The sequence below is a fragment of the Erwinia phyllosphaerae genome (genome assembly GCF_019132875.1).
In the GTDB taxonomy this organism is placed as follows: domain Bacteria; phylum Pseudomonadota; class Gammaproteobacteria; order Enterobacterales; family Enterobacteriaceae; genus Erwinia; species Erwinia phyllosphaerae.
Map to the genome: position 1 here is coordinate 1 of NZ_JAHSPF010000015.1, position 57,671 is coordinate 57,671.

The following is a 57,671-nucleotide window of genomic DNA, read 5'->3' on the forward strand; positions in this document are numbered from 1 at the left end:
CGGTTCAGCTTCCTGAACCTCTCAACCCGGCGGCCGGTAAGCCGTTGTTCCGTGTCGATGGAGGCGCATTATAGGGAGGAAGCGCAGGAAGGCAAGCATAAAAACAATCTTTTTTATCGTTCGCTGCTATTTTGCGCGCAACGCTGCTTTTTAGCGCTTTTTAATGCGTGAAGGCAGGTCAGCCAGGCTATCCAGCACCCAATCTGCTGCATTTTCGCCCTCTTCCGTAACCGCTTTCCCGCTACGTACTAATACCTTTATACCTACCCCGGCCGCTTTGCCTGCCTGCATGTCATCAATTTTGTCGCCAACCATATAAGAAGCGGCCATATCGATGTTCAATTCCTTCTGTGCCGAAAGCAACATGCCCGGCTGAGGTTTACGGCAGTCACACTCCTGGCGATACTCTTCTACCGTTCCTTCCGGATGATGCGGGCAATAGTAGATACCATCCAGGTCAACTTCCCGATCGGCCAGCGACCAGTCCATCCATTCCGTTAGCTGCATAAAGGTATCTTCAGTAAAGATGCCGCGAGCAATGCCGGACTGGTTGGTTACCATTACCAGCGCGAAGCCCATTTTTTTAAGTTCGCGCATTGCCTCAATGACGCCGTCGATAAACTGGAAGTTGTCGATCTCATGCACATAGCCGTGATCGACGTTCATGGTGCCGTCACGGTCAAGAAAGATTGCTGGGACTTTATTGGTCACGTAGAAACTCCTGCTACAAATGTTAAGACCAGTATCGCACGTTTGCGCTCCGCCAGAGAATGCCCTTAAGCGTGCATCGATTGATTCAGACGTCTGGATGCCTTACCATCCACTCGCATCTCGCTGTATGAAAATGCAGACGAATATTTGCCACGGCTAACCTTATTACGATAATAAAATGATAAAACTTCAGAATATCAGCAAAGTGTTCCAACAGGGCACTCGCACTATCACCGCGTTGTCGGACGTCAGTCTGGAAGTGCCCGCCGGCCAAATCTATGGCGTTATCGGTTCGTCTGGTGCCGGTAAGAGCACGCTTATTCGCTGTGTAAATCTGCTTGAACGCCCGACTTCCGGTACCGTACTGGTAGACAATCAGGAGTTAACCGCTTTTTCAGAAAGCCAGCTGACTCAGGCGCGACGTCAAATCGGCATGATATTCCAGCATTTTAATCTGCTTAACTCCCGTACGGTGGCGGGCAATGTTGCTCTGCCGCTGGAGTTGGGCAAGCTTTCGCGGACGGAAATCAACGCGCGGGTTAGCGAATTACTGGAACTGGTCGGTTTGGCAGATAAGCATGACGCCTGGCCAGCCAATCTGTCCGGCGGCCAGAAACAGCGCGTGGCAATTGCTCGTGCGCTGGCTACCAATCCCAAAATCCTCTTGTGCGACGAAGCCACCAGCGCGCTGGATCCGGCTACTACCAGAGCGATTCTGGAGCTGCTTAAAGACATCAACCGTCGTTTGGGCATCACTATCCTGTTAATTACCCATGAAATGGATGTAGTAAAACGTATCTGCGATCGCGTTGCCGTTATTAGCCAGGGGCAGTTGATTGAGCAGGACACGGTGAGTGAGGTGTTCTCTCATCCTAAAACGCCTCTGGCACAGCAGTTCATCCAGTCAACGCTGCATCTGGATATCCCGGAAGATTATGCGCAACGTTTATCAGTCGCGCCAAAACCAGAAAGCATTCCTTTATTACGGCTGGAATTTACCGGCCAGTCCGTGGATGCGCCGCTGCTGTCTGAAGCCGCCCGCAACTTTAACGTGAATAACAACATTATTAGCGCGCAGATGGATTACGCCGGCGGCGTGAAATTCGGCATTATGCTGGCCGAAATGCACGGCGCAAAAGTAGATACTCAGGCGGCAATCGCTTTTCTTCAGGAACATCATGTAAAGGTAGAGGTATTAGGTTATGTCTGAGGCGATGATTCTTCTTCTTTGCCGTGGCGTTTGGGAGACGCTGGTCATGACCTTCGTTTCGGGTTTCTTTGGCTTTGTGCTTGGACTGCCGCTCGGCGTGCTGCTCTACGTTACTCGTCCGGGCCAGATTATTGAAAACCGTGCGCTGTACCGCTTTTTATCGGCAGTGGTCAATATCTTCCGCGCTATTCCGTTTATTATTCTGCTGGTGTGGATGATTCCTTTTACCAGACTGATCGTGGGCACTTCTATCGGCCTGCAGGCGGCCATCGTACCCTTGACCATCGGCGCGGCACCTTTTATTGCGCGTATGGTGGAAAACACACTGCTGGAACTGCCGCACGGCTTGATTGAGGCTTCACGTGCGATGGGCGCGACGCCCTTGCAGATTGTGAAAAAAGTCCTGCTGCCGGAAGCCCTGCCCGGCCTGATTAACGCGGCCACTATCACGCTAATCACGCTGGTAGGCTATTCTGCCATGGGCGGTGCCGTCGGCGCAGGCGGCCTTGGTCAGATTGGGATCCAGTATGGCTATATTGGCTACAACGCGACGGTAATGAATACCGTGCTGGTGCTGTTAGTGGTGTTAGTTTATTTAATTCAGTTCTGCGGCGACCGCATTGCTCGTGCTGTCACCCACAAATAACTGTTCTGACAAATAAAGGAAAGGATATGTCTTTTAATTTTAAAACGTTTGCCGCTGTGGGCGCGCTGATTGGTACTCTGGCGCTGGTAGGATGCGATCAAAAAGAAAAAGATCCTAACCATATTAAGGTTGGTGTGATTGTAGGTGCGGAGCAACAGGTGGCTGAAGTCGCTAAGCAAGTCGCTAAAGATAAATATGGCCTGGACGTAGAGCTGGTCACTTTTAACGACTATGTATTACCTAACGAAGCGCTGAGCAAGGGCGATATTGACGTTAACGCTTTCCAGCACAAGCCTTATCTGGATCAGCAAATCAAAGACCGCAACTATAAGCTGGTTTCTGTCGGTAGCACCTTTGTCTATCCAATCGCCGGCTACTCTAAAAAAATCAAGTCGCTGGACGAGCTGCAGAACGGCGCGCAGGTTGCGATTCCTAACGATCCAACCAACCTGGGCCGCTCGCTGCTGCTGCTGCAAAAAGTAGGGCTGATTAAGTTGAAAGAAGGTGTCGGCCTGCTGCCTACCTCACTGGACGTGGTTTCCAATCCTAAAAACATCAAACTGGTTGAGCTGGAAGCGCCGCAGCTGCCGCGCTCGCTGGACGATCAGCAAATTGCGCTGGCGGTGATCAATACGACTTATGCCAGCCAGATCAACCTGACACCGGCGAAGGATGGTATCTTTGTTGAGGATAAAGACTCGCCTTACGTGAACCTGATTGTCGCTCGTGAAGACAATAAAGATGCTGAAAACGTGAAGAAATTTGTTGAGGCCTACCACTCGGATGAAGTTGAACAGGCCGCTAACAAAATTTTCAACGGCGGTGCAGTAAAAGGCTGGTAAAGACAATTCCGTACCGATTAATTCTTTCGGTTACGTAGCTGTTACTTCAACAAAGCGGGCAATAGCCCGCTTTGTTCATTTATCCCCGCTTGTTATTTGCCGTCGGGCTTGCTTCAATAACGCCTCTTTTACCGACAATGAGGATGTTCCCATGCGTGTTGTACCGCTCTGTTTGTTAGCCCTTTCGCTAACAGGGTGCTCATTGCTGCATAAACCTTATAAGCCTGTGGAGCCTTTCAGGCAGCCTGCACAGACTGAATCAGCCCATGTTAAGCCTGCGCCACGTCCTGTGCCGGTAAAACTTTATAGCGATGCCAGCGATCTGGTCAGCAAACCTTTCCGCGATTTGGGCGAAGTTTATGGCGAAGATTGCCAGAGCAGCCGCCAGGGTTCGCCGCCCAATATTGCTACCGCTCGTAAAAGAATGCAGATACGTGCATCGGGTATGAAAGCCAATGCGGTGCTGCTGCACAAATGTGAAATCGTCACCAATTCTCAGGGCTGCTATCGTCAGGCGGTCTGCCAGGGTTCCGCGCTGAAAGTTAGCGGCCAATGAGTTTCACCTTCCAGCCAGTCGGCACTATCCACTCTCCGTGGAAGGAAAAGTTCGCTGTTCCTCGCCAGCCCGGTTTGGTTCAGGATGGCGGCGGCGAGCTGCGACTGTTGCCGCCCTACAATCAGCCTGAAGCCGTAAGAGGACTGGAAGCGTTTAGCCACCTCTGGCTGCTGTTTGTTTTTCATCAGACGATGGCCGGCGGCTGGCGACCAACCGTACGACCGCCACGGTTGGGGGGCAACACACGAATGGGCGTTTTTGCCACCCGCTCTACCTTTCGCCCCAACCCAATCGGCATGTCGCTGGTTGAGTTAAAAGGGATCCGCACCGCAAAAGGCGAGGTGATTCTGGAACTGGGCAGCCTGGATCTGGTCGACGGCACGCCGGTTGTGGATATCAAGCCCTATCTGCCTTTTGCCGAAGCAATCCCTTCAGCGCAGGCGGGCTTTGCTCAGGATGCGCCCCCGGCGGCTATGCCCGTCGCTTTTTCAGCGCAGGCAAAACAGCAGATTGCTCAACATGGTAAACGCTATCCCCATCTGGAACGTTTTATTGCCGAGGTTCTGGCGCAAGATCCCAGACCGGCCTACCGCAAAGGCGAAGAGCCGGAGCGCGAGTATGCCGCGTGGCTGCTGGATTTCAACGTACGCTGGCGCGTTGATGCCGCAGGTACCCTGGTAACCGCCGTGGATAGCCGTTAATTTATCTTCCGTGTCTTTTGAGTCTTTGGTCACGCTGGTACACTAGCCGCCAGCATTTTTTTAGCCTGGCTTAATGTCGCTTTCTGCTTAACTGGAATCGTAACTCATGCGTACTACTCAATACCTGCTCTCCACCCAGAAGGAGACTCCTGCCGACGCTGAAGTCATCAGCCACCAGCTGATGCTGCGCGCCGGGATGATCCGTAAACTGGCTTCTGGTCTTTATACCTGGCTGCCTACCGGCCTGCGCGTACTGAAAAAAGTCGAAAACATCGTGCGTGAAGAGATGAACAACGCCGGTGCTATCGAGATCTCTATGCCGGTTGTGCAGCCTGCCGATTTGTGGCAGGAAAGCGGACGCTGGGAGCAGTACGGGCCCGAGCTGCTGCGTTTCGTCGATCGTGGCGAACGTCCTTTCGTGCTTGGCCCAACGCACGAGGAAGTGATCACCGATCTGATCCGTAACGAGCTGAGCTCTTATAAGCAGCTGCCGCTGAATCTTTTCCAGATCCAGACCAAATTCCGTGATGAAGTACGTCCGCGCTTTGGCGTCATGCGTTCGCGCGAGTTCATCATGAAAGATGCCTACTCGTTCCATACGTCGCAGGAGTCCCTGCAGGCGACCTATGACGATATGTATCGTGCCTATAGCCAGAGCTTTGCGCGTATGGGACTGGACTTCCGCGCGGTACAGGCTGATACCGGTTCAATCGGCGGCAGCGCCTCGCATGAGTTCCAGGTACTGGCGGAAAGCGGCGAAGACGATATCGTTTTCTCTACCGGTTCAGACTACGCGGCAAACATTGAGCTGGCGGAAGCCGTCGCGCCAGCCGGTAGCCGTGCCGATGCTACCCAGCCAATGACGGAAATCGACACGCCGAATGCTAAAACCATCGCGGCGCTGGTTGAGCAGCACAAGGTAGCGATTGAAAAGACGGTGAAAACGCTACTGGTCAAAGCGACCAAAGAGAGCGGTCACTCGCTGGTTGCGCTGATGGTACGCGGCGATCACGAGCTGAATGAGATCAAAGCGGAAAAAATCGATATCGTCGCCGCGCCACTGACCTTCGCTACCGAAGAAGAGATCCGCGCTGCGCTTGGCGCCGGTCCTGGTTCACTCGGCCCGGTTGGCCTGACGCTGCCTGTGGTAGTCGATCGTACCGTGGCGATGATGAGCGACTTCTGTGCCGGTGCCAACAAAGACGGCAAGCATCTGACCGGTATCAACTGGCAGCGCGACCTGCCGCTGCCGCGCGTGGCCGACCTGCGTAAAGTAGTGGAAGGCGATGCCAGCCCGGATGGTAAAGGCACGCTGCTGATTAAGCGCGGTATCGAAGTAGGCCATATCTTCCAGCTTGGCACCAAATATTCCGAAGCGATGAAAGCGTCCGTCCAGGGCGAAGATGGCCGCAACCAGACGCTGACCATGGGCTGTTACGGCATTGGTATTACCCGTATCGTGGCCGCCGCTATTGAGCAGAACCACGACGAGCGAGGCATTATCTGGCCTGCGGCGCTGGCGCCATTCCAGGTTGCTATTCTGCCCATGAATATGCACAAATCTTTCCGCGTGAAGGAACTGGCAGAGGAGCTCTACAGCCAGCTGCGCGCCAGGGGCGTTGACGTTATTCTGGATGACCGTAAAGAGCGTCCTGGCGTAATGTTTGCCGATATGGAGCTGATTGGCGTGCCGCATACCGTGGTGATCGGCGATCGCAATCTCGACAGCGAAGAGGTGGAGTACAAGTCCCGTCGCGCGGGCGAGAAGCAGATGATTAAAACCGGCGAAATTCTGGATTTCCTGCTGGCTGAGATTAACGGCTAAAAGTCAGCGGCGGGCGCTCTGTCCGCCGCTTCAGCTTCCCGCTTCAACCGGCCTCAGCCGATAACTCATCGTTGTCGAGATAGCTTTCCCGCTCGCATCCGTCATTTCCAGTCCGTTAGCCTGCGGATGAAAATAGTGCTTTTCCCCTTCGTCTGAAATCAATACCAGCTTCTCTGCCGTGCGCGACCAGTGCCCCTGTTCGTCATTGTGGACATTATCAGATGCCAGATAATACTCGTTCAGGCTATAGCGTCCGCCCTGCTGTAAAGAGAGCGTGACCCGAATGCCGGGACAGTCGGCACAGGGGATCACACCCTGATATTTTTGCACGGTCGCTGCACGCGGCTGCACCGTGGCAGCCACATCGTAGTTCTGGCAGCCCATCAGCGGGCCAAAAAACAGAGATACCACCAGAACAATCAGGATTTTTTTCATTTATTCTCCTGTGCTTCAGACTCAATCCGATACGCGTCGCATTTTTCCACGTAGTGATTTGGTCGTGGCTTTACGTGCTTTGCCCTCCAGCCGGCGCTTTTTTGACGCCAGCGTGGGTCGCGTTGCCCGCCGCGTTTTTTCCACTACCGTCAGCTCCTGAATCAGGTTCTCCAGCCTTTTTAGCGCCGCTTCGCGGTTCATCTCCTGGCTGCGATACTCCTGGGCTTTAATAATGACGATGCCTTCCGGCGTAATCAGATGATGGCTGGCAGAAAGCAGACGCTCTTTGTAAAACTCCGGCAGGCCCGAAGCGCGGATATCAAACCGCAAATGGATAGCCGTAGAGCTTTTATTCACATTCTGACCACCGTTACCCTGCGCTCTGATTGCCGTTAACTCCAGCTCGCTGTCCGGAATAGTGACGTTACGTGACAGAACAATCATGCCGCTTTGCCGTCAATCAGCCAGTCGGTAAAGCGCAGCTCCAGATGATGCTGGTCGTCCGACAGCCAGATAGTGCCGTCCTGAATAGTCGCCTGGAGCGTCATCGAGCGCGAAGCCAGCTGGGTCAGCGCTTTTAGCTGTTCATCATCCAGAAAACGCACGGTCAGGTTTTCCTGCTGTAGCTTGCTCTGGTTCTGCTGCCACCAGATCTGCGCGGCGCGAGCGTTATAAGTATACAAGTATACGCGGGCTGCGCGATTGCAGGCTTTTTTTAGCCGGCGCTCATCCGGCAGGCCCAGCTCGACCCAAACTTCAATGCCGTTATGGTCGTTCATCAGCCAGATTTCCGGTTCGTCTTCCGCGCTTAAACCCCGGGTAAAAGTCAGGCGTTCATGCGCGTTAACCAGCCATGCCAGCAGCCGCAGCATTAGCCTTTCCTCCGTTTCGGAAGGATGACGAGCCAGCGTCAGGGTGCTGTCGAGAAAAACATTTTTGTCCATATCCGCCACGTTGACCGTGGCTTTATAAATGGTCGCTTTAAGTGCCATGAGAATCCTTGTTGTTGTTATCCGCTATTGTAACCCGTCAGCGTAGCAAATCACGCTTCGCCGGACTGATTTCCCCCAAAATCCTGTGGTATAGTCGGCAAGTCGCCACTGAAAATTCTTGAGGTGCCTGTGCATTATTGTGAATTAATTCGCCGTAAATATGCTGAAATCGGCAGCGGCGATCTGGGATACGTGCCGGACGCGTTGGGTTGTGTGCTAAAAGCGCTTGATGAGGTAGCGGCTAATCCTGAGCTACACTCTTCAATCAGGGAACAGGCAGCTTTTGCTGCTGCTAACTTATTGGTGAGCGATTATGTTGACGAATGAATACCAACCGATCAATTGCGATGATTACGACAACCTGGAACTGGCCTGCCAGAAAGAGTGGACGCTGGCGCTGTCGATGAAAGACGGCGAGCAGCTGCAGGCCAAAGCGACCGATCTGCTGTTACGCAAAAAGGTCGAATATCTGGTTGTCGATCTCTCAGGCGAGATCCGCGAACTGCGTCTCGATCATATTGCCAGCTTCAGCCATCCTGAACTGGGCACCGTCGTCGTCAGCGAGTCTGACTAAATCCCTCGGGCGGAAACTCTTCCGCCCCTTTCGCCATTATGGCTTTAAACTGGCGTAATACGCCGCTAAATCTGCCATATCGTCATCGCTTAATCCCGCCACGAAAGCCTTCATCACTTCCGCCTGACCATTACTCCGATCGCCTTTTTTATAAGCCTGTAGCGCATGAACCAGATAGTCGCTGTTTTGTCCGGCAAGGTTGGGATAAAGCGACACGGATGCTTTTCCACTCGCGCCGTGACAGCCCTGACAGCTGGCGGCTTTTTGCTGCCCTGCCTGCACGTTGCCAGCCGCCATAGCTGGCAAACTGGCTGCCAGCAGCAGCGCCGATACCACTATTTTTTTCATTGCTCTTCCTGTTGCCAGCAAATGTGCCAGCCGGGTTGTTGCTTCGGGTCGCCTTCACGGGTAACGAAAACGCCTGGGGCGGCAATCAGGCGATCGCCATAAAACAGCAGAGGCGTGCGTTCACGCTGCCACGGCGGAATACCCAGCTCCTGCCAAATTTTTTTTATCGGGCGGCTGCCCGCGCGGCCAAGAATATGAAATTTTCCCTGTGCCTGAAACCGCACGCTGACCGCTTCACCAGCCTGCGGCGCGCGCACCGGGGTACCTTTATCAGCTCGCTCCAGCCTGCCGATCTTTGCGGGCAAGGTCAGAAACGACGCCGTAACCGGCCAGTCGATAATTTGGTCGCGTACTGAAGGATGGCGTGCCAGCCAGTAAAGCCTGTCGCGAAAGCGCCGCACTTCAAAATTACCTAACTGCAGGCGCGGCTCCGCATCTTCGCGGCTGCACGCCACCTCCTGCCAGATACGCGACAAAGCGTCCCGCGACGGCATCAGGCCATGATGATGCGCTATCCAGCGCCGCAGCAGTGCCGCACGACGCACGGCGCTCATCGGTTCCAGCGTCTGAATGGCCAGCGCGCCTTGCTTATCGATTAGCGCATGCAGCGATTCGGCAAGCAGTTCATCCAGCAGCTGCTCCTGCTCACCGCACAGCGCCGCACTGCGCGCCGTCGCCTGGGCAAAGTGCGGCCAGCGAGCCGCCAGCTGCGGAAGGATTTGCTGACGCAGGAAATTGCGGTCGTAGCGCGTGTCCTGGTTACTGTCATCCTCGATCCAGCTCAGCTGCTGCTCTGCCGCCCACAGTTCCAGCTGTGCACGCGTCTGCCTGAGCAGAGGCCGTAAATGCACATAAGCACCGGCATGCATTTTATCCGGCATTGCGGCAAGCCCGGCCGGGCCGCTGCCTCTTTTTAGCGCCAGCAGCAGCGTTTCACACTGATCGTCCAGGTGCTGCGCGGTCAGCAAAGCTTCGCCCGGCTGAATATGCTGTCGAAAAGCCCGGTAGCGAGCTTCACGCGCCGCCGCCTCGATGCCTTTTTCACGACCGTCAACCTGCACGTTGACCACTTCCAGTTCCACCTGCCATCGTGCGCACTGCTGCTGACAGTGCGCAACCCAGCTCTCCGCCAGCGGATTAAGCCCGTGGTGAATATGGATAGCGCGCAGCGAAAAAGGCTGCTGCTGCCGCAAACAAACCAGCTGATGCAGCAGCACGGTAGAGTCCAGACCGCCGCTGTAGGCCACCAGCAGATGAGTCTGGCCAGCAATATGCTGTTGAAGATCGGGCAGTGACATGCAAATTCCTGCAAAAAAGGCGGCGCGCTATTTTACGCCTGGTACAGCTCCAGCGGCAAACCATCCGGATCTTTAAAGAAGGTGTAGCGCTTATCGGTCAGCGGATCGATACGAATTTCTTCGCAGACCACGCCCTTCTCTTCAAGATGGCGCTTTGCCGCGTCAATATCATCCACGCTGAACGCCAAATGGCGCAGTCCGCAGGCTTCTGGTCCGTTGGGGCGCGCTGGCGGTGAAGGGAAAGAGAACAGCTCAATAACGTAATCACCGTTCAGCGCCAGATCGCCTTTCCAGGAATCTCTTGCCTCACGATACACTTCGCCCATCAGGGTAAAACCCAGCACGTTGCAGTAAAAGGCCTTACTGGTTTCGTAATGACTGGCGATAATAGCAATATGGTGAACCTGCCTGATAAACATCTCTTCTCCTGAATAATGGCTTCCGGCTACCTTACGCAGACCGGAAGCTTACGACAATGGCACAATTCCGGAACTACGCTTTCAGTACGCGCACCAGATATTGTCCTTCGTCAGTCAGGGTTGCGCCATGAATATCGGTTTCAAAGCCGGGATAGTGGCGGCCGATGGTGCAAAGCATCAGCAGAAAGTCGAGCACCGCACGGCTCTCTTCGGTAATCATCTCGCCCGGCATCACTACCGGAACGCCAGGCGGATATGGCAGGATCATATTGGCCGAAACCCGGCCCACCAGCTTGCTGATATCCACCGTTTCCACATTCCCCTTCACCTGCTGCTGGAACATCTGGTGCGGCGTCAGCTTCATCTCCGGCAGCTTATCAAACGCCTGTAGCATCAGCCTTGGCAAATCGTGATCGCGGATCAGCGTATGGATCCCCTGGGCCAGCGTCTGAATACGCATATTGCGGTAAAACTCAGGTGCCTGCGCGTAGAGATCCGGCAACATATTCCTTACGCGCAGATTGAGATCGAAAGCGCGTTTGAATTCCGTTAACCCGCGCAGCACGCTCATCGCTTTGGTTTTATCAATGCCGATGCTGAACAGGAACAGCAGATTATAAGGCCCGGTTTTTTCGACCACCACGCCGCGCTCGTCGAGATATTTTGCCACCAGCGCAGCCGGGATCCCTTCATCCGCCATCACGCCCTGCTCGCTCATGCCCGGCGTGAGGATAGTGACCTTAATCGGATCCAGATACATGTGGTCAGCATCGGCATCGTTAAAGCCGTGCCAGTCTTCTTCGCCCGGCTGGATTGGCCAGCACTGCGGTTCATCCACGCCTTCCGGCTGCCAGATATCAAAGAACCAGCCTTCCGACTCTTCCCGTAACCGCTGCACTTCGCGACGGAAATGCAGCGCCCGCTCGACGGAGCGATTGATCAGCCGCTTGCCGGGGTTACCGCGCAGCATCGCCGCCGCCGTTTCGATAGAGGCCACAATCGGGTAGTTAGGCGAAGTGGTGGTGTGCATCATGTAGGCTTCATTAAAGGTCTGTTCGTCATACTCGCCCTTAATGTGGATCAGCGAAGCCTGGGAAAAGGCCGCCAGCAGCTTGTGCGTTGACTGGGTTTCGTAAATCACTTTTCCCGGCGTGCGCTCGCCGCTCATGCCGCTTAATCCGCTGTAGATAGGGTGGAAATTGGTATAGGGCACCCAGGCAGAATCAAAGTGGATTGACGGCACGTCCAGCGTCTCTTTGATGTACTGCGTGTTATACAGCAGTCCGTCATAGGTAGAGTTGGTGATCACCGCATGCACCGGCCAGCTGGCGCGCTCTGTCTGCTCAACCTTCTGCGCTATGCTTTCCCGCGTAAATTCCCGTTTCGGGATACCGCCCAGAATGCCCAGCGCGTTGCGGGTTGGCTTGAGCCACAGCGGCACGATATCGCTCATCATCAGCAGATGCGTCAGCGACTTATGGCAGTTGCGGTCAATCAGCACCGTGCTGCCCGTCGGCGCGGCGTACATACCAACAATCTTATTGGATGTTGAGGTGCCATTGGTCACCATGTAGCTCTGCTCTGCGCCAAAGGTACGCGCAATGTACTCTTCTGCTTCCAGATGCGGGCCGGTATGATCGAGCAGCGATCCCAGCTCGGTAACGGAAATCGATACGTCCGCCTTCAGCGCGTTACCGCCAAAGAAGTCATAAAACAGGCTGCCGACCGGGCTTTTCTGGAACGCCGTTCCCGCCATATGCCCTGGCGTACAAAAGGTGTATTTCCCTTCTTTCACATAGGTAAACAGCGCTTTGGTCAGCGGTGGCGTAATGGTATCGACATATTCATCAGTATATTGACGAATACGCTGCGAGATATCTTCCGCTGCGCCCAGGCCATACTCAAAGAACCAGATCGCCATACGCATCTGATTAACGCTGACGTCCATGGTTGAATGGGTATTGATAAAGGCGTACAGCGGCAGATATTCGTTAAGCTGATTGATTTCACTGCAAAGTTCGAAGCCGTGCTCATCCCAGTCGAAGATAACGCCGCAGATGCGTGGATTGTGCTCAATCAGCTTTAGCAGGTCCGCCGCGTCTTTTGGATAAATGGTTTGAAAGCCCTGGGCGCGTAATGCGTCATCCAGTTCGCGGATGGGTTCATCCTTATAGAACGCGTTGTGCGGTCCCATGATCGCGATAATATTCACTGCAAACTCCTTAAAATTACGGCAAGGAGTAAGCATAGCGAAGTTGCGATGCGGAGGCAGGATTAATCACCTCCGCGGGTGGTCAGGTTTTATCGCGCACGTCTTCAGATGGGGCGTTAGCGCGCACGGATTTAATCCCGTTCAGTGCGCTCTGCTTGCTGGCGTACATTTCGCTGACGGCAATGACTTCATGGTTGCTGGCGATCAGTACAAAATACCAGGGCTGCTGCGTCTGCTTGTGTGATTTTCTTAATTCGTAGTATCCCATTTTTCCTCCTGTTTATTTATTCCCGCAGTTATAACAAACGGCTTCGCTTTTCAGAGCAAGCTAAATCATAAGAAAAGTTGATCGATACGGCTTTTTTAAAACGGGAAAGGCGTGACAAATTCAGGAAAGGCAGGAAAATAAAAAGCCCGAAGTAAAAACAGGATTAATGTTTTACTTCGGGCTTAAGAAGAACTTTCAGCGTAGCCGCGGGCCTTAATCGACCTGTTTAACTTCCACGCGCAGCTCTTTCGGCACTTCAAAAACGATGTTTTCTTCGCGACCAATCAGTTCAATGGCGACGTCGCCACCCAGCTCGCGCAGACGCTGGATCACTTCCTGTACCAGGATATCCGGTGCAGATGCGCCAGCCGTGACGCCCACGCAGCTCACGCCTTTTACCCACTCTTCCTGAATATCTTCAGCAGAGTCAATAAGCCTGGCCAGCTTGCCTGCGCGCTGCGCCAGCTCGGCCAGGCGGTTGGAGTTAGAGGAGTTACGCGAACCCACTACCAGCACCACGTCGGCATCTTTCGCCAGCGTGCGTACGGCCTCCTGACGGTTAGTCGTGGCGTAGCAGATATCATCCTTACGCGGGCCGACGATTTTCGGAAAGCGCTCGCGCAGCGCGTCGATAACTTCCGAGGTATCGTCAACGGAAAGCGTGGTTTGCGTCATAAAACAAAGGTTCTCTTCGTTTTTGACCTGCAGCTTGTAAACATCCGCTGGTGACTCCACCAGATACATACCGCCAGCAGGATTGCTGTACTGGCCCATGGTGCCTTCCACTTCCGGATGTCCGGCGTGGCCAATCAGTACCGCTTCCGTTCCCTTACGGCTGGCACGCGCGACTTCCATATGCACTTTGGTCACCAGCGGGCAGGTTGCGTCAAACAGCATCGTCAGGCTGCGTGCTTTAGCCTCGGCGCGGACTGCCTGTGAAACACCGTGTGCGGAGAATATCAGGATAGAATTATCCGGCACTTCGCCAATCTCTTCGATAAAGATGGCGCCGCGCTCCCGCAGGCTGTTGACGACGTAGCGGTTATGTACCACTTCGTGACGCACGTAGATAGGCGCGCCGTACATCTCCAGCGCGCGCTCCACGATGCTGATGGCCCGATCGACACCGGCACAAAAGCCGCGGGGATTAGCCAACAGGATTTGCATTGCTCGCCTCCATCACCGGATCGATTTCCAGCACTTCTACATCAAAATGGATCGTCTGCCCGGCCAGCGGATGGTTGAAGTCCACGGTCACGGATTCACCGGAGATTTCGCGGATGACGCCCGGCATTTCGTTACCGTCCATACCGCTGAACAGCATGATGGTACCGATTTCCGGCTCGCCCGCCTCGTTAAAATCACGGCGCGAGAAGTACTGAATCAAATCCGGGCTGGTCTGGCCAAACGCGGCATCCGGCCCCAGCGAAAAGGCTTTCTTATCGCCCGGCCGCAGGCCCAGCAGCTGCTCTTCCAGCTCGGTCGACAGGCTGCCGTCGCCCAGGCTGAACAGCGCGGGCTTGCCGTTATCCCGCGTTGATTCCGCCGTGGAGCCGTCGGACAGTTTTAAGGTGAAATGCACCAGCACCGCGCTGTTGCGCTGTACAGAATCAGTCATGCCCTGCCCTTTTCGCTTTGCCGGCAGGCGTAAGGAAGCCTTCCAGCACAATCAGCGCGGCACCGATACAGATGCCGCAGTCCGCGATGTTGAAGGTGGCAAAATGCCAGTCGCCAACGTAAAAGTCGATGAAATCGACCACAAAGCCGTGATACGCGCGGTCGAACAAATTGCCTAACGCGCCGCCGATAATCAGCGCGTAGGCGATATTGTTCAGCTTTTTACTGGCCTCGGTGCGGTACATCATCACCAGCAGCGCAACGGCTATCGCCACCGCGATAGCGGCGAAGAACCAGCGCTGCCAGCCGCCTTTATCGGCCAGGAAGCTGAAGGCCGCGCCGTAGTTATGCGCGTAAAAAAAGTTGAAGAACGGCATAACCGACATCGACTCATGCAGCATCAGCGTATGCATAATCCACTGCTTGCTGCCGAAGTCGACGGCGATCACCACCAGCACCAGCCATAGCCAGCGCAGTCCGGTAGAAAGAATCGGCCGGCTCATCAGGCGTACTTACGCTGTTCGCCAGCGCCGCTCACGTTGGTGACGCAGCGGCCACAGATTTCCGGATGCTCTGCGCTCTGGCCGATATCGGTGGCGTAATGCCAGCAGCGCGGGCACTTCTCGCCTTCCGCTTTATGCAGCGCGATCTTCAGGCCTTTCAGCAGCTCGCTCTGCTGCGCTTCTTCCGTAGCCAGCGCGTAATCCGCAACCTGCGCGCCGGAAGTCAGCAGCACAAAGCGCAGCTCGTCGCTCAGGCTGGTCAGCTTCTGTGCCAGTTCCGCATCGGCGTACAGCGTTACCGTGGCTTCCAGCGAGCCGCCCACGCGCTTATCGGCACGCGCCTGCTCGATGACTTTGTTAACTTCGCCACGCACTTTCAGCAGCTCGGCCCAGAAATCATCGTTCATCGATTCGCTTTCCGCCAGGCCAAACAGGCCGTCGTACCACTCTTCGGTAAAGACATACTTCTCGCGTTTGCCCGGCAGCTCGTTCCAGATCTCATCTGCCGTGAAGGACATGATTGGTGCCATCCAGCGCACCAGCGCTTCCGCAATATAGTAAAGCGCGGTCTGGCAGCTGCGGCGCGCAAGGCCATCGGCCTTCGCGGTGTACTGGCGGTCTTTGATGATATCCAGATAGAACGAACCCATCTCAACCGAGCAGAACTGCATCAGGCGCTGCACAACTTCGTGGAAGTCGTAGCTGGCATAGGAAGCGATAATATCGTCCTGCGCTGCTTGCGCACGGCCTACGGCCCAGCGATCCAGCACCACCATTTCTTCTGGCTTGACGCTGTCCGTTTCCGGATTAAAGCCGTTCAGGTTAGCCAGCAGGAAGCGCGCGGTGTTACGGATACGACGATAGGCATCCGCCGAGCGCTTCAGGATTTCGTCCGACACGGCCATTTCGCCAGAGTAGTCGGTAGAGGCGACCCACAGGCGCAGGATATCGCCGCCCAGCTTGTTCATAACGTCCTGCGGCGATACGGTGTTGCCGATCGACTTGGACATCTTGCGGCCCTGACCGTCCACGGTGAAACCGTGCGTCAGTACCTGACGATAAGGCGCCTTGCCTTTCATCGCCGTTGAGATCATCAGCGAGGACATGAACCAGCCGCGATGCTGGTCGGAGCCTTCCAGATACATATCCGGTGAATGGCCACCGAATTCCGGACGGGCATCAACCACGGAGTAGCTGGTAGAGCCGGAGTCAAACCACACGTCCAGCGTATCAGGCACCTTGACGTAGTTATCCGCATCGTCGCCTAACAGCTCTTTCGCATCCAGATCCCACCAGGCCTGGATCCCATCCTGCTCAACGCGCTGCGCCACTTTTTCCATCAGCGCCAGCGTATCCGGATGCAGCTGCTCGGTCTCTTTATGCACGAACAGCGACATCGGCACGCCCCACGTACGCTGGCGAGAGATACACCAGTCCGGGCGGTTAGCGACCATTGATTCGATACGCGCCTGGCCCCAGTCAGGGATCCACTGCACGCCTTTGATCTCTTTCAGCGACTGCTCGCGCAGGCCTTTCTGATCCATGCTGATAAACCACTGCGGCGTCGCGCGGAAGATAATCGGCGTTTTGTGGCGCCAGCAGTGTGGATAGCTGTGCAGCAGTTTTTCAACGTGCAGCAGTGCGCCTTTCTCACGCAGCAGCTCAACGATCATATCGTTGGCTTTGAAGACGTTAACACCATCCAGCGTTGGATAAGTGCCCGGCAGATAGCGGCCGTCCGGGCCAACCGGGTTAGCCGCTTCGATACCGTATTTCTGGCCGATGACGTAGTCATCCGGGCCGTGAGCTGGCGCCGTGTGCACCGCACCCGTACCCGCATCCAGCGTGACGTGTTCGCCCAGCACTACAGGCGAAGTCAGCTCGAGGAAAGGATGCTGGAAAGGCTGTAATTCCAGCGTTGCGCCTTTGGTTTCGCCCAGCACCTGCCATTCGCTGATGCCCGCGCGTTTCATAACGCTCTCAACCAGGTCCTTCGCCAGGATTAGCGCACGGCCTTCGATCTGCACCAGCTGATAGTCAAACTCAGGATGCAGAGAGATAGCGCGGTTAGCCGGCATCGTCCAGGGTGTAGTGGTCCAGATCACCAGTGAAATTGGGCCTTCCACGCTGTCTACGGCAAACTTAGCGCGCACGGCATCTTTATCTACGGCATTAAACATGACGTCGATAGAAGGGGAGGTTTTGTCGTAATACTCAACTTCCGCTTCCGCCAGCGCGGAACGGCAGTCCAGGCACCAGTGCACCGGACGCGCGCCTTTATGCAGATGGCCATTGCCGATGATTTTACCCAACGCGCGAATGATATTGGCTTCGGTCTGGAAGTTCATCGTCAGGTAGGGACGATCCCAGTCGCCCAGCACGCCCAGACGGATAAAGTCTTTCTTCTGGCCTTCGACCTGCTCTGCCGCGTAGTTACGGCACGCCGCACGGAATTCCGCAGCCGTGACCTTTTCGCCCGGCTTGCCGATCATCTGCTCAACTTTGTGTTCGATAGGCAGCCCGTGACAGTCCCAGCCCGGTACATAAGGCGAATCGAAGCCCGCGAGGCCTTTGGACTTCACAATAATGTCTTTCAGAATCTTGTTAACTGAGTGACCAATATGAATGCTGCCGTTCGCGTAAGGAGGGCCGTCATGCAGGATAAAGGTTTTTTTCCCTTTTTTGGCTTCGCGGATGATGCCGTACAGATTGTCATCATACCAACGTTGCAGCATTCCCGGTTCGCGTTTGGCCAGATCGCCACGCATCGGGAACCCCGTTTCCGGCAAATTCAGGGTAGATTTATAGTCACTCATCAGATTCTCGATTCCGTATTTCGCTTCTGTTTAAACCGGTGCGTTCAGCCCAAAAAAGGTTCGGGCCGCCACCACGTCTTTAGCAATTTGCTCTTTGAGCGCGTCAAGCGAGGCAAAACGCTGCTCGTTTCGTATTTTCTTACACAGCACCACGTCTATATGGCGCCCGTACAGGTCAATTGCAACATCCAGCAGATGCACTTCCAGCTGCTGACGTATGCCCGCTACCGTGGGACGCGTGCCGATATTGGCGACGCCGGGCAGCGGCTTCTCGCCGAGGCCGTGAACCTCGACGGCATAGACGCCTTTTACCGGTGAAACACAGCGCCTTAACGGCAGGTTTGCGGTCGGAAAGCCGATAGTGCGGCCTAACGCATCGCCGTGCACTACGCGGCCGGAAATGCTGAAAGGATGTCCCAGAAGCGCGGCCGCCAGCGGTAAGTCGTCCGCTGCCAGCGCCTGGCGCACCGCCGTGCTGCTGATGCGCTTGCCGTCGTCACAAAAGGTCTGGGTGCTGATAACGTCAAAACCGTAATCGGTACCCGCTTTCTGTAATAACAGGAAATCCCCTTCGCGACCAGCGCCAAAGCGGAAATCATCGCCTACCGCCAGAAACCGGACGTCCAGCTTGTCAACCAGCAGATCGGTGACAAAGCTGTGCGCCGAAAGCGCGGCAAACCGGCGATTGAATCGCAGGCAGAGAACCGCGTCAACGCCCGCCTCGCTCAGATAGCGAAGCTTTTCACGCAGTCGCGTCAGTCTTGCGGGCGCTTTATCGGCGGCAAAAAGCTCCAGCGGCTGTGGTTCAAACAACATCACCACTACCGGTAGATTACGCCTGCGTCCTTCTTCGCACAGCCGGGCCAGCAGTGCCTGATGGCCGCGATGCACGCCATCAAAATTACCAATGGTCAGTACGCAGCCGCGATGCTGCTCCCGGAGGTTATGTATGCCGCGGATAAACTTCATGGCTGGCTCAGGTTTGTGGAAATCGGCGGATTATACCAAGTACCGTCGGGAAGGTTAACCCGCGAATGCGCCTTTCCCGCGATGACAGCGGCTTTTTCTGCGCTCGCCGTTGGGCAATACCATTTTTCTTGTGAATAAGCTGTATTCATCTGCATGAAGCTGGTAGAATCTTGCGCCATCGAAACGTAACCAGGCGTCGTTGTTTCAGCGGCGCTTATTTGCACAAATCCATTGACAACCACGGGCTAAAGAGGCATATTCCTCGGCCTTTGAATTGTCCTCATAGAACTATTTGGGAGTTGGACCTTGGCTAATATCAAATCAGCTAAGAAACGCGCCGTAACGTCTGAGAAGCGTCGTAAGCACAACGCTAGCCGTCGTTCAATGATGCGTACTTTTATTAAGAAAGTATACGCGGCTATCGCTACTGGCGATAAAGCAGCTGCGCAGACTGCGTTTAACGAAATGCAGCCACTTGTGGACCGTCAGGCAGCTAAAGGCCTGATCCACAAAAACAAAGCAGCACGTCATAAAGCAAATTTGACTGCTCAGATCAACAAAATGGCTTAATCGCCACGCTGTTAATCGGCTTTGATAAAGAAACCTGCTCAGGCAGGTTTTTTTATGCCCGCCGTTTGGCTACGCCTTTCCCTGCCCTGTTCCTTCCGCAGTTTCGCCTCATTTCTTATGCCGTATAAAATTATTTTCTCTGACCAGAACGGTAACTAACGTTCCCGACGCTGGCCAAAACGACCGTTCGGGAACGTCAGGCTTTAGCGTAATTTAATGCGCAGCAGCGTATAGCCAGCTATAGCCGAAATAATCGAGCCGGTTAAAATGCCTAACTTGGCTAACGTGACCATCTCTTCATGCTGGGCATCAAAAGCCAGCGAAGCGATAAAAATCGACATGGTGAAACCGATGCCGCACAGTACGCCTACCGCCGAGATATCGCGCATACGCGTGCTTTCAGGCAGCGCCGCAATTCCCAGCTTCACCGCCAGCCAGCAGATAAGCGTAATGCCTAAAGGCTTACCGACGACCAGCCCCAGGATAATGCCCAGCGGCACGGCAGAGAACAAACCGTCCAGCGATACGCCGCTTAGCGACACGCCTGCATTAGCGAAAGCAAACAGCGGCAGGATCAGCCAGCTTACCCAGGGAGCAAGACCATGCGCCAGATGGATAGCCGGAGAATGACCGTTCTGTTTTTCCAGCGGCACGAAGAAACCAACAATAACTCCGGCCAGCGTAGCGTGTACGCCCGACTTCAGCACGGCTACCCACAGCACCATGCCAACCAGCATGTAAATAGCGATATTGCGCACGCCAAGCCTGTTCAGCAGCGCTAATACCACTATGGCACCAGCAGCCACGCCCAGCGACGCCAGTGAGAGATCTTGCGTATAGAAGAACGCGATAATCAGGATGGCACCAAGGTCATCAATCACCGCCAGCGCCATTAAGAACATTTTCAGCGCCGGAGGCACGCGGCTACCGAGCAATGCCAGGATGCCCAGCGCAAAGGCGATATCCGTGGCGGTAGGAATTGCCCAGCCGTTGACGGCCAGCGGATCATGATGATTCAGCACAGCAAAAATCGCGCCCGGCGCAACCATACCGCCCAGCGCGGCGATAAGTGGGAACATGGCGCGCTCACGCGTTGCCAGCGATCCGGAAACCAGCTCGTGCTTAACTTCCAGGCCTATCATCAGGAAAAACAGCGCCATCAGCGCATCGTTAATCCACAGCAGCAGATCCTTGCTGATATCCAGTGCGCCAAAGCGAAACTCAACCGGTGTGGCAAGAATTGACTGGTAAGCCTGTTGGGTACTGGCATTGTTCGCCAGAAACATGGCAACGGCGGCGGCGATAATCAGCACCACGCCGCCGGTTGCTTCGTTATTCAGTAGTCGCTTAAGCGCGGATTTCATTCCTGTTCTTCCTGATAAAGATTAATGCGGCCTGACAGCATACGCGTTTCTGATGACGGGAAAAAATAATTTGTAACGAGAAACGAGCCGTTGCGAGACGCGCCGCATAGTCGCGCTGTCCGGCTTAATCCGGTTACAGGGATGTGGCAAAGTGCCCTCTATTCTTTTTCTGACTCAGGATCGATGATGAAAGCCGTTACGAGCGTACCTCACAATGGACTATTTAAAGCAGGCTATATCTATACGCTGATTGAGCACCAAAGCAGTAAAGGTCGTAAATCTGCCTGCCTGCCGCTATTTTGATCGCTTACCTGGTCAGGAGCGCAAATAAAAACGGGCAGCTTTACGCTACCCGTTTTAGATCGCTAACAATTCTGGCCCTTCCCAAAGCTGCATGCGGATAAACGCACTACAGCTTTACGGCAACCTAGCGAGTCAAGTCATCAAAAAACTTCTTCACGCCATCGAAAAAGCTTTTTGAGCGCGGGCTGTTTTTCTCGCCGCCTACGCCGCCAAAGCTCTCTTCCAGCTCGCGCAGCAGGCTTTTCTGCTTCTCGCTAAGGCTAACCGGCGTTTCCACTACCACGCGGCACAGCAAGTCGCCCTGAGCGCCACCGCGCACGGATTTCACGCCTTTGCCGCGCATGCGGAACAGTTTGCCGGTCTGCGTTTCCGCAGGCACTTTCAACTTAACGCGACCGTCCAGCGTTGGTACTTCGATTTCGCCGCCCAGCGCTGCCATCGCGAAGTTAATAGGCACTTCGCAGTAAAGATTGTTCTCTTCGCGCTCAAAGATAGGGTGCTTACGTACCTGTACCTGAACGTAAAGATCGCCCGCCGGTGCGCCGTGCTCGCCCGCTTCGCCTTCGCCAGAAAGGCGGATGCGATCGCCGGTATCCACGCCCGCCGGAATTTTTACCGACAGCGTTTTAGATTTTTCTACGCGGCCATGTCCGTGACAGGCATTGCACGGATCTTTAATGACAGAACCGCGACCGTGACAGGTCGGACACGCCTGCTGTACGGTGAAGAAGCCCTGACGCATCTGAACCTGGCCCTGACCGTGACAGGTAGGACAGGTTTGCGGCTGCGTGCCCGCTTTCGCGCCGCTGCCGTGGCAGACGCCGCACTCTTCCAGCGTAGGGATGCGGATCTCTTTGGACACGCCGCGGACGGCTTCTTCAAGCGTCAGCTCCATGTTGTAGCGCAAATCGGCTCCGCGCGCGGCACGCTGCTGACGGCGTCCTCCGCCAAAGATATCGCCGAACACGTCGCCAAAGATATCGCTGAAGTCTGCGCCGCCGCCGCCAAAACCGCCGCCGCCGCCACCCATTCCACCTTGTTCAAAAGCGGCATGGCCATACTGATCGTAGGCCGCACGTTTTTGCGCGTCGGTCAGAATTTCGTAGGCTTCTTTGACTTCTTTAAATTTGGCTTCTGATTCCTTGTCACCCGGATTGCGATCGGGGTGATGTTTCATCGCCAGGCGTTTATAAGCCTTTTTGATTTCGCGCTCGTCCGCCGATCGCGAAACGCCCAAAATCTCGTAATAGTCTTGCTTCGCCATTATGGTGATCCTGCCCTCAACATGCGTGAACGGGCGTGGAGAAAACTCCGACGCCCGTAGGTTTCACTGGGGGGCCTTGCGGCCCGCCGTGCCCGCTCAAGGGCGATTATTTTTTGTCTTTAACTTCTTCGAACTCGGCGTCAACAACGTCGTCATCTTTCTTCGCAGAAGCGTCGGCTGCATCAGCTGCGCCGCCAGCGGCCTGCTGCTGCTGAGCAAACTCCATCAGCTTGCTGGAAACTTCCATCAGCGCCTGCATTTTCGCTTCGATTTCCGCTTTGTCTTCGCCTTTCAGCGCGGTGTTCAGCTCGGTCAGCGCGGCCTCGATTGGCGCCTTGTCGTCTGCCGGCAGTTTGTCCCCGGCTTCGTCCAGCTGCTTGCGAGTGCTGTGCGACAGATGATCGGCCTGGTTGCGAACCTGTACCAGCTCTTCGAACTTACGGTCGGACTCGGCGTTAGCCTCGGCATCACGAACCATTTTTTCGATTTCATCGTCGTTCAGACCAGAAGAAGCCTTAATGGTGATCTTCTGCTCTTTACCGCTGTTTTTGTCTTTAGCAGACACGTGCAGAATACCGTCGGCGTCGATGTCGAAGGTAACTTCAATCTGCGGCATGCCGCGTGGCGCGGACTGAATGCCGTCCAGGTTGAACTGGCCCAGGGATTTGTTATCCGCTGCGCGTTTACGCTCACCCTGCACCACGTGAATGGTTACCGCAGACTGGTTGTCTTCTGCCGTCGAGAACACCTGGCTGTGCTTGGTTGGGATGGTGGTGTTCTTCGCAATCAGCGAAGTCATCACGCCGCCCATGGTTTCGATACCCAGCGACAGCGGGGTTACGTCCAGCAACAGCACGTCTTTCACGTCGCCAGCCAGCACGCCGCCCTGCACCGCTGCGCCTACCGCTACCGCTTCATCCGGGTTCACGTCTTTACGTGGCTCTTTGCCAAAGAACTCGGCAACTTTCGCCTGCACCATTGGCATACGAGTCTGACCACCAACCAGGATAACGTCGTTGATGTCGGAAACGGACAGACCAGCATCCTGCAGAGCAACTTTCAGCGGCTCGATAGAACGCGCAACCAGATCTTCTACCAGCGATTCCAGCTTCGCACGGGTCACTTTGATGTTCAGGTGTTTAGGACCTGTTGCATCAGCAGTGATGTACGGCAGGTTGACGTCGGTCTGCTGCGCGGAAGAAAGCTCGATTTTCGCTTTTTCTGCTGCTTCTTTCAGACGCTGCATCGCCAGCGGATCGTTGTGCAGATCGATGCCCTGATCTTTCTTAAATTCTGCAACCAGGTAGTTGATCATACGGCTGTCGAAGTCTTCGCCGCCCAGGTGGGTGTCACCATTGGTCGCCAGAACTTCAAACGTTTTTTCGCCGTCAACTTCGTCGATTTCGATAATAGAGATATCGAAAGTACCGCCGCCCAGGTCGTAAACCGCGATAGTACGGTTGCCCTGACCTTTGTCCATACCGTAAGCCAGCGCGGCTGCGGTTGGTTCGTTAATGATACGTTTTACGTCCAGACCTGCGATACGGCCGGCATCTTTAGTTGCCTGACGCTGCGCATCGTTGAAGTAGGCTGGTACGGTGATAACCGCTTCAGTTACCGGTTCACCCAGGTAATCTTCCGCCGTTTTCTTCATTTTTTTCAGCACTTCAGCAGAAATCTGCGGCGGTGCCAGCTTCTGGCCTTTTACATCGATCCAGGCATCGCCGTTGTCGGAGCCAGCGATTTTATAAGGCATGATTTTAATATCACGCTGCACTTCTTCGTCCTGGAAGCGACGGCCAATCAGGCGCTTGATCGCAAACAGGGTATTCTGTGGGTTGGTTACGGCCTGACGTTTAGCAGGCTGGCCAACCAGCGTTTCACCATCCTGGGTGTAAGCAATAATGGAGGGCGTGGTGCGATCGCCTTCCGCGTTCTCCAGTACACGCGCTTTGCCGCCATCCATAATGGCGACACAAGAGTTAGTTGTACCTAAGTCAATACCAATAATCTTGCCCATTTAAACGTCTCCCACTTAAATTCATTTCAAATCAGGTTATGCACAATTAATGCGGGCGGTTTCTGCCGTTTCAACTCCCGGCGCCGCGCTTTTTTTCCGCTACATAGCCTCGGATGCCAACTAAGATGGGGCCGCCGCACCCGGCATCAAGGGGCAAGGTGAAAAAAATTTTGTTTTTATCCTTCTTCAGATCAAAGTCTGCCGCTCCCCTGCTCATTATGATGCCCCGCACTTTGCAGGAAATACGTACTTTTCCTGCCTGATAAACACAAGTTGTCATTAAATTTTGAATTTTTTGTTATAGCAGGGGAATTATGCACCACAATAACTTAGCCAATCCGGGGCCGTTGGGACTGATGGGATTCGGCATGACCACTATTCTGCTGAATCTGCACAATGCAGGCTTCTTTCCGCTGGTCTCGGTCATCATCAGCATGGGGATTTTTTTTGGCGGCCTGGCGCAAATACTGGCAGGGCTGCTGGAATATAAAAAGGGCAACACTTTTGGCCTGACAGCGTTTACTGCCTACGGCTGTTTCTGGCTGAGCCTGACAGGAATTTTGCTGCTGCCGCAGATGGGGCTGGCAGAGAAAACAGACGCCGTTTTCCTGGGCGTCTGGCTGGCCTTGTGGGGGGTATTTACCTTATTTATGTTTTTCGGCACGCTAAAAGCTAACCGGGCCCTGCAGTTTGTTTTTGCCAGCCTGACGCTGCTGTTTGCCCTGCTGGCAATCGGCAATATTACTGGCGAAAAATCGGTCCTGACCGTCGCCGGGTATGAGGGCATGATTTGTGGTGCCAGCGCCATTTATCTGGCGATGGCAGAGGTGATTAATGAGCAACTGGGGCGTAAAGCGCTGCCTGTGGGCGAGATAGCGAAAGCGTAATATCCGCATTACTTCAGGCCAGCACGCTACCCGTCGCGCTATAGCCTCCTTCAGCAAACGGCCTCATTAATTTATGAGGCTGATTCTTATCTGCTTTAGCTCTGCGTTTCGCGCCTGGCGCTTTTAGGCCGAAAAGCCGCCACTACCGCCTCATGGGTTTCAACGTAAGGCCCATCCAGCAGCTGAACGCAGTAAGGCACGCTGGCGAAAATACCGTGAACCTTCGCTTTGCCTTCGCTATCTTTTAAGCCTTCCAGCGTTTCTTTAATCGATTTCGGCTGGCCCGGCAGGTTGATAATTAACGATTGTTTGCGGATAACGCCGACCTGGCGTGACAAAATCGCCGTGGGCACAAAATTCAGGCTGATTTGCCGCATCTGCTCGCCAAAACCGGGCATTTCACGATCGGCGACGGCCAGCGTGGCATCGGGCGTCACGTCACGTCTTGCCGGGCCGGTTCCGCCCGTGGTTAGCACCAGATGGCAGAAAAATTCATCGACCAGCTCGCAAATAGCGTGCTCGATCATCGGCTGCTCATCAGGCACCAGCCGTTTTTCAATCTCAAAAGGCGTCGCCAGCGCCTGCGAGAGCCAGGCTTCCAGCGCCGGTAAACCTTCGTCCTGATAAATGCCGTTGGCGGCACGATCGGAAACGGAGATCAATCCTATGCGTAAAGTATTCATGGTGTCGTCACTGTCATTCCGGCTGTCAAAAAGAGGGCGCGGTTTTATAAGAGAGATAAAGAAAGGATAAACATTGCGGCGTGTGATGTACAGAACGCGGCCGGTTAACCGACCGCGTGAGGAAATTACAGCAGCTCGGCGAGCATTTTATCCAGTTTGCCCTGGTCTACGGCAAAGTTGCGGATACCCTGCGCCAGCTTATCAACGGCCATTGGATCCTGGTTATGCTCCCACAGGAACTCAGATTCGGTCATTCTTTCCGGACGCGCTTTCACTTCACCGGTGTAAGAAAGCTTACGCTCCAGCGTGCCTTCGCTTTCCGCCAGCTCTTTCAGCAGCGCCGGGGAGATGGTCAGGCGATCGCAACCGGCCAGCTCAATAATCTCGCCCACGTTACGGAAGCTTGCGCCCATTACCACGGTTTCGTAACCGTGCTGCTTATAGTACTGGTAAATTTCAGAAACGGAGACCACGCCTGGATCTTCGTTTGCCGCGTACTCTTTTTTGTCGGTATTGGCTTTATACCAGTCCAGAATACGGCCAACAAACGGCGAAATCAGGTAAACGCCCGCTTCGGCACAGGCACGCGCCTGGGCGAAAGAGAACAGCAGCGTCAGGTTACAGTTGATGCCTTCTTTTTCCAGCTGTTCTGCGGCACGAATGCCCTGCCAGGTGGAAGCCAGTTTGATCAGAATACGATCGTTGCTGATGCCGGCATCGTTGTAGAGCTTAATCAGCGCGCGCGCTTTGTTGATGCTGCCTTCGGTATCGTAAGAGAGACGCGCATCCACTTCTGTAGAGATACGGCCCGGCACCAGCTTCAGGATTTCCAGACCAATCTTTACGTTCAGCATATCGGCCGCGTACTGAATCTGTTCTTCTTTTTTGCTGCTCTGCTCGCGTGCCCAGACCACCGCTTCGTCAATCAGCTTACGATATTCCGGAATCTGTGCCGCATTCAGGATCAGCGAAGGGTTAGTGGTGGCATCTTGCGGCTGGTAAAGCTTCATGGCAGCGATGTCACCGGTATCGGCAACAACGGTAGTGAGCTGGCGCAGGGAAGTCAGTTTGTCCGTCATGGTTGTCATTCTCTCAGAAGAGTTATCAGGTTCTTGAAACTGTCTGCCACGGATGATATCACGCGAAACCCGCCATGCAAGGTAAGCTTGCGGCCAGGCCACTGAGTGCTAAATTACGGCAGAATCCTCCTGATTTTTCAGGTGGATTAGCAATAACGATGGCAGCGATTTGCTTTTTCGCCGTGCTTTTTTGTTACACTAGCCCCGCTTTTATTTGCCGTCAGTCGGCGTATTACATAAGGATCCTGCCATGCTAATGGTGATCTCCCCGGCCAAAACGCTGGATTTTGCAAGCCCGCTGGCGACCACCAGCTTTACACAGCCTGCGCTGCTGAATGATGCTGAAAAGCTAATCAACGTGGCCCGCGATTTAACCCCTGCGCAGATCGGTTCGCTGATGAGCATCAGCGACAAGCTGGCCGACCTGAATGCGGGTCGCTTCCAGAGTTGGCAGACGCCTTTTACGCCGGATAACGCACGCCAGGCAATTCTGGCTTTTAAAGGTGACGTCTATACCGGGCTGGCGGCAGAAACGTTGCAGGAAGACGATTTTGCTTTTGCCCAGCAGCATCTGCGCATGCTTTCCGGGCTGTACGGCCTGCTGCGCCCGCTGGACTTAATGCAGCCTTACCGCCTTGAAATGGGCACAAAGCTGGCGAATCCGGCCGGCAAAGATCTGTATGCGTTCTGGGGCGACAGGCTGACCGAAGCGCTTAACGCAGCGCTGGCGGATCAGGGCGATGACGTGTTGATCAACCTGGCCTCTGACGAATATTTTAAAGCAATCAAGCCCGCCAAAGTGCAAGGCCGCATCGTTAAGCCCGTTTTTCTGGATGAGAAAAACGGCAAATTCAAAATCATCAGCTTCTATGCCAAAAAGGCTCGTGGCCTGATGAGCCGTTATATTATCGAACACCGCTTAAGCCAGCCGGAACAGCTAAAGAGCTTCAACGTTGATGGCTACTTTTTTGCCGCCGACGAAAGCAGCGAGCATGAGCTGGTGTTTAAACGTCGTGAAATTGCCTGATCCTTTCTTTGCGGGCGGTTATCAGGCCGCCTTAGCTCGCTGACAAACTTAATGGTATAGCGTGCTGTTTTTTTTGCAGCAACCCATAAGTCAGGTAAAGCAGCAGAGGCTAAGCGGATAAACGGACCGTTTTCGCGCATGGACGCGCGAAACGAGCCCCCAGGGACGGGTTTACGGCGTGTCCGTGTTCCGCTCAGCCTCTGCTGTTATTCACCTGTCTGGAAGCGACCCGATCATGGAATATAAGAATTTATCAACAGTCCAGAGCGGTTATCAGGCCGCCTGCGTCCACGCTATCCATAGCTTTTTGTTATAAAACCCGCTGTAACAGAACCGTAATCATATTTACGCCACGCAAGGTTTATCTAAACCAGCCGCGAGGTAATTATGGATCGGCAAGCGCTTCTCAAGACCGTAACGGAACGAGCCTGGCACGCCGCCCGTTCACCCGTCGAAAACACCGTTACGCCCGAATTACGTAATCCGTTACCTGCCGCTTCACGAGACTGGCTACGGGCGACGGCCGAACTGTTTGACGCAGACGAGCAGACGCAGCAGCAGTTTGCCGAAACGGGTTTACTGCGTCTGGATGCCCTGCATGTCGTTGTCCTTTGTCAGAGCGAAAAACCCGTTCCGCTGTGGCTGGCCGTAGGCTATTTGCGAACGCCTGCCGTTCATCCTGAAACCTGGCAGCAGATAGTGCTGCGCGCTAACGGCGTGGCTATGGCAATGAACGGGATTAGCCTTTCGCTGAATGAACAAGGCGTGACGCTGCTGACCAGACGGCTGGCTTTTGACACGCCGGGTGATGCTATGGCGCTGGCGGAAATTCTTAACGATATCGACTCGCTTGCCGCCAGCCTGATCGATTTGCTGTTTTCTTTGCGACAACCCGAAGAAGCGCCAGAAGAGCATGAAGCGCCCGCGCCTTCTGCCCGGATGACGGCCTGGCAACAGGAGACGGCGCTGAAGATTGATGCGCTGGCGCAACAGGCACTGGCTGCGCAATGGCATTATCCGCTGATAAATCAGGCGGTTAAAGCCCTACAGCTTTCCCCGGCACAATACGATCTTGATGGCTGTTTTTGTTCGCTGCGCTTCCCTGAACGCGAAATAGCGATAACGGCAGATGGCGATGGTCGACACCTTTTTTTGTCTACGCCGCTAACGGTGCCATCCGCTGCGGGCCACCAGTTATTGCTCGCCAACGAAAACCTACAGGTACTGACGAACTGCTCATCAGGAGTGATTGATGAGCGCATTAGCCTGCTGTCGCGCTGGGATTCCTTTGGGCTGGACGGCACAGATTTGGCCGAATGGCTGGCCAATTTTATGACGCTGACCGTGGCTTTCGACGGCGATAAGCAGAGAGGCAAATTATGAGCGATCTGATCCAACGCGCGCCAGCCCTTCAACCCATGACGGTGCAAAACAGCAGAGGCGATATTGAAAGCGGCCCGCTGCCTGATGCTGCTCCGGCTCGCGCCGCCAGGGCCGGCCAGAATGCCAGCCAGTTTTTTAGCGACATGGCCGACGGCGCGAAAAAGGGCTTACGAGCCACCTCAGGCGGCCTGCAAACGATGGGAAATGCCACGCTGGGCGGGATAAAAACCGGCGGCAACTATGCCGCAGATAAGTTAACGGTGATGGGAAAAGCGGGCTGGCAAGGGACAAAATATGTTGGCGGACAAGGCTGGAAAGGCACGAAAATCGTGGGCAAAGCGGGCTGGAACGAGACCAAAAACTCTGCCGTCACGCTGGGCAAATTTGCCTCTGCACCGCTGCAAAACAAGGCCTGGGGCGCGCTGGGTGGCCACGCACTGCAGCAAATGATTACCTGCGGCCTGCCGACGCTGATGCGCGAAGAAGCTTTTATTGAAGCCTATAACATGATGCTGCCGCATCTGGCAGAGAAACACCCCGCCGCCGCCGTGGGACTGCAGGTAGCCGTTTCGCTGGCCAACATCGCGGCTCACCACCATATCAGGGAACCGCGTCTTGCCCGCGATCCCCAGCACAACGCCGTAGCGGTTCGCGGCCAGTTTGGCCTTAGCCCGGATCAGGCGGCCGTGATCCAGCGCGATAAGCCGCAGGAATGGCAGAGCATGGTGGATAAACATCATAAAGATTCGCAGCGTGTGACCGGACAGCAGGTTGCGGCCGAGCTGATGAATATAGGTATGTCGGCAGCCGGCGCGCTGACCGGCAATTCCGGCCTGACCGCCCGCGTTCTCAGTACCCAACTGCGTAACGTAATTTATGCGGTTTCAAGGGAATCTTTGCAGGCTACAGGCAGTATGGTGGCGTCACGCGACGGCAAACCCAGTCACGGCGTGAGCGATGGCGATATGCGTACCAACGGCGCCTGGTACACGCTGAACACGCTGGCGATGGGTATGCTTCAGGATGGCCTGATCCAGAAGGCGCTCCCGCAAGGCTATACCGTTTCGGGGCCAGAGATTCGTGATGCGGCAGGCGCACGCCTTAGCGGCAAGGAGCTACACGAAATGGCTGCGCTGGTCTCCGGCATTCGAGCCGCCTGCAATAGCGTTATTGAAACGGGCGATGCCTTTCTGGGTAAACATTACGATGCCAAACGCGCGGGCGACTCGCAAAAATTTTCGCCCTCCCTGCCGCTAAAGGACTATGCCCGCCTGCTGGATCACTCGATTGCCCGCCTGAGCTGGAATAACTTCGCCAACGGCAGCACGCTGGCTGCGCAGCAGGTACTGAACGCCGCAACCAAAGGCAATCTTTCCCCCCTGTTGTCCAGCCTGTTAAACAACGGCGGAACCGCTGCCGCTTTTGGGCTGACCTACAAGATGGTGAATCAGATTTATCAGGCGCACAGTAAAGTGCGTGGTGCCGTCGCCGCGGCGACAAGTGGCCCGGTGAATATTACCGCCGCAGGACAGCCCAACCCGGCGGCTGCGGTACAGGGCCAACAGGGAAACAGCGGGACGGCATAGGATGGCATAAATAGCGGAAGCGGCCCTTGCCAGACAAGGGCCGAAGCGGTTACTTGTACAACAGAAAATCACGCAGCTGGGCAAAATCGGCCGCCATTTTGTGCGACAGCAGCGGCAGATCGGCACGATCCGCCAGCTCTTTCGGCAGCGGCAGCGGCTGGCCCAGGATCTCTTCCACGCTCTCTTTAAACTTGGCCGGATGCGCCGTTCCCAGGAACAGGCCAAACTCGCCTTCCTGCAGCTGATCGCGCAGCAAACGATAAGCAATGGCCGCGTGCGGCTCGGAGATATAACCCAGATCGGCCAGCTCGCGCATGGCTGCACGCGTGGTTTCGTCATCCACCGCGCCAAAGCCCAGATCGGTCAGGCGCCAGGTTTTACGACGGAACAGCTCTTCAACGCGCGGCCAGTTATTTGGCTGGCTGACATCCATTGCGTTAGAAAGCGTCGAGACGGTGGCGGCAGGCAGCCATTCACCGGCCTGCAAAAAGCGCGGCACGGTATCATTGGCGTTGGTGGCGGCGATAAAGCGCTTCACCGGCAGTCCCAGTGATTTCGCCAGTAAACCTGCAGTCAGATCGCCAAAGTTGCCGCTCGGCACGGAAACCACCAGCTGATTACGTTTTTCCTGCGGCAGCTGGGCTACCGCTTCAAAGTAGTAGCAGATTTGCGCCAGCAGGCGGCTGATATTGATAGAGTTCGCCGAGTTCAGGCCAATAGCCTTTTTCAGCAGTTCATCGTCAAACGCCTGTTTTACCAGCGACTGGCAGGTATCAAAATCACCGTCGATGGCGATGGTCTGGATATTACCGCCCAGCGTACAAAACAGTTTTTCCTGCAGCTTGCTGATTTTGCCCTGCGGATAAAGGATGACGACGCGAACGTTTTCCATGCCGTAAAACGCATGGGCAACCGCTGCACCGGTATCGCCGGAGGTCGCGGTCAGGATAGTGATTTTTTCATCCGCGCCGCTGACATAAGAGAGCATCTGCGCCATGAAACGGCCGCCGAAATCTTTAAAAGCCAGCGTTGGGCCGTGGAACAGCTCCAGTGCGGAAATATCGTCGGTCACTTTTGCTACGGGCGCAGGAAAAGCAAAAGCGCTTTTAACGCGCTCGTGCAGCTGGTGCGCTTCAATTTCGTCGCCGATAAACGCAGAAAGGATTTTGCTGCTGCGGCTGACGAAATCCATTTCCAGCATCTCATCGATGTCGGTCAGCTCAAACTCCGGCAGTTCCAGCGGAAAAAACAGCCCTTGTTGACTACCAAGACCCTGCTTTACCGCCTGCGAAAAGCTGACCTGTTCGTTGTGATCTTTCAGATTATAAAGTTTCATGCGTTATCCCAGTTTACGTGCGCCAGCCGTGTCTAAGCGGCAAATATGGACGAAGCCTTCCTCATTTTGCAGATAGTGCTGGCGTAGCCAGTCTGCCATACGCTGAGCGGTGCCTTCCTGATTACAAACAGCAAAGAGCGTTGGGCCAGAACCGGAAATCCCGCAGGCCAGTGCGCCAATATCTTTGGAGGCCTGGCGAGCCTCGGCAAAGCCCGGCAACAGTCGGGTGCGGTAAGGTTCCGCCACCACGTCGCGCATTAGCTTCAACGCCAGTTCCGGCTGCTGAGTATGACAGGCGTGAATAAACCCGCCCAGGTAGCGACCATGTTTAATGATATCTTCTTTACGGTACTGTGCAGGCAGGATTGCTCTGGCTTCTGCGGTGGAAACTTTGATGCCGGGATAAGCCATGACCCATAGCCAGTCATCAAAGCATGGAACGGACTGGCTGATGATGCCGTTCTCTTCCAGCATCAGCTGCAGGCCGCCCAGATAGCAGGGGGCGACGTTATCAAAGTGTACGCTGCCGGAAATACGCCCTTCCAGCTCGCCCATCAGCGCCAGCAGTTCGGTATCGCTTAGCGGCTTGCCGCAGTGCTCGTTCATCGCCATCAGCCCGGCGACCACCGAACAGGCGCTCGATCCCAGCCCGGAACCAATCGGCATATTTTTTTCCAGCGTCATTGCCACCGGCACGCGTTCGCCAATGGCCTCGCAGAAGCGATCCCAACACTGCCAGACAATATTTTCCTGCGGATTAGCAGGCAGTTTGCTGACAAAACGCCCCTCGTTACGCAGGCTGAATTCGCTGGCTGCGATCACCGTCACGCAGTCGCCCAGCAGCGTGCCGTCGACTGGCGATACCGCCGCGCCCAGCACATCAAAGCCCACGCTAACGTTGCCGATTGAGGCAGGGGCATAGATCTTAACCATGTTTAAACTCCCAACTTCCATGACAAGGTGCGTAACAGATCGGCAAACACGCCTGCGGCGGTTACATCGTTACCCGCACCGTAACCGCGCAGCACCAGCGGAATAGGCTGATAGTAGCGGCTGTAAAAAGCCAGCGCGTTCTCGCCGTTTTTGACTTTATAAAGCGGATCGTTACCGTCTACCGCATCGATTTTTACGCGGCAGCGCCCGCCCTCTTCAATGGCACCGACAAAGCGTAACACTTTGCCTTCTTCTGCCGCGCTGCGTACACGTGCGGCAAAATCGTTATCCAGCTCGGGCAAACGCTGCATAAACGTTTCTACGTCAGCGATAGCCGTTAAGGCTTCCGGCAGCACGGCTTCAATTTCAATGTCGCTCAGCTCTAACTGATATCCAGCCTCACGCGCCAGAATCAGCAGTTTACGCGCCACATCCATACCCGAAAGATCGTCACGCGGGTCTGGCTCGGTAAAACCCATCTCTCGCGCCATGCGGGTGGCGGCAGAAAGCGATACGCCTTCGTCCAGCTTGCCAAAAATAAACGACAGCGATCCGGAAAGGATACCGGAGAAACGCAGCAGTTCATCACCGGCGTTCAATAAGTTTTGCAGATTCTCAATAACCGGCAGGCCTGCGCCGACGTTGGTATCGTAAAGGAATTTACGCCGCGATTTCGCCGCCGCCGCACGCATCTGCTGGTAGTACTGCCAGGAGGAGGTATTCGCCTTTTTGTTTGGCGTCACCACGTGAAAACCGTCGGCCAGGAAATCGGCATACTGTTCGGCGACCGCCTGGCTGGAAGTACAGTCAACGATCACCGGGTTAAGCAGGTGGTACTCTTTTACCAGCCGGTTCAGGCGGTCCAGATTAAAAGGTTCTTTCGCTTCCTGTAATGCAGCCTGCCAGTTGTCCAGCGGAATGCCGTGTACGTTAGTTAAAAGCGCGCTGGAGTTGGCAATACCGCAAACGCGCAGATCGATATGCTTGTTTTTCAGCCACGCCTGCTGACGGAAAAGCTGCTCGATCAGCGCGGTGCCAACGCCGCCGACGCCAATCACAAACACTTCAATGACCTGATCGGTGGCAAACAGCATCTGATGGACTACCCGCACGCCGGTAGTGGCTTCATCATTATTCACGACCACGGAAATAGAACGCTCGGAAGAACCTTGCGCGATAGCAACGATATTGATATTGGCCCGCGCCAGCGCTGAGAAAAACTTGGCGGAGATACCGCGCAGCGTACGCATGCCGTCACCCACCACGGAGATGACCGCCAGGTTCTCCATCACGTCCAGCGGCTCCAGCAGGCCATCTTTCAGTTCCAGTAAAAACTCATCTTCCAGCACGCGGCGCGCGCGCAGCTGCTCGTTTTGCGGCACGCAAAAGCTGATGCTGTATTCAGAAGAAGATTGCGTAATCAGCACAACGGAGATGCCGCTGCGGGACATCGCGGCAAACACGCGCGCAGCCATGCCGATCATTCCCTTCATGCCAGGGCCAGAGACGTTAAACATCGCCATATTATTAAGGTTGGTGATGCCTTTTACCGGATTATCTTCGTCGGAGCTGTCGCCGCCAATCAGCGTACCCGGTGCCTGAGGATTGGCGGTATTTTTAATCAGGCAAGGGATTTGAAACTGGGCAATAGGAGCGATAGTACGTGGGTGCAGTACCTTGGCACCGAAGTAGGAAAGCTCCATCGCTTCCTGATAAGACATCGTTTTTAGCAGCCGCGCATCAGGCACCTGACGCGGGTCGCAGGTATAAACGCCGTCGACGTCCGTCCAGATTTCGCAGCAGTCCGCGCGCAGACAGGCGGCCAGCACGGCGGCGGAGTAGTCTGAACCGTTACGGCCCAGCACCACCAGTTCGCCCTTGTCATTGCCGGCAGTAAAGCCAGCCATCAGGATCATATTTTCCGCCGGGATTTGTCCGGCAGCGATACGGCGAGTAGATTCAGGAATATCAACGGTGGATTCGAGATAGTGGCCGACGGCCAGCAGCTTTTCAACAGGATTAATGACGGTAACGCCGTAGCCGCGTGCCTGCAGCAGCCCTTCCATAATGGCGATAGAGAGTTTTTCGCCACGGCAAATGATGGCGGCATTGACGCTGTCCGGACACTGGCCAAGCAGGCTGATACCGTGCAGCACCTGCTTCAGCTGAGCAAATTCTGCATCGACCAGGCTTTTCAGCCGTGCATAATCAAACTTCGCTTCCGCTTCCGCCAGTCCTTTCAGCAGCGAGTCAAAAATGTGTTCGGCGTCGAGCAGGTTAGCCAGCGCATCCTGCCCGCTGATGGTTTTCTCAATCATCGCCACCAGGTGATTGGTTATTTTTGCCGGCGCGGACAATACGGTAGCAACCTGTCCCTGCTTAGCATTACTCTCCAGAATATCCGCCACGCGCATAAATCTTTCCGCGTTGGCGACTGAGGTTCCACCGAATTTCAGCACTCGCATAATCATCTCCTGAATTTTTGCCGAAAAAAAAGCCCGCACTGTTTAAGGTGCGGGCTTTTTTTATTTTTTCCTGTATGCGTCAGCCCGCACCGTTACCTGTGGTAATGGTGGTGGTAATAATAATGATTGTTGTCATCAGGCTGTGAGTACGCATTTTAGATTTACTGTCTGTCTCGAATTTGTCCGCTTCCAGAAGTAAAGCAAAGCGCCTGTTAAGTCAATTTTTTTATCCGCTTCCCGGTAAGCGCTGACCAGATGCCCGCCGGGCATTTGGGCCGAAAACAAAACGTTACGGGTACAAAATCGCTCAATCATCAGCATGACGTACCAGAGCAAGAGAATCAGGCAGATTTTTTATCTATAAGTTTTTTTTCTACATCTTTTAGCAAACGATGCAGCATCGCCGTATCGCGCTGCTGTAGTAAGCCGATACGCTGATGTAGCCAGTCGACAAGTTTTTGATCGTCACTGACGTCCAGACGATCGATCAGCTGGCCAACGCGCTGGCGTAGCGCCGTCAGCTGCTGTTCATCCGCAGGGGCAGGCAAGGAAGCCGTCACCTGACGCAAGCTGGACAGCTGATAACAGTAAACCATTACCGCCTGCCCCAGATTCAGCGAAGGGTAGTCTGCCGCCATCGGGATACCGGTTAAAACGTCCACCAGCTCCAGCTCTTCGTTGGTCAGGCCGGTATCTTCGCGCCCAAACACCAGCGCCGCGCTGCCAATCCACTGCAGCTTCTCCTCCAGCAGGCTTTCTACCTGCTGCGGCGAGGCATAATAACGAAACTTTGCCCGGCTGCGCGCCGTAGTGGCAATACTGAAATCAATATCGGCCAGCGCCGCGGCAAGCGTCGGCCAGGATGTCGCATTATCCAGAATTTCGCCTGCGCCGTGCGCTACCCAACGTGCCGCAGGCTCCAGGTGTGCCTGGCTGTTAACGATGCGCAGTTCATCAAATCCCATGGTCTTCATCGCGCGTGCGGCGGCACCGACGTTTTCTGGTCGCGCCGGGGAAACAAGTATTAAAGGGAAACGCATTTCGGCCTTCTTAAGATTAATTTAAACCATTTCTGATAAGGATTATGACATAAGACGAGCGCCAGATGATGGACGTTGTTTTTAACAAATCAATAACATAACCATTCTGCAGCAGACCTTCGTTAATTGAAAACTACGCCTTTCTTCCTCATATATCAGGGATAAAAACATTTATCTTAAGATAACCTTATTTACTTCAGTTAATTATGAAATGTTAAAATTTAGCTATACTCTTTTAATCCGCTTCCGTTTTTTTCGTCGCAAAAAAATGGCATTTTGTGAGCTAAACCGCCCTTCCGCGAGGCATTTTTCAACGCCAGCTCAACGTGCTACAATTGGTTTGATATAAGTCAATTAAGCTTTATTTATTGGCTGTTGGCTGTGGCTTGTGCTGTTATGTTGCTGTTAATGAGGTTAGGATATACGCCACTTTTTGACCTTGCCGAGACAGGGCGTCTCCTTTTTTTACCAGGGGATTTCCCGGTCCATGAATGGCTTGTGAACATATTCCGTACAGCCCGCGTTACGCGTCAGTTGACGCCTGCGTATTATCAGATACGGTAACCGCTGTATGCCCCATATCGTTTTTTGGCAATTTTAGGTAGCGAACACATGCAGACCCCGCACATACTTATCGTTGAAGACGAATTAGTTACTCGCAATACTCTCAAAAGTATTTTTGAGGCCGAAGGCTACATGGTTTATGAAGCTACGGACGGTGCTGAAATGCATCAGGTTTTGACCGAGAACGACGTCAACCTGGTCATTATGGACATAAACCTGCCCGGTAAAAACGGCCTGCTGCTCGCGCGTGAACTGCGCGAACAGGCTAACGTGGCGCTAATGTTCCTGACGGGCAGAGATAATGAAGTCGATAAAATTCTTGGCCTGGAAATCGGTGCAGATGACTACATTACCAAGCCTTTCAATCCGCGTGAGCTAACTATTCGCGCGCGTAATTTGCTGTCGCGCACCATGAACCTGGCACCGCACAGTGAAGAACGCAAGCTGGTTGAAAGCTATCGCTTCAACGGTTGGGAGCTGGATATTAATAGCCGTTCGCTGGTCAGCCCGCAGGGTGAACAGTACAAGCTGCCGCGCAGCGAGTTCCGCGCGATGCTGCACTTCTGCGAAAATCCCGGCAAGATTCAGACCCGTGCCGATTTGCTGAAAAAAATGACCGGCCGCGAACTGAAACCGCACGACCGTACCGTCGATGTGACTATTCGCCGTATTCGTAAGCATTTTGAATCCACGCCGGACACGCCAGAGATCATCGCCACTATCCACGGCGAAGGTTACCGTTTCTGCGGCGACCTGCAGGAGTAAGCGGGTGTGGTGTTAAAGGGCCATATCGGACGGCCCTTTTCATATCGGCTACAGGCTAGTGGTTCCAGGGCATGATAGGGACGGCGCTAAGGGCGTTTTTAGGCGAACCCTCTACGACCTTATCGGAATAGCTAAGGTAAACCAGCGCGTTACGTTTTTTATCGTAAAAACGGACTACCTGCAGCTTTTTAAAGACCAGTGAAGTACGTTGGCGAAAGACAACTTCACCCTCCGCTTTACCCTGAGCAATTTTGTCGCTGAGCGCGATCGGTCCAACCTGCTGGCAGGAAATCGCGGCATCCGACGTATCCTCAGCTAGGCCTAATCCTCCTTTGATACCGCCGGTTTTTGCCCGGCTGATATAACAGGTTACATTTTGGACATCCGGATCGTCGAAGGCTTCGACGATAATTTTATGATCTGGCCCAAACACCTTAAAGGTAGTATCCACCGACCCCACAACCTCCGCGCGGGCGATAAAGGGTGAAAAAATGACGGCGGTGACTATTAACATTTTTTTCATTGTCATAACGTTACCATTGCATTGAAAATAGATGACACTGTAAGTTAACCAGCTTAGCGCACCTGTTGCACGCGGCGCACCACGGTATACCATAACAGCCAGCTGACCTGATAAAATAACCGTGCGCCGTCAGCCCTTTTAGCAATCTTACTGTACGACGATAACCCAGGATGAGGACGATTTATGGATCAAGCCGGTATCATTCGCGATCTGCTTTTCTGGCTTGAAGGCCACCTTGACCAGCCGCTGTCTCTGGATCACGTTGCTGCCAGAGCAGGCTATTCAAAATGGCACTTGCAGAGAATGTTTAAAGAGGTCACCGGTCATGCGATTGGTGCCTATATTCGCGCCCGCAGGCTGTCGAAAGCGGCCGTCGCGCTGCGTCTGACCAGTCGTCCTATTCTGGATATTGCTTTGCAGTATCGGTTTGATTCACAGCAAACCTTTACCCGCGCGTTTAAAAAGCAATTTAGCCAGACGCCTGCCTGGTATCGCCGCTCTTCAGACTGGCACTCCTTTGGCCTGCGTCCGCCTATCCGGCTCGATGATTTCCAGCTGCCGGAAGCCAGCTATGTCAGCCTGCCGGAAACGGTACTGGTGGGGCAAACGCAGACCTATACCTGTACGCTTGAGCAAATCTCCAGCTATCGTGATGAAATGCGCCTGCATTTCTGGCGTCAGTTCCTGACGGAAACAGACACCATTCCACCCGTGCTGTACGGGCTGCATCAGTCTCGCCCGAGCGTGGAAAAAGATGACGAGCAGGAGATCCTCTATACCACGGCGGTGCCGTCCGACAAGCTTTTCCAGCCTGTCCCGGCCACGCAGACGGTCTTACTGGAAGGCGGCGAGTACGTACAGTTTGTCTACGAGGGGCCAAGGGTCAACCTGCAGGAGTTCATCCTGCTGCTCTACGGCACCTGCATGCCGACCCTGCAGTTAACGCGCCGCCACGGCCAGGATATTGAGCGTTTCTATACGCACGGCGGCAAAAAACTGCCGGAACCGCCGGTGGACATTCGCTGCGAATATCTGATCCCGATTCGCCGAACGGCGGAATAAATAGCCCGGCGACCGCCTGCCAACGGTCGGCACGGGCTATTTTTCGTAGCCTGCTGGCGCGTGATTCCGCTAGCGCTGGAGCTCGTCCAGCGCCGGTGCATCAAGATGCGCGACATCACCAGCCGTCTCCACCACCCATCCGGATGCCAGCCAGTCGCTCTGCTGATAATCAACGCGGGAAAGAGAACAGTTACGCAGCCGCAGCCGCCGCTCAGCATAGGCCGGCAGTCCCAGCAGCGTACTGACCAGCACGCCCAGTGCCATACCGTGACTGACCAGCAGCGGACGGCTTCCGGCGGGCAACGCCAGGCAGGCGTTAAGCGCTTCATGCATGCGCGCGGCCATTTCCGACATAGATTCGCCACCGGGAATGCGCCCGTTTTCCGTGCCGTTGACCAGCGTGGCACGCCAGCTCTCTTCTTCTGCCGTCAGTGAAGCTAACGGCCGCTGCTCCAGCACGCCCATGTTCAGCTCGCGCAGGCGCGGATCCAGCCTGACGCGACAGCCACAGGCGTCTGCAATAATTTCTGCCGTATGCCTGGTGCGTCCCAGATCGCTGGCAATCACGTGGGTGATGCCCAGCTGCTTGACCCTGTCGCCCACCTGCTGTGCCTGCTCTATTCCCTTTGGCGTCAGCGCGCTGTCAGACTGACCCTGAATGCGTCGCGCCGCATTCCAAAGCGTTTCTCCGTGACGAACAAGATAGACCTGTACCATTATTATTTTCCGTTATACTGCGGCTAATTTGCGTAAGGGGTTCAAACAATTATGTACCATGTTATCGCTGCGACCATTAATCCGGCAAAAATTAAGGCAATTTCTCTGGCTTTCAGCGATATTTTCGGGGAAGGATCCTGCCATATTGAGGGCGTGGAGGTCGATAGCGGCGTGGCGCTACAGCCTCTTACGGATGCAGAAACGCGAACCGGCGCACGCCAGCGCGTGGCAAATGCCCGCCAGCTTCGTCCACAGGCCGATTTTTGGGTAGCCATTGAGGCAGGCATTGAGCAAAAGGACGCTTTTGCATGGATGGTGATAGAAAGCCCTCAGCTGCGTGGCGAATCGCGTTCTGCCAGCTTTACGCTGCCGCCTGTCGTGCTGAAAGGTATTGAGAGCGGCCAGGAGCTGGGAGAAGTGATGGCAAACCTGACCGGCATTGAAAATATTAAACATAAAGGCGGCGCTATCGGTGCTTTCACCGCAGGTCAGCTGACGCGTACCAGCGTTTATCACCAGGCGCTCATTCTTGCGCTCTGCCCGTTTCACAACGCGATTTACCAGCAGGGATCAGATCTTTTCTGAACCGTTAAGCAGCTGCGTCTCCAGCCAGGCTTTTAACGCTGGCGGCGCGCTCTTCAGGCTGTTTGAGCCTCTGGTTATGGTCGCAATCCCTACGCCTAAATCATTTTTTAGCTCGCGCTGGCTCATTTCGCCGCGCATCAGCTCTTCAATAATACGCAAGCGCGTGCCCAGCGCTTCGCGCTCGTCCGGCGTCATCATCAGCTGAAGCAGCGGCAGGTGGAGTCCGCTTTCAAAAGCAAGCTGCAGCAGCGCGACAAAACGCTGCCACTCTTCATTATGCGGTTCCATCGTCACAGGAACAGAAGGTTCGATCATAGGTAGCCCATACTCTTTAACTAGTACAGTAGCATAGCACAGGCTACCCGGGATCAGTAGCGCCGTTGCCATTCGCTGTCAGAGAGAATGTTGTCAGATTTGTTCATAAAATGACGATAGTAAGCATCATAAGCCAACACGTTCTTCACATAGTTACGCGTTTCAGAAAAGGGAATAGTTTCGATAAAGGCTACCGAATCAAGTCTTCCGGCGCTGTTGCCCAGCCAGGTTCTGACCCGCGACGGTCCGGCGTTGTAAGCCGCCGATGAGAAGATACGGTTCTGGCCAAACTGCTGGTATACCGACTCCAGATATTGCGTACCGATCTCAATATTGGTTTCCGCGTCCAGCAGCTGGCTGCTGTTGCTGTAGCCGGGCAGGCTATAAACCTTCACCGTATGCTGCGCGGTGGCGGGCATTACCTGCATCAACCCGGCTGCGCCAACCGGCGAGCGAACTTTAGGGTTCCACGCGCTTTCCTGACGGGCGATGGCCATTGCATAGCTGATGGGTATCGCTTTTCCTTGCGTATAACGTTCGAATTGCTCCTTATAGGCCAGCGGGAAACGCTCTTTCAGGCTGTTCCATAGCTTGCCGGAAATGGTTGCCTGTACGCTAAGCACCCACCAGTTCTGTTCATAAGCGTAGCGCGCCAGCTGCTGCTGCTGACTGCGATTTTTGCTGCCGACCAGGTAGCTCCACTCCGTGCGGGCCAGGTTGTCCATATTCCAGTACATCAGCTCACGCACGCGGGCGATTTCCGCGCCCTGCGTCAGGCTGCCGTCCACCGCCGGCGCTTCATCAATCTGCAAAGGATAGGCCACGCCAAGCCGCTGGGCCGCCACCATCGGATAGAAGCCGCGTTCCTGCATCAGGCTGCGCAGAATCTTATCGGCCTCTTCTTTCCGGCCCTGCTCTAACAGCAGATCGGCCTGCCAGTATTGCCATTCATCCTTTTGCTTCGCCTCTACCGGTAAACGTGCAATCCAGGTATTCATACCCCGACGATCGTTGTTGCCCAGCGCCATGCGGATCCGGCGCTCAATCAGGGAATCGGAGTCGCTACGCATCACGACGTTATCGCGCCAGCGAGCCTGCTCCGTGGTGACGCTATTGTCCATCAGCCGCCACGCCACCGCTTCGTCCAGCTCTTGCTCCTGCTGTTCGCTCATCTTTTGCAGACGAACCAGCGAAGGGATCATCGCCCTGGCGTTTTCCACGTCGTCACGCGCTACGCGAGCAAAGGCGACGAGGGTTGCCTGACGAGTAAAATTGGTCGGGCCAGCCACGCGGGCAAACGCCTCTATATTCTGCGGATTGTTTTGCAAATCCATCACCGCATTGGCAATAGTCTGGTAATCCTCGGGAAGCTGCTTCGCCAGGAAATTCACCAGGTTGCTGTTGCCCGCCACCATAGCCAAACGAATGCGTTCCAGCGTGGTGATCGGCGTTTGCTCGCCAGCCGCCTGCCAGGCATCAAACAGCTTGTCGCAGGCCGCAGGCAGAGAGGTGCCGCGCAGCCAGATAGATTTCGCGCCGTCCCAGGCAACCTGCTGTTCGCCAGTCGCCCATTTGGCGTAATACCAGTTACAGCGGGCGGCGACCGGTTTCGGCTCGGTCGGACTGAAAACCAGCAAACCGCGCCAGTCCTGCCGCCGCGCCAGCTCGTTGACAAAGCGTGAAGAGAGCGTGCGCACCGGCGGCAACGTCGGATACTTTTTAATAAAGTCGTTGATCACGAAGCCGCTTTGCTGGTCAAGATTTTGCGCCAGAACGCGATATTCCAGATAGGGATAGAGAGGATAGTCGCGCAGTCCAGGCATTAACTGCGCCACCTGATCCATTTGATTGCTGTCCCATGCCTGCTTAATTTGCAGATAGCGGGTGCGTTGCGCATCCAGTGAGTCGGCCTGTGCCGAACCTGCCACCAGCGCCAGGCAGGCACCTGCTATCCAAAACTGCCACTTGTCCACCATGACTTTCCTCACGTTAGCGCCTCTCTTTGCCCTGTTATTACTATTCAAATTATTAACATGCTAACCAGGGCTGGCCCGTCTCGCTATGTCGCAACAAAAATTTACTCTACGTTGACAGGTTAAACGGTAGTTAAATCAGCATCGGTTAAGCAAAGCTTGCCCGATAAATATTAACGTCGATCAACACTCCCCTGCCCCCTTTCCTTCAGCATGGCCCTCCCTGCGCTCATCGCGCAAAAACAACTTTCTGCCTGCACCCGTAAGCGGCCCCGGCCGAGCTTAAGAGGTTGGCAGGCCTGTTTTGTTATTAACCTTCCCGGCAAGGATTTCCCGTGATACAGAAAGTAAAACCAGCGCCAGCCTGGTATCGCCATGATGTGGCTGGCGTAATACAAAGAATGCAAAGTCATCCGTCAGGCTTAACGGCAGAAGAAGCCCGGACACGCCTGAGCGTCCTGGGCGCGAACCGGCTACCTTCCCGACGGAAAAAAAATCCGCTGATGCGTTTTCTTAGTCACTTCAACGACTTGTTGATTTATATCCTGCTAACCACAGCTGTACTAACCGGCCTGATGGCGCAATGGGTAGATACCAGCGTGATCCTGGCCGTGGTCTTTATCAATGCGCTGATTGCCTTTATTCAGGAAAATAAAGCGGAAAAATCTTTAGCCGGTATCGAAACCATACTGCCGCTGCGCGCGCTGGTGAAACGCGATAATAGCCGTCAGCTGGTGAACGCTGGCGAGCTTGTACCGGGCGATATCGTTATTTTACAGGCGGGGGACCGCGTGCCTGCCGATATGCGTTTAACAGAAGCACATTATTTTCGGGTAGAGGAAGCAATGCTCACCGGTGAACCTGCTCCCGTGTTCAAGCATACAGCCGCGATGGAAGCCGAGCTAACTATCGGCGAACGCGAAAATATGGTGTTTTGCGGCTCCACTGTTTTATCCGGTAGCGCGACCGGTATCGTGGTGGCAACCGGAGAAAAAACCGAGCTGGGCAAGGTTACTCATCTGATGGCGGATATCGGGCAGTTACGGACACCGCTGCTGATGCAGTTGCACAAGCTGGGCCGCACTATTTCCGTGCTGATCGTGTTATCGATCGTTTTGTTGTGCTTCTGTTCGCTCTCGCTACATAAAATGTCGTTTGCCGAACTGCGACCCACGTTGACTGGTCTGGCCGTGGCCGCCGTGCCGGAAGGGTTACCGGCAATAATCTCGCTTATCCTGTTGCTGGGCGTACAGACTATGGCGAGAAAAAAAGCCATGATCCGCAAGCTGCCGAAGGTAGAAACGCTGGGCGCAATGACCGTGATATGCAGCGACCAGACCAGCATGCTGACCACAAAAGAGATGACGGTCAAAGCCATTGCCGACTGCCATCGTGCTGGCGTTCGGGTAAAAATGATGACGGAGGAGAGTCCGGATACGGCGATAGCGACGGGTCGAACGCTGGGTATTGGCACAAACAACGGTGCGCTAACCGGCCAGCAGCTTGAACAGATGGATGATAAAGAGCTGGCTCAGGCAGCCTGCCGCCATGATATTTTCTCGCGTATCAGCCCGCAACATAAGCTGCGTCTGGTCAGGGCCCTGCAAAGCCAGGGGGAAGTGGTCGGCATGACGGGCGACAACATTGGCGATGCACCTGCGCTGAAGCAGGCCGATGTCGGTATTGCGATGGGCATCAGGGGCATGGAAGGTACCCGAGCCGCTGCCGATATGGTTTTAACCGACGACAGTTTTGCCACGCTTGCTAACGCAGTAAAAGAAGGCCGCCGCGTCTGGAACAACCTGAAAAAAACCATCCTGTTCGTGGTGCCGTTTTGTCTGGGCCAGGCGCTGCTGCTGATTGCCGCCACGCTACTGGGTAAACCGATGCCGCTGACGCCGGAACAGATTTTGTGGGTGAACATCGTCATGTCGGTCATGCTCTCTTTCGGCCTTGCGTTTGAAACTGCCGAGCCGCAGGAGAGCGATCTTAAACCCCACAAGGCAAATCGTAGCATTATGGATGGCTGGGCTATCTGGCACGTAAGCTTTGTCGGTGCGCTGATTGCGCTAAGCGTTTTTCTACTGGAAGCAGGCCTTCAGTCACGCGGCTACGACGCGGCATTTATCCGTACCGTCCTGCTGCAAGCCGTTGTTACCGCTCAGTGGTTCTATATGCTCAACTGCCGCGATAATGAACATTTTTCGCTGAACATCACCCTGCTAAAAACAAAGAGCCCGTGGGTTATCGGCCTCTCGCTTGCGCTGTTACAGTTGGCCATCACTAACCTGCCGTTGCTAAAGACACTGTTTGGCATTGGGCCGCTACCGCTGCACTTCTGGCTGTTAACGCTGGTTATTGGCGCGCTGCTGTATGTAATAGTGGAAATTGAAAAGCCGCTGACGCGCCGCTGGCGTAAATCCTGATGCGAAAACGAGGCAATTGAAAAGCCGCTGGCGTAAATCCTGATGCGAAAACGGGGCAACTGAAAAGCCGCTGGCGTAAATCCTGATGCGAAAACGGGGCAATTGAAAAGCCTCTGGCGTAAATCCTGATGCGAAAACGGGGCAAGCGTTTTGCCCCGTTTTATCTTTGCGGCCATCAGGCTACTGGTCAAACTTTTTCCGCGCCTGATAAACCCGCAGTACTGATGCAGGACACAGTCAGGCAACAACCAGTGAGGGCAAACCTCTCGACACTATTTCCCTGTTAAACCTTCTATTACCCATCATATTTTAAAACCCCGAAAGTTAATTCTCGCCAATAATTAAACCTGCGTATTTAAAAAAGATATTGATCTCATTACGAGGAAGTGACCACCACAAGCAATTAACCACAATTACATTAACGTCTTAAAAAAAGAAGACTATCTCTTTATTACCTCAACCAGCTGTTTATCCGGGATAATAACATTCCGGCGCTCACGGAATTTAATTTATTCATAACAATTACTAAATATTTTATTATCATCCTATTAAAAAATTAATATACTTAAGTCCCTTGTTACCGCTTTGAACTTTTTTGCTATCCCTTATCGGAGGTCTACTCGTGTCCGTATTCTCTTTGACTACCGTGCAGCAGGCCGTCTGGCTTGATCAGCAACTGATGCCCGACACGCCCTGCTATAATATCGGCGCGCTGTGGCATATTGATAAGTCTCTGGATATTGCGTTATTTCATCAGGCTATCCGACATGTTATGCGGCAGCACGACGCATTAAACATTGTCCTGAATGAAAATGAAAACGGCATCAATCAGACTACCGTCTATAATAAAGAACCGCTTCTCGAATACCACGATTTGAGTAAGGAATCTCTTTCTTTAACCCAGGCCAAAGATTTTTTAAATAATCGCTTCATCCGACCTTTTAAACTGTATGGAGAACTTCTCTGGCGAAGCTTTACGGTAAAAGTGAATGATGAGACCACTCTCTGGCTGCTTAATGCGCATCACCTGATTATTGATGGCACCTCCATTTCGGTATTAAGTAAGGCAGTAATGGAGTGTTATAAGTCACTACGGTCAAAAGAATTGACGGCGATGACACCTCTGCCGGGCTACCGTGAATTTATTGCCAGCGACGGCGACTATTTACAGTCAGCCCGCTACCAGCGTGACCGCGAATACTGGCTGCGTCATTTTGACCGGGCACCCGTTTCGCAACTCGTTCGCCGTCCGGGCTTTTCTGAGCACAAGGTCTGGCCCAGCACGCATACTGTTCGGCGGCTACCAGCCGCTCGTTACCAGCAGCTTGTGGCGTTTTCCCGGCACGCTGGTGGCTCCGCAATGCACTTTTTCAGCGCGTTGATCGCCTGCTGGTACGCTCGCCAGTGGCAAACCGACGAGGTGGCTCTGGGCGTGCCGGTGCACAATCGTAGCGGCGCGCGCTATAAGCAGATGGCCGGCATGTTCTCTTCCATGATCCCGGCGAAACTCACTATCGATACGGCACAGCCCTTTACCCTCGTCATTAAGCAGATAGCCGACGAACTGCGACGTAACTATCGTCACCAGCGTTTTCCCATCGCCGAGCTAAATCGTCATTTACGGCTTGCCCAGCAGGGCCGCCGCCAGCTGTTTGACCTGAGCTTTTCGCTGGAGGAATTTTCGACCAATATCGACCTTGATGGCGTTCCGCTAAAAACGGAGGCGCCGCATCATTACCATGAGCAGATGCCGCTGGCGGTCTATCTGCGTCATTACCATCCCGGCGACGATCCGCTGCTGGAGTGCAACGTTAACCTGGCCTGGTTTAGCGAAGCGGAAGCGGAGCAAATCGCCGACCGTCTGGTGCAGATGATGAACGCCATTCTTGACGGCCCGGAAAATTTGCCCGTTGCCCAACTGCCGCTATTGCTGCCTGATGAACAGCAAAAAATTTTCGCCGAATGGAACGCCACGGACGAGCCCTGGCCGTTTCCGGAAGGCATTCATCGCTGGTTTGAGCAACGGGTCGCCGCCCAGCCAAAAGCCGTGGCGCTCTGCGGCTACGCTGAACCAACCAGCTATCAGTCGCTTAATCGCCAGGCCAATCAGCTCGCAAGACATCTGCGGCGGCTTGGGCTTAAGCCGGACGACCGCGTTGCGCTGTGCGTGGAGCGCGGCAAAGAGATGGTCGTAGCCCTGCTGGCCGTGCTTAAAGCAGGCGGCGCCTATGTGCCGCTCGATCCCGACTATCCGCAGCATCGCCTTGACGCAATGCTCAGCGACTGCGGCGCGGCGATATTACTGGTTGATGACGCGGGAGAAAAAGCGTTACGGGGAACAGAGCAAAGCGCCCTTCTTTGTCTGCATCTACACAATGACAGAGTACGCTGGCGCGAGGCCCCCGGAGAAAACCTTCCCGCAGCCTGCGCCAACCCCCAGCGGTCGCTGGCTTATGTTATTTACACTTCCGGCTCTACGGGAAAACCGAAAGGCGTGATGAACGAACACCTTGCCGTGATGAACCGGCTAAAGTGGATGCAGCAGGCTTATCAGCTCCAGCCGAATGAAACGGTGCTGCAAAAAACGCCGTTTAGCTTTGACGTGTCGGTCTGGGAGTTTTTCTGGCCGCTGATAACGGGCGCGCGGCTGGCGCTGGCAAAGCCTGGCGGCCATCGCGAACCGGATTACCTCAGCGAGCTGATCCGCGAGCAGCAGGTCACTACGCTGCACTTTGTGCCGTCCATGCTGCAACTCTTTTTGCACCACGGCGTGATGACCCACTGTAACAGCTTAAAACGCATAATCTGTAGCGGGGAAGCTTTGCCGCTGGCCACGGTGCAGCGCTGCCACCAGCTGCTGCCGCATGCTGAATTACATAATCTTTACGGCCCAACGGAAGCCGCTGTTGACGTTTCCTGGTGGCACTGCCAGCCTGGCGATCCGCGCCCGCTGGTCCCCATCGGCAGGCCCATTGCCAATACTCGTCTCTATATTCTCGACGCGCAGCTACAGCCCGTCCCGCCCGGTGCCAGCGGTGAACTGCATATTGGCGGCATTCAGGTAGCCAGAGGCTATCTCAATCGTCCGGACCTGAATCAGGAACGTTTTATCGCCGATCCGTTCAGCACGGGCCAGGAAGCCAGGCTGTACAAAACGGGCGATCTGGCGCGATGGCTGGACGACGGCAGCATTGAATATCTGGGGCGTAACGATTTTCAGGTAAAAATTCACGGATTACGCATTGAGCCAGGCGAAATCGAGCTTCAGCTCTCTCATTGCCAGGGCGTAAAAGGGGCGTTGGTACAGGCTTGCGATGATGGACAGGGTGGAAAACGGCTGGTGGCGTGGGTAGTAGCGCAACAGGAAGCCGATCTTAGCCAGCGTCTTCGCCAGGCGTTAAAAGGAACGCTACCCGATCACATGATCCCGGCAGTTATTGTGCAGCTGGATGCCTTTCCGCTATCGCCAAACGGTAAGCTGGACCGCAAAGCGCTGCCGCAACCGCAGGCCAGTGAGGAGAAATCTTTTGTGCCGCCAGCTGACGATGACGAACGACTGCTGGCCGAATGCTGGCGTGATTTACTGGGCGTTGGCCAGATAAGCCGTGACGATGATTTCTTTGCGCTTGGCGGCCATTCTCTGCACGCCATCCAGCTGATGATGCGGCTTAAAAAGCAGGGAATAGCGATAGAGATGAAAACGCTGTTTTCCCATACCACGCTGCAAGCACAGGCCAGCGCGATACGTGCCGGTAGCCCGCTCGCCATAGCCGCCACCCCGGATCCGCTGCAAAAGCTTCTTAAACAGCTTAATCAGCATCAGGAAGATTTCTGTTTGTTGCAGCCGTTGAATGCACATTGTGCCGAACAGGATTTGTGGATGGTGCATCCTGCCGTCGTCGGCTGCGAAATTTATCGCGAGCTGGCGTTAAGTCTTGAAGGCAAGATGAATGTTATTGGTATTAATAACTACAACTTGTTTAACCAACCGCATATTGCCGCGCTTCCTGCGCTGGCCAGCTACTACTTACAACATATACGGCAGCGCGGTTTACCGAAAAACCGTCCTGTTTACCTGCTTGGCTGGTCGCTGGGCGGTCTGATTGCGCTGGAAATAGCCGCGCAGCTTGAGCAGGCTGGCTATCAGCATATTCATGTCTTTATGCTGGATAGCTTTTATCAGACGGCCATACAGCAGCATATCGTGCCGGGCATGCTGGCTTCCTTACTGGCTTCTCTTGGCCTGGAGGGTAACGTGGTCAGACGCGCACTTGCTGCTGAAGAAACCGAAATAAGGCTCAATAACCAGACGCTAAGCGCCAGGCTTTTCCACACGCGGGTCACTCTGTTTAAGGCCACGAAGTTCCTCGGCCTGACGCTTGAAAGCGAGGCTGACGGGCGCGAAGTTCTGGCCATTGCCGATAACGGACTGAGTAAAATTTGTTCGCATCTGAAAGTGATACCGCTGGCAGCCGACCACCACTCCATTATCTCCTGCCATCAGGAAATTATTGCCGCCCTGACCGCGGTCCCACAGGTAACGCCTACGGCCTGATACTTTTGCCGCAAACGGGGTAGTTTGCGGCCTTTTCCCGATGCAGGTAAGATGATTCTTTTGCCTGCTTCTCTTCCTGCAACCTGCTAAAACAGCATCGTTTTATCCGGAAAAGCGGCTTCCAAAACTCAAAGGAAATTCGTCCATGGAAACCCGTAGCAGTGAGCGAGTAAAAAAACTGGCGCAGGCGCTCAAGCGCACTGACAAAATCCATCTAAAAGAGGCGGCGCTGATGCTGGGCGTGTCTGAAATGACTATTCGCCGCGATCTTAACGAGCAGCCTTCCACCGTGGTTCTGCTTGGCGGCTACATCGTCAGCGATCCGAAAGCTACCCAGCGCCACTATTTTGTTTCCGATCAGCAGACGCACAACGTCGACAAAAAACGGCGGCTGGGCCAGCTGGCGGCCACGCTGATCCAGCCGGGCGATACGGTATTTTTCGATTGCGGCACGACCATGCCGTGGATTATTGAAGCTATCGATAACGATCTGGAATTTATCGCCATCTGCTGCGCGGTCAATACGTTTCTGGCGCTGAAAGAAAAACCGCGTTGCCGGGTGATCCTCAACGGTGGCGAGTTTCACGCCGATAACGCGATTTTCACGCCGTTGGGCCAGGGATCGGTGATCGACAATCTTTGTCCCGGCAAAGCCTTTATTTCGGCGGCGGGCATCGATGTGGATCAGGGCGTAACCTGTTTTAATCTCAATGAACTGCCGATGAAACACCAGGTCCTGGTGCGCGCCAGCCATAAAATTCTGGTGGCCGACAGCAGCAAATTTGGCAAAGTGCTGCCTGCCCGCATTGGCGATCTGGCCCTGTTTGATACGTTAATCAGCGATGAGGCCGCGCCGAAAAAGCTGGCGCAGCAGCTGGAGCTGGCTGGCGTTACGCAATACCTCTCGGCCACGTCGGGATAAACTGTCGCTTCACGGCTGTGATTGCCGGGTGAAACCAGCTAAACTTCGGGGTCTGAGTGGGCAGTGAATGCCCCGGTTACTAAACAGACATCAAGAGGCTCATCCTACGTGGCTCAATTCGTCTATAGCATGCATCGCGTCGGCAAAGTCGTTCCGCCGAAGCGTCATATCCTGAAAAACATCTCCCTGAGCTTTTTCCCTGGCGCAAAAATTGGCGTGCTGGGTTTAAACGGCGCGGGTAAATCCACGCTGCTGCGCATTATGGCCGGCATTGATAAAGATATCGAAGGCGAGGCGCGCCCGCAGCCCGGTATCAAAATCGGCTATCTGCCGCAGGAGCCGCAGCTCAATCTGGAGCACACCGTTCGCGAATCGGTGGAGGAAGCGCTGGCCGAAGTCGTTGGCGCGCTGAAGCGTCTGGACGAGGTGTACGCGCTGTACGCAGAAGAAGATGCGGATTTTGACAAGCTGGCCGCTGAGCAAGGTCGTCTGGAAGAGATTATCCAGGCGCACGATGGCCATAACCTGAATACGCAGCTGGAACGCGCCGCCGATGCGCTGCGCCTGCCGGACTGGGATGCAAAAATCGCGAACCTTTCCGGTGGTGAACGCCGCCGCGTCGCGCTGTGCCGTTTGCTGCTGGAAAAGCCGGACATGCTGCTGCTGGACGAACCAACCAACCACCTGGATGCTGAATCCGTGGCGTGGCTGGAACGCTTCCTGCACGACTTTGAAGGCACCGTAGTTGCAATTACCCATGACCGTTACTTCCTGGACAACGTGGCTGGCTGGATCCTGGAGCTGGACCGTGGCGAAGGTATCCCGTGGGAAGGCAACTACTCTTCCTGGCTGGAGCAGAAAGATGCTCGTCTGGCGCAGGAAGCGTCAAGCGAAGCGGCTCGCCGTAAATCGATTGAGAAAGAGCTGGAGTGGGTGCGCGCCGGTACCAAAGGCCGTCAGTCTAAAGGCAAGGCTCGCCTGGCGCGCTTTGAAGAACTGAACAGCACCGACTACCAGAAGCGTAACGAAACCAACGAACTCTTTATTCCACCAGGCGCGCGCCTTGGCGATAAAGTGCTGGAAATCAGCAATCTGCGCAAATCTTATGGCGATCGCGTACTGATTGACGATCTCTCCTTCTCCGTACCGAAAGGGGCTATCGTCGGCATTATCGGTCCAAACGGCGCGGGTAAATCAACGCTGTTCCGTATGATGTCCGGTCAGGAGCAGCCTGATTCCGGCAATATCGTGCTGGGCGACACCGTGAAGCTGGCGTCCGTGGACCAGTTCCGCGACAGCATGGATAACTCTAAAACCGTCTGGGAAGAAGTGTCCGGCGGCCAGGACATCATGCGCATCGGCAACACCGAAATGCCAAGCCGCGCCTACGTTGGCCGCTTTAACTTTAAAGGCGTCGATCAGGGTAAACGCGTGGGCGAACTGTCCGGCGGTGAACGCGGTCGTCTGCATCTGGCCAAGCTGCTGCAGGTTGGCGGCAACATGCTGCTGCTCGATGAACCGACCAACGACCTGGATATTGAAACCCTGCGCGCGCTGGAAAACGCCCTGCTGGAGTTCCCGGGCTGCGCGATGGTTATCTCGCATGACCGCTGGTTCCTGGACCGTATCGCCACGCACATTCTGGACTATCAGGATGAAGGCAAAATCGAATTCTTTGAAGGTAACTTCACCGAATACGAAGAGTACAAGAAGCGTACGCTGGGCGCGGATGCGCTGGAGCCAAAACGCATCAAGTACAAGCGTATGAGCAAGTAAGAAGTTAACTGCATCAGCGTGCGGGAGCGCTTAGCCCGCACGCTTTTTATTACCGGTAAAACTCCCGAAACACCTCAGACTCCAGCGCAAAGTCGACAAAGCGTACCAGCGCGGGCGAATTCAGCTTGCGGCTCGGATAAACCAGCCACAATTCATTGCCTGATACTTTCCAGTCCGGCAGCACGTCTACCAGCGTTCCCGCCAATAGCGACTCTTCTGCCAGAAATCGCGGCAGCAAAGTAATACCGGCACCTTCCAGCGCGCACTCTCGCGCATAAACCAAATTATCGGTGATATGTACCGGCGGCAGCAGCCAGCGGTAAAACTCCTCATCCTTTTTTAATACCCACTCATTCCACGCGCGATGTGCAATACAGCGATGCTCCGCCAGCTGCTGCGGATGCGTAATCGCTTTATAGCACGCCAGATAATCGGGCGAGGCCACCATCAGGCGATCGCAATAGCCTATCCGACGGCCAATTAGCGATGAATCCTGCGGCTGGCCGGTACGTAAAGCGATGTCATAGCCCTCCTGGACAATGTCGCGCACCTCATCCGAAACGGCAACTTCCAGCGTGACGTCCGGATAGGCCTGTTGAAAAGTGGCGTTAAACCGCGCCAGCAACGTAGCGCCAATACCGGCTGGTGAAGTAATGCGTAGTCGACCGCTGGGATTATCCCGTAGCCGCTCGATAGTCATACTGGCTCTTTCACTGGCCTGCAGCATCTCGCTGCAGTGCACAAGATAGCGCTCTCCGGCAAAGGTCAGATTGAGCTGTCGGGTCGTACGGTTAATCAGACGCAGTCCCAGCGTCTGCTCAAGTTGACTGATACGCTGGCTAACGCTGGACTTCGGCAGTCCCGCGCGCTTAGCCGCCCCGGTAAAACTGCCGCATTCGGCCACCATGGCGAAAAGGGCCATAGCCTGCAGCTGCTTAAACATGATTGTTCACCTGACACGAACACTGAGTTAGTAATTGTACGGCTTATCATTAGCCTGCTTAGCTTCTACACTCAATTAACACAACTTAAAGGAAATGCGCTATGACAATCCGAGCTATTGCTGTAAATCCAGAAAAACCGGATCAATTTATTGAAATACAAACAGATAAACATGGCCCTGAAGATTATGACCTGCTGGTAGAGGTCAAAGCCGCCTCGGTAAATCCGGTTGATACCAAAGTGCACAAAGGCGCACAAAAAAATGGCCTGCAGCAACCGCGTATTCTGGGCTGGGATGCCAGCGGCGTTGTGCTGGAAGTGGGCAGTAAAGTCAATAATTTTAAACCCGGTGATGAAGTTTACTACGCCGGTGACATCACTCGTCCGGGCAGCAACGCGACGCAGCAGCTCATCGATTCCCGTATTGTCGGTCATAAGCCAGCCTCGCTGAACTGGGCGGAGGCCGCTGCTATCCCGCTGACGGCGCTAACCGCGTGGGAAGGACTGTTTGACAGACTCCATATCGACCAGGCTGCAGAAGGCAAAACGCTGTTGATTGTCGGCGGCGCGGGCGGCGTAGGTTCGCTGGCTATCCCCTTTGCTAAGCTGCACAGCAAAGTAAAAATTATAGCTACCGCTTCACAGCCGGATTCAGCCCAGTGGTGTAAAGATCGCGGAGCCGACCTGGTTATTAACTATAAAGATATGCCAGCAGAGCTGGAAAAACACGGCCTGAAGCAGGTTGATTATATCTTCTGTCTGAACGATACAGATGGTCACTGGAACACGCTGGCGCAGTTGATTGCGCCACAGGGCCAGATTTGCACCATCGTGGAAAACGAAAAGCCGCTGGACATGGAGCAACTCAAGCTAAAAAGCGCGGCGCTGCACTGGGAATTCATGTATACCCGCAGCATGTACACCACGCCGGATATCGCTAAACAGGGCGAAATTCTGGCCGCGACGGCAAAACTGCTGGATGAAGGGAAAGTCACTACTTCACTCAGTAAAACGCTGCACGGTTTAAGCGTAGAGACGTTGACGCAGGCACACCAACTGGTGCTGGAAGGCCACATGCGCGGCAAAGTGGTGCTGGTTTACTAAGTAAAAAAGACGTTTTCGTTTTTTCAGGCTGCTAACCCACCTGAAATTATGAGCGCATAGAGGTTACCAACAATCTAAAAGGGCGTTTTCGCCCTTTTTATTAAAAGCCGGTAATCATAAACCCGCCAAGCTCTTCTTTTAATTTATTCATTTCAATCAGACTGTTACTGCTCCACCGCTTACCGACCTGCTTAAAGAAACTGGCAATTTGAAGACGCAGCGGCAGGCCAGCCACTTCCTCTTTTGGCAGGCCTAATACATTCGCCAGTAAAGTGTTATTGCCGATTGTCATACCCAGATCCCATAAATTATCGAACCTGTGGCTATTAATTTCTTTATCGCTGAACCAGATATCGACAGCGTCCTGCCTTCCTTTTTCCGCCAGCAGCATCCCCTGAAAAACCATTTTCAAGTAACGGCGGGTTCCTTTAAGCAAAGGGGACTGATACATGTTCACTTCGAGTTGTTGCAGAAAAGTGATCTGTTGCGAAGGAGAAACCTGATTGAATAACAGCTCAAAAGCCTGTGCCGCGTAAGTTTTTTCACAGGTTATCGCGTGAAAATAATCACTCATGGTTTGTTTTTTATCGATAGCAACAGGAGCAATGGAGAGATAGCGATCGAGCAGCTGCTGCAGATTTTCCTGCGCGCGCATACTGTAAATATACTCTTTTGTGGCTTCAGAAGTGCTGAGGTAAGCAAGATTGGCGGCCTGTTCATTATGGCCTTCAACAGGCAAAACCAGCAGGCGAGCCTGACAGGCTACCTGACGATGTAAATAGCGAAACTCACCACAGGTACCCGCACCTGCAGTGGTTATGCCATCCGCATCGGCGAGGTAACAAAGATGTAAGGTGTTTAAATTACCTGTCGCGCCAGAGCCGCAGAAAATAAAAACTCGGCAGCTATAATCCGGATGATTCTGTGCCAGCCTGGTTTGAATATGCTGTGCAATACTGTTTGTTTTCTTGTGGGCATAAATATAAACGATATTTTTTTTGCTGTAATCTCTGGTAACGTTCTCCGAACAGATAGCCCCAACAAAAGCCGCGCCGGTTTTAAGGCAATTCTGCAATTTTGCAGCGGCGGCGTTTGCAGAAAGCAGATGCTTTTCTATTTCTTTCATTATCCGCTCCTGGGCAACAGCAACGGGTATACCAGCGTTTATCTGTAGCCTGGCGGCTGTATCGATCATATTCCCAAGCGTATTTTTTTCGCCTGGCGCAATGTGAGATATTTTTTCGCCTGTACCACCAAGCACTTTGGCTAAAAGGGCATATTTTGGCAAAAAATTAATTTGCGTATGGATGGTTTCCAGCAAAATGGCGTGATTTTGCTGGTCCAGACGATGGTGCCCGGGAATGCCAATACAGGCCGCCGCTTTTTGCAAAGCAAAATCCATATCCGTCAGCACGTACACTCGATTAAAAAGCGTTTCCCGGCTCAGCACCCGCAGCAAACTGCTAAATAAAACCTTACTTTCTATTAGCGGCAGGCTATGTATATCCATTCCCGGTTGATAAATAACGCACTGCTCCAGACCATCAACACAGCTATTTCCCTGCGGTTTCATTCTGTTGCGTAGAGGATAACAGGCCAGCCTTTCAAGGATCATCGCATCATTCGATCCTCCGGTTTTATCATCCAGATAGCCGTAAACAGGCCTGGTTGCTTCAGCCAGCACCACCGCAATCCCTTTTTGTAAGAGCTTACGGCACAAAACCTCCAGCTCGGCTCGCCGGGGAATATTCTCCCACACTGGCGGTACGTGAAAAATAACGACACAGCCGGAAGTGAAAGCACCTTTTTCTAAAGCATGACCAATAATATTTAATAAACGTCCCGTATGTCCGCCGCCCGTTGGAGAATAACCGACAACTAAAACTTTCGCTCCCCGGTTGTGGTTTGCCGCCTGTAGAACAGTGAGAGGATCACTAAAGGTAGTAGCCGGTTTCGTGCTAAACATTTTTAACCTCTGCTTAACGGTTTATTGACCGTGCCAGACGTGAATAAGTGTGTCGCACACCTCTGATGGCAATACCGTAGGCCAGAATGTTCTCCGGTAGCGCTATTCCCATATACCCCGTATCACCAATATGATGTAGGTCTGCTCCCGCCATTTTACTCATTAAGGCAATCTGTCTGATGGTATTGATATCGCTTCCTTCCTGTGAGGTTCCCACTGCGGTCATCGCCATGATGCCCTGCTGATGGGCACAGGCAATCAGCGACTGTACCCGTTCCAGACTCATGCCGGGCAGCGTACCTGGTGCAGGCACGAGCACAATATCAGCGCCATGCCGGGCAAAGTTGGCTATATCGGTTTCGGTAATGATGGCCTGCGCGCTTTCACTGATGACGCCCGCACCGTGCATTTTTCCACTTATCAAAACAACATTGCTTCCTACCGCCTCTTTTAATTCTCCCAGCGCTTTGGCCAGCGCCAGATTGCTGATGCCGTTGCCTGGATTACCAGTAAGCACAATGATTTTCGCCCCCATTTCTACCACGCGCCTGGCATTTTCGGCGCTGGCTTCCCGCCCGGCGCTCATTTGCCATA

The 57,671-nt window shown here is 54.3% G+C and carries 52 protein-coding genes, 1 pseudogene and 1 other annotated feature (1 of these 54 running past the window's edge); of the genes and pseudogenes, 22 read left to right on the forward strand and 31 right to left on the reverse strand.

The window, feature by feature from the left end; all coding sequences use genetic code 11:
* Positions 1-150 precede the first annotated feature (150 nt).
* On the reverse strand, positions 151-711 hold the full coding sequence (gene gmhB, locus KUE00_RS20090) for a D-glycero-beta-D-manno-heptose 1,7-bisphosphate 7-phosphatase (protein WP_246761926.1): 561 nt from the start codon (positions 709-711) through the stop codon (positions 151-153).
* Positions 712-889: 178 nt separating this feature from the next.
* Here gmhB and metN point away from each other — a divergent pair, with 178 nt between their 5' ends.
* From metN to proS, 6 genes are all read left to right on the forward strand, one after another.
* Positions 890-1,921: a methionine ABC transporter ATP-binding protein MetN gene (gene metN, locus KUE00_RS20095; protein WP_246761928.1), complete on the forward strand. Its 1,032-nt coding sequence runs from the start codon at positions 890-892 to the stop codon at positions 1,919-1,921.
* Positions 1,914-2,567, forward strand: a complete 654-nt coding sequence (locus tag KUE00_RS20100) for a methionine ABC transporter permease MetI (RefSeq protein WP_246761930.1) — start codon at positions 1,914-1,916, stop codon at positions 2,565-2,567. Before metN ends, KUE00_RS20100 begins: the two co-directional genes overlap by 8 nt.
* Positions 2,568-2,593: 26 nt before the next feature.
* Positions 2,594-3,409, forward strand: coding sequence for a MetQ/NlpA family lipoprotein (locus KUE00_RS20105; protein ID WP_246761932.1), 816 nt, complete (start codon positions 2,594-2,596; stop codon positions 3,407-3,409).
* A gap of 151 nt (positions 3,410-3,560) precedes the next feature.
* A complete protein-coding gene (gene rcsF / locus KUE00_RS20110; protein ID WP_246761933.1) occupies positions 3,561-3,965 on the forward strand; it encodes an Rcs stress response system protein RcsF in 405 nt (134 codons plus the stop codon).
* Complete coding sequence (tsaA, locus tag KUE00_RS20115) at positions 3,962-4,666, forward strand: tRNA (N6-threonylcarbamoyladenosine(37)-N6)-methyltransferase TrmO (protein WP_246761934.1); 705 nt, start codon at positions 3,962-3,964, stop codon at positions 4,664-4,666. The genes rcsF and tsaA overlap by 4 nt, the downstream gene beginning before the upstream one ends.
* A gap of 106 nt (positions 4,667-4,772) precedes the next feature.
* Complete coding sequence (gene proS, locus KUE00_RS20120; RefSeq protein WP_246761936.1) at positions 4,773-6,491, forward strand: proline--tRNA ligase; 1,719 nt, start codon at positions 4,773-4,775, stop codon at positions 6,489-6,491.
* A 30-nt stretch (positions 6,492-6,521) separates the two neighbouring features.
* Here the strand turns inward: proS and KUE00_RS20125 are convergent, their stop codons facing one another.
* From KUE00_RS20125 to KUE00_RS20135, 3 genes are read right to left on the reverse strand one after another with little or no spacing between them, the layout of a single operon-like run.
* Positions 6,522-6,926 carry a copper resistance protein NlpE N-terminal domain-containing protein gene (locus tag KUE00_RS20125; RefSeq protein WP_246761938.1) on the reverse strand — a complete coding sequence of 135 codons (405 nt, stop codon included), beginning with the start codon at positions 6,924-6,926 and terminating at the stop codon, positions 6,522-6,524.
* Between the two features lie 21 nt (positions 6,927-6,947).
* Positions 6,948-7,370, reverse strand: a complete 423-nt coding sequence (gene arfB / locus KUE00_RS20130) for an alternative ribosome rescue aminoacyl-tRNA hydrolase ArfB (protein ID WP_246761940.1) — start codon at positions 7,368-7,370, stop codon at positions 6,948-6,950.
* On the reverse strand, positions 7,367-7,918 hold the full coding sequence (locus KUE00_RS20135; RefSeq protein WP_246761941.1) for a YaeQ family protein: 552 nt from the start codon (positions 7,916-7,918) through the stop codon (positions 7,367-7,369). The genes arfB and KUE00_RS20135 overlap by 4 nt, the downstream gene beginning before the upstream one ends.
* A 129-nt stretch (positions 7,919-8,047) precedes the next feature.
* Here KUE00_RS20135 and KUE00_RS20140 point away from each other — a divergent pair, with 129 nt between their 5' ends.
* Positions 8,048-8,245, forward strand: coding sequence for a YaeP family protein (locus tag KUE00_RS20140; RefSeq protein ID WP_246762045.1), 198 nt, complete (start codon positions 8,048-8,050; stop codon positions 8,243-8,245).
* Positions 8,232-8,492 (forward strand): Rho-binding antiterminator, encoded by a 261-nt coding sequence (gene rof / locus KUE00_RS20145; RefSeq protein WP_281434700.1) that lies wholly within the window; start codon positions 8,232-8,234, stop codon positions 8,490-8,492. Before KUE00_RS20140 ends, rof begins: the two co-directional genes overlap by 14 nt.
* 36 nt (positions 8,493-8,528) lie before the next feature.
* Here the strand turns inward: rof and KUE00_RS20150 are convergent, their stop codons facing one another.
* The 10 genes from KUE00_RS20150 to ribF form a co-directional block, all read right to left on the reverse strand.
* Complete coding sequence (locus tag KUE00_RS20150; protein WP_246761943.1) at positions 8,529-8,840, reverse strand: c-type cytochrome; 312 nt, start codon at positions 8,838-8,840, stop codon at positions 8,529-8,531.
* A complete protein-coding gene (gene tilS, locus KUE00_RS20155) occupies positions 8,837-10,138 on the reverse strand; it encodes a tRNA lysidine(34) synthetase TilS (RefSeq protein WP_246761944.1) in 1,302 nt (433 codons plus the stop codon). Before tilS ends, KUE00_RS20150 begins: the two co-directional genes overlap by 4 nt.
* Positions 10,139-10,170: 32 nt before the next feature.
* Positions 10,171-10,557: a VOC family protein gene (locus tag KUE00_RS20160; RefSeq protein WP_246761946.1), complete on the reverse strand. Its 387-nt coding sequence runs from the start codon at positions 10,555-10,557 to the stop codon at positions 10,171-10,173.
* Between the two features lie 73 nt (positions 10,558-10,630).
* Positions 10,631-12,769, reverse strand: a complete 2,139-nt coding sequence (locus KUE00_RS20165; RefSeq protein ID WP_246761948.1) for a lysine decarboxylase LdcC — start codon at positions 12,767-12,769, stop codon at positions 10,631-10,633.
* Between the two features lie 82 nt (positions 12,770-12,851).
* Positions 12,852-13,037 carry a YegP family protein gene (locus tag KUE00_RS20170; protein WP_246761950.1) on the reverse strand — a complete coding sequence of 62 codons (186 nt, stop codon included), beginning with the start codon at positions 13,035-13,037 and terminating at the stop codon, positions 12,852-12,854.
* 213 nt (positions 13,038-13,250) lie between these two features.
* Positions 13,251-14,204, reverse strand: a complete 954-nt coding sequence (ispH, locus tag KUE00_RS20175; RefSeq protein ID WP_246761952.1) for a 4-hydroxy-3-methylbut-2-enyl diphosphate reductase — start codon at positions 14,202-14,204, stop codon at positions 13,251-13,253.
* Positions 14,185-14,655, reverse strand: coding sequence for an FKBP-type peptidyl-prolyl cis-trans isomerase (fkpB, locus tag KUE00_RS20180; RefSeq protein WP_246761954.1), 471 nt, complete (start codon positions 14,653-14,655; stop codon positions 14,185-14,187). Before fkpB ends, ispH begins: the two co-directional genes overlap by 20 nt.
* Positions 14,648-15,157, reverse strand: a complete 510-nt coding sequence (gene lspA, locus KUE00_RS20185) for a signal peptidase II (RefSeq protein ID WP_246761956.1) — start codon at positions 15,155-15,157, stop codon at positions 14,648-14,650. Before lspA ends, fkpB begins: the two co-directional genes overlap by 8 nt.
* Positions 15,157-17,973 carry an isoleucine--tRNA ligase gene (gene ileS / locus KUE00_RS20190; protein WP_246761957.1) on the reverse strand — a complete coding sequence of 939 codons (2,817 nt, stop codon included), beginning with the start codon at positions 17,971-17,973 and terminating at the stop codon, positions 15,157-15,159. The genes lspA and ileS overlap by 1 nt, the downstream gene beginning before the upstream one ends.
* A 30-nt stretch (positions 17,974-18,003) precedes the next feature.
* Positions 18,004-18,942 (reverse strand): bifunctional riboflavin kinase/FAD synthetase, encoded by a 939-nt coding sequence (gene ribF / locus KUE00_RS20195; protein WP_246761959.1) that lies wholly within the window; start codon positions 18,940-18,942, stop codon positions 18,004-18,006.
* Positions 18,943-19,248: 306 nt separating this feature from the next.
* Here ribF and rpsT point away from each other — a divergent pair, with 306 nt between their 5' ends.
* Positions 19,249-19,512 (forward strand): 30S ribosomal protein S20, encoded by a 264-nt coding sequence (gene rpsT / locus KUE00_RS20200; RefSeq protein WP_246761960.1) that lies wholly within the window; start codon positions 19,249-19,251, stop codon positions 19,510-19,512.
* 203 nt (positions 19,513-19,715) lie between these two features.
* On the opposite strand, the gene nhaA is transcribed toward rpsT, so the two are convergent.
* The 3 genes from nhaA to dnaK all read right to left on the reverse strand — a co-directional run bounded on the left by nhaA (position 19,716) and on the right by dnaK (position 24,463).
* Positions 19,716-20,876, reverse strand: a complete 1,161-nt coding sequence (gene nhaA / locus KUE00_RS20205; protein ID WP_246761962.1) for a Na+/H+ antiporter NhaA — start codon at positions 20,874-20,876, stop codon at positions 19,716-19,718.
* Between the two features lie 427 nt (positions 20,877-21,303).
* Positions 21,304-22,443, reverse strand: coding sequence for a molecular chaperone DnaJ (gene dnaJ / locus KUE00_RS20215; protein ID WP_246761966.1), 1,140 nt, complete (start codon positions 22,441-22,443; stop codon positions 21,304-21,306).
* Positions 22,444-22,549: 106 nt separating this feature from the next.
* Positions 22,550-24,463 carry a molecular chaperone DnaK gene (gene dnaK / locus KUE00_RS20220; protein WP_246761968.1) on the reverse strand — a complete coding sequence of 638 codons (1,914 nt, stop codon included), beginning with the start codon at positions 24,461-24,463 and terminating at the stop codon, positions 22,550-22,552.
* A gap of 314 nt (positions 24,464-24,777) precedes the next feature.
* On the opposite strand from dnaK, the gene satP reads away from it, so the two are divergent.
* Positions 24,778-25,350: an acetate uptake transporter gene (gene satP, locus KUE00_RS20225; RefSeq protein WP_246761970.1), complete on the forward strand. Its 573-nt coding sequence runs from the start codon at positions 24,778-24,780 to the stop codon at positions 25,348-25,350.
* A gap of 95 nt (positions 25,351-25,445) precedes the next feature.
* On the opposite strand, the gene mog is transcribed toward satP, so the two are convergent.
* Together mog and tal are read right to left on the reverse strand one after the other, a co-directional pair.
* Positions 25,446-26,033 carry a molybdopterin adenylyltransferase gene (gene mog / locus KUE00_RS20230; protein ID WP_246761972.1) on the reverse strand — a complete coding sequence of 196 codons (588 nt, stop codon included), beginning with the start codon at positions 26,031-26,033 and terminating at the stop codon, positions 25,446-25,448.
* 125 nt (positions 26,034-26,158) lie between these two features.
* On the reverse strand, positions 26,159-27,112 hold the full coding sequence (tal, locus tag KUE00_RS20235) for a transaldolase (RefSeq protein WP_246761974.1): 954 nt from the start codon (positions 27,110-27,112) through the stop codon (positions 26,159-26,161).
* Between the two features lie 250 nt (positions 27,113-27,362).
* On the opposite strand from tal, the gene yaaA reads away from it, so the two are divergent.
* The 3 genes from yaaA (at position 27,363) to KUE00_RS20250 (ending at position 31,108) form a co-directional block, all read left to right on the forward strand.
* The gene (gene yaaA, locus KUE00_RS20240; protein ID WP_246761976.1) at positions 27,363-28,139 is read left to right on the forward strand and encodes a peroxide stress protein YaaA; all 777 of its coding nucleotides are present in this window, start codon (positions 27,363-27,365) and stop codon (positions 28,137-28,139) included.
* A 387-nt stretch (positions 28,140-28,526) separates the two neighbouring features.
* Positions 28,527-29,522: a type III secretion system chaperone gene (locus KUE00_RS20245; RefSeq protein WP_246761977.1), complete on the forward strand. Its 996-nt coding sequence runs from the start codon at positions 28,527-28,529 to the stop codon at positions 29,520-29,522.
* The gene (locus tag KUE00_RS20250) at positions 29,519-31,108 is read left to right on the forward strand and encodes a hypothetical protein (RefSeq protein WP_246761979.1); all 1,590 of its coding nucleotides are present in this window, start codon (positions 29,519-29,521) and stop codon (positions 31,106-31,108) included. The genes KUE00_RS20245 and KUE00_RS20250 overlap by 4 nt, the downstream gene beginning before the upstream one ends.
* A 49-nt stretch (positions 31,109-31,157) precedes the next feature.
* Here the strand turns inward: KUE00_RS20250 and thrC are convergent, their stop codons facing one another.
* The 5 genes from thrC to KUE00_RS20270 all read right to left on the reverse strand — a co-directional run bounded on the left by thrC (position 31,158) and on the right by KUE00_RS20270 (position 36,882).
* Entirely contained in the window at positions 31,158-32,444 is a 1,287-nt protein-coding gene (thrC, locus tag KUE00_RS20255; protein ID WP_246761981.1) for a threonine synthase, read from the reverse strand.
* Positions 32,445-32,447: 3 nt separating this feature from the next.
* The gene (gene thrB / locus KUE00_RS20260; protein WP_246761983.1) at positions 32,448-33,377 is read right to left on the reverse strand and encodes a homoserine kinase; all 930 of its coding nucleotides are present in this window, start codon (positions 33,375-33,377) and stop codon (positions 32,448-32,450) included.
* 2 nt (positions 33,378-33,379) lie between these two features.
* The gene (thrA, locus tag KUE00_RS20265) at positions 33,380-35,842 is read right to left on the reverse strand and encodes a bifunctional aspartate kinase/homoserine dehydrogenase I (protein ID WP_246761984.1); all 2,463 of its coding nucleotides are present in this window, start codon (positions 35,840-35,842) and stop codon (positions 33,380-33,382) included.
* A gap of 22 nt (positions 35,843-35,864) precedes the next feature.
* Positions 35,865-35,989: a sequence feature (Thr leader region), on the reverse strand.
* Complete coding sequence (thrL, locus tag KUE00_RS22000; protein WP_414148992.1) at positions 35,922-35,996, reverse strand: thr operon leader peptide; 75 nt, start codon at positions 35,994-35,996, stop codon at positions 35,922-35,924. (Overlaps the previous feature by 68 nt.)
* 187 nt (positions 35,997-36,183) lie before the next feature.
* Positions 36,184-36,882 (reverse strand): tRNA/rRNA methyltransferase, encoded by a 699-nt coding sequence (locus tag KUE00_RS20270; RefSeq protein WP_246761986.1) that lies wholly within the window; start codon positions 36,880-36,882, stop codon positions 36,184-36,186.
* A gap of 612 nt (positions 36,883-37,494) precedes the next feature.
* Here KUE00_RS20270 and arcA point away from each other — a divergent pair.
* Positions 37,495-38,211 carry a two-component system response regulator ArcA gene (gene arcA / locus KUE00_RS20275; RefSeq protein WP_246761988.1) on the forward strand — a complete coding sequence of 239 codons (717 nt, stop codon included), beginning with the start codon at positions 37,495-37,497 and terminating at the stop codon, positions 38,209-38,211.
* Positions 38,212-38,266: 55 nt separating this feature from the next.
* On the opposite strand, the gene creA is transcribed toward arcA, so the two are convergent.
* Positions 38,267-38,740, reverse strand: coding sequence for a protein CreA (creA, locus tag KUE00_RS20280; RefSeq protein ID WP_246761990.1), 474 nt, complete (start codon positions 38,738-38,740; stop codon positions 38,267-38,269).
* A gap of 177 nt (positions 38,741-38,917) precedes the next feature.
* On the opposite strand from creA, the gene robA reads away from it, so the two are divergent.
* Positions 38,918-39,796, forward strand: a complete 879-nt coding sequence (gene robA, locus KUE00_RS20285; protein WP_246761991.1) for an MDR efflux pump AcrAB transcriptional activator RobA — start codon at positions 38,918-38,920, stop codon at positions 39,794-39,796.
* Between the two features lie 69 nt (positions 39,797-39,865).
* On the opposite strand, the gene gpmB is transcribed toward robA, so the two are convergent.
* Complete coding sequence (gene gpmB / locus KUE00_RS20290; RefSeq protein ID WP_246761993.1) at positions 39,866-40,513, reverse strand: 2,3-diphosphoglycerate-dependent phosphoglycerate mutase GpmB; 648 nt, start codon at positions 40,511-40,513, stop codon at positions 39,866-39,868.
* Positions 40,514-40,564: 51 nt separating this feature from the next.
* Here gpmB and yjjX point away from each other — a divergent pair, with 51 nt between their 5' ends.
* A complete protein-coding gene (yjjX, locus tag KUE00_RS20295; protein ID WP_246761995.1) occupies positions 40,565-41,098 on the forward strand; it encodes an inosine/xanthosine triphosphatase in 534 nt (177 codons plus the stop codon).
* Here the strand turns inward: yjjX and trpR are convergent.
* Both trpR and sltY read right to left on the reverse strand, forming a co-directional pair.
* The gene (trpR, locus tag KUE00_RS20300; RefSeq protein WP_246761996.1) at positions 41,084-41,413 is read right to left on the reverse strand and encodes a trp operon repressor; all 330 of its coding nucleotides are present in this window, start codon (positions 41,411-41,413) and stop codon (positions 41,084-41,086) included. The two genes, yjjX and trpR, sit on opposite strands and share 15 nt — an antisense overlap.
* A gap of 53 nt (positions 41,414-41,466) precedes the next feature.
* Positions 41,467-43,389: a murein transglycosylase gene (gene sltY / locus KUE00_RS20305; RefSeq protein ID WP_246761998.1), complete on the reverse strand. Its 1,923-nt coding sequence runs from the start codon at positions 43,387-43,389 to the stop codon at positions 41,467-41,469.
* A gap of 332 nt (positions 43,390-43,721) precedes the next feature.
* On the opposite strand from sltY, the pseudogene KUE00_RS22005 reads away from it, so the two are divergent.
* From KUE00_RS22005 to ettA, 5 genes and pseudogenes are all read left to right on the forward strand, one after another.
* A pseudogene (locus KUE00_RS22005) lies at positions 43,722-43,940 on the forward strand (cation-transporting P-type ATPase); the annotation flags it as partial.
* Positions 43,941-43,961: 21 nt separating this feature from the next.
* The gene (locus tag KUE00_RS20310; RefSeq protein ID WP_425523594.1) at positions 43,962-45,812 is read left to right on the forward strand and encodes an HAD-IC family P-type ATPase; all 1,851 of its coding nucleotides are present in this window, start codon (positions 43,962-43,964) and stop codon (positions 45,810-45,812) included.
* Positions 45,813-46,434: 622 nt separating this feature from the next.
* A complete protein-coding gene (locus KUE00_RS20315) occupies positions 46,435-50,367 on the forward strand; it encodes an amino acid adenylation domain-containing protein (RefSeq protein ID WP_246762001.1) in 3,933 nt (1,310 codons plus the stop codon).
* A gap of 145 nt (positions 50,368-50,512) precedes the next feature.
* Positions 50,513-51,289: a DNA-binding transcriptional repressor DeoR gene (gene deoR / locus KUE00_RS20320; protein WP_246762003.1), complete on the forward strand. Its 777-nt coding sequence runs from the start codon at positions 50,513-50,515 to the stop codon at positions 51,287-51,289.
* Between the two features lie 108 nt (positions 51,290-51,397).
* Complete coding sequence (gene ettA / locus KUE00_RS20325) at positions 51,398-53,065, forward strand: energy-dependent translational throttle protein EttA (RefSeq protein WP_246762005.1); 1,668 nt, start codon at positions 51,398-51,400, stop codon at positions 53,063-53,065.
* Positions 53,066-53,114: 49 nt separating this feature from the next.
* On the opposite strand, the gene KUE00_RS20330 is transcribed toward ettA, so the two are convergent.
* Positions 53,115-54,011 carry a LysR family transcriptional regulator gene (locus KUE00_RS20330; protein ID WP_246762048.1) on the reverse strand — a complete coding sequence of 299 codons (897 nt, stop codon included), beginning with the start codon at positions 54,009-54,011 and terminating at the stop codon, positions 53,115-53,117.
* A 98-nt stretch (positions 54,012-54,109) separates the two neighbouring features.
* Here KUE00_RS20330 and KUE00_RS20335 point away from each other — a divergent pair, with 98 nt between their 5' ends.
* Complete coding sequence (locus KUE00_RS20335) at positions 54,110-55,111, forward strand: zinc-binding alcohol dehydrogenase family protein (RefSeq protein ID WP_246762007.1); 1,002 nt, start codon at positions 54,110-54,112, stop codon at positions 55,109-55,111.
* 100 nt (positions 55,112-55,211) lie between these two features.
* On the opposite strand, the gene KUE00_RS20340 is transcribed toward KUE00_RS20335, so the two are convergent.
* Positions 55,212-57,077: a hypothetical protein gene (locus KUE00_RS20340; protein ID WP_246762009.1), complete on the reverse strand. Its 1,866-nt coding sequence runs from the start codon at positions 57,075-57,077 to the stop codon at positions 55,212-55,214.
* A gap of 13 nt (positions 57,078-57,090) precedes the next feature.
* On the reverse strand, positions 57,091-57,671 hold the 3' portion of the coding sequence (locus KUE00_RS20345) for a DUF7916 family protein (protein ID WP_246762011.1). The gene runs 349 nt beyond the window's last position; 581 of the gene's 930 nt are visible here — the last part of the coding sequence; its start codon lies beyond the right edge, outside the window — the gene reads right to left on this strand; its stop codon occupies positions 57,091-57,093.

Coding starts and splice junctions, on each gene's coding strand:
- dnaJ (WP_246761966.1), bottom strand. CDS start 22,443: ATGGCGAAGCAAGACTATTACGAGATTTTGGGCGTTTCGCGATCGGCG.
- rof (WP_281434700.1), top strand. CDS start 8,232: ATGTTGACGAATGAATACCAACCGATCAATTGCGATGATTACGACAAC.
- KUE00_RS20135 (WP_246761941.1), bottom strand. CDS start 7,918: ATGGCACTTAAAGCGACCATTTATAAAGCCACGGTCAACGTGGCGGAT.
- ileS (WP_246761957.1), bottom strand. CDS start 17,973: ATGAGTGACTATAAATCTACCCTGAATTTGCCGGAAACGGGGTTCCCG.
- KUE00_RS20310 (WP_425523594.1), top strand. CDS start 43,962: ATGGCGCAATGGGTAGATACCAGCGTGATCCTGGCCGTGGTCTTTATC.
- satP (WP_246761970.1), top strand. CDS start 24,778: ATGCACCACAATAACTTAGCCAATCCGGGGCCGTTGGGACTGATGGGA.
- thrA (WP_246761984.1), bottom strand. CDS start 35,842: ATGCGAGTGCTGAAATTCGGTGGAACCTCAGTCGCCAACGCGGAAAGA.
- arcA (WP_246761988.1), top strand. CDS start 37,495: ATGCAGACCCCGCACATACTTATCGTTGAAGACGAATTAGTTACTCGC.
- yjjX (WP_246761995.1), top strand. CDS start 40,565: ATGTACCATGTTATCGCTGCGACCATTAATCCGGCAAAAATTAAGGCA.
- trpR (WP_246761996.1), bottom strand. CDS start 41,413: ATGATCGAACCTTCTGTTCCTGTGACGATGGAACCGCATAATGAAGAG.
- creA (WP_246761990.1), bottom strand. CDS start 38,740: ATGACAATGAAAAAAATGTTAATAGTCACCGCCGTCATTTTTTCACCC.
- rcsF (WP_246761933.1), top strand. CDS start 3,561: ATGCGTGTTGTACCGCTCTGTTTGTTAGCCCTTTCGCTAACAGGGTGC.
- KUE00_RS20245 (WP_246761977.1), top strand. CDS start 28,527: ATGGATCGGCAAGCGCTTCTCAAGACCGTAACGGAACGAGCCTGGCAC.
- KUE00_RS20270 (WP_246761986.1), bottom strand. CDS start 36,882: ATGCGTTTCCCTTTAATACTTGTTTCCCCGGCGCGACCAGAAAACGTC.
- tal (WP_246761974.1), bottom strand. CDS start 27,112: ATGACGGACAAACTGACTTCCCTGCGCCAGCTCACTACCGTTGTTGCC.
- sltY (WP_246761998.1), bottom strand. CDS start 43,389: ATGGTGGACAAGTGGCAGTTTTGGATAGCAGGTGCCTGCCTGGCGCTG.
- KUE00_RS20170 (WP_246761950.1), bottom strand. CDS start 13,037: ATGGGATACTACGAATTAAGAAAATCACACAAGCAGACGCAGCAGCCC.
- fkpB (WP_246761954.1), bottom strand. CDS start 14,655: ATGACTGATTCTGTACAGCGCAACAGCGCGGTGCTGGTGCATTTCACC.
- yaaA (WP_246761976.1), top strand. CDS start 27,363: ATGCTAATGGTGATCTCCCCGGCCAAAACGCTGGATTTTGCAAGCCCG.
- lspA (WP_246761956.1), bottom strand. CDS start 15,157: ATGAGCCGGCCGATTCTTTCTACCGGACTGCGCTGGCTATGGCTGGTG.
- proS (WP_246761936.1), top strand. CDS start 4,773: ATGCGTACTACTCAATACCTGCTCTCCACCCAGAAGGAGACTCCTGCC.
- mog (WP_246761972.1), bottom strand. CDS start 26,033: ATGAATACTTTACGCATAGGATTGATCTCCGTTTCCGATCGTGCCGCC.
- thrC (WP_246761981.1), bottom strand. CDS start 32,444: ATGAAACTTTATAATCTGAAAGATCACAACGAACAGGTCAGCTTTTCG.
- dnaK (WP_246761968.1), bottom strand. CDS start 24,463: ATGGGCAAGATTATTGGTATTGACTTAGGTACAACTAACTCTTGTGTC.
- KUE00_RS20125 (WP_246761938.1), bottom strand. CDS start 6,926: ATGAAAAAAATCCTGATTGTTCTGGTGGTATCTCTGTTTTTTGGCCCG.
- ispH (WP_246761952.1), bottom strand. CDS start 14,204: ATGCAAATCCTGTTGGCTAATCCCCGCGGCTTTTGTGCCGGTGTCGAT.
- KUE00_RS20250 (WP_246761979.1), top strand. CDS start 29,519: ATGAGCGATCTGATCCAACGCGCGCCAGCCCTTCAACCCATGACGGTG.
- deoR (WP_246762003.1), top strand. CDS start 50,513: ATGGAAACCCGTAGCAGTGAGCGAGTAAAAAAACTGGCGCAGGCGCTC.
- tilS (WP_246761944.1), bottom strand. CDS start 10,138: ATGTCACTGCCCGATCTTCAACAGCATATTGCTGGCCAGACTCATCTG.
- KUE00_RS20340 (WP_246762009.1), bottom strand. CDS start 57,077: ATGTTTAGCACGAAACCGGCTACTACCTTTAGTGATCCTCTCACTGTT.
- metN (WP_246761928.1), top strand. CDS start 890: ATGATAAAACTTCAGAATATCAGCAAAGTGTTCCAACAGGGCACTCGC.
- thrB (WP_246761983.1), bottom strand. CDS start 33,377: ATGGTTAAGATCTATGCCCCTGCCTCAATCGGCAACGTTAGCGTGGGC.
- arfB (WP_246761940.1), bottom strand. CDS start 7,370: ATGATTGTTCTGTCACGTAACGTCACTATTCCGGACAGCGAGCTGGAG.
- tsaA (WP_246761934.1), top strand. CDS start 3,962: ATGAGTTTCACCTTCCAGCCAGTCGGCACTATCCACTCTCCGTGGAAG.
- gpmB (WP_246761993.1), bottom strand. CDS start 40,513: ATGGTACAGGTCTATCTTGTTCGTCACGGAGAAACGCTTTGGAATGCG.
- robA (WP_246761991.1), top strand. CDS start 38,918: ATGGATCAAGCCGGTATCATTCGCGATCTGCTTTTCTGGCTTGAAGGC.
- KUE00_RS20100 (WP_246761930.1), top strand. CDS start 1,914: ATGTCTGAGGCGATGATTCTTCTTCTTTGCCGTGGCGTTTGGGAGACG.
- KUE00_RS20150 (WP_246761943.1), bottom strand. CDS start 8,840: ATGAAAAAAATAGTGGTATCGGCGCTGCTGCTGGCAGCCAGTTTGCCA.
- nhaA (WP_246761962.1), bottom strand. CDS start 20,876: ATGAAATCCGCGCTTAAGCGACTACTGAATAACGAAGCAACCGGCGGC.
- KUE00_RS20335 (WP_246762007.1), top strand. CDS start 54,110: ATGACAATCCGAGCTATTGCTGTAAATCCAGAAAAACCGGATCAATTT.
- KUE00_RS20105 (WP_246761932.1), top strand. CDS start 2,594: ATGTCTTTTAATTTTAAAACGTTTGCCGCTGTGGGCGCGCTGATTGGT.
- ribF (WP_246761959.1), bottom strand. CDS start 18,942: ATGAAGTTTATCCGCGGCATACATAACCTCCGGGAGCAGCATCGCGGC.
- KUE00_RS20160 (WP_246761946.1), bottom strand. CDS start 10,557: ATGTTTATCAGGCAGGTTCACCATATTGCTATTATCGCCAGTCATTAC.